27 protein-coding genes are annotated in these 46,095 nt (G+C 74.6%); 7 read left to right on the top strand and 20 right to left on the bottom strand.

All coding sequences use genetic code 11. The features are described from left to right. The 4 genes from ACWGJO_RS24875 to ACWGJO_RS24860 all read left to right on the top strand — a co-directional run. A partial coding sequence (locus ACWGJO_RS24875) for an AAA family ATPase (RefSeq protein WP_452186968.1) occupies positions 1-747 on the top strand: 747 nt, incomplete at its 5' end. Then, a complete protein-coding gene (locus ACWGJO_RS24870) occupies positions 747-3,029 on the top strand; it encodes a DUF5682 family protein (protein WP_452186966.1) in 2,283 nt (760 codons plus the stop codon). The genes ACWGJO_RS24875 and ACWGJO_RS24870, both read left to right, overlap by 1 nt. Continuing rightward, a complete protein-coding gene (locus ACWGJO_RS24865) occupies positions 3,026-4,168 on the top strand; it encodes a VWA domain-containing protein (RefSeq protein ID WP_452186964.1) in 1,143 nt (380 codons plus the stop codon). The genes ACWGJO_RS24870 and ACWGJO_RS24865 overlap by 4 nt, the downstream gene beginning before the upstream one ends. Next, on the top strand, positions 4,165-6,177 hold the full coding sequence (locus ACWGJO_RS24860) for a hypothetical protein (RefSeq protein ID WP_452186962.1): 2,013 nt from the start codon (positions 4,165-4,167) through the stop codon (positions 6,175-6,177). The genes ACWGJO_RS24865 and ACWGJO_RS24860 overlap by 4 nt, the downstream gene beginning before the upstream one ends. Before the next feature lie 147 nt (positions 6,178-6,324). Here the strand turns inward: ACWGJO_RS24860 and ACWGJO_RS24855 are convergent, their stop codons facing one another. Both ACWGJO_RS24855 and ACWGJO_RS24850 read right to left on the bottom strand, forming a co-directional pair. Next, positions 6,325-7,590 carry an ATP-binding protein gene (locus tag ACWGJO_RS24855; RefSeq protein ID WP_452186961.1) on the bottom strand — a complete coding sequence of 422 codons (1,266 nt, stop codon included), beginning with the start codon at positions 7,588-7,590 and terminating at the stop codon, positions 6,325-6,327. Positions 7,591-7,863: 273 nt separating this feature from the next. Beyond that, positions 7,864-8,493: a TetR/AcrR family transcriptional regulator gene (locus ACWGJO_RS24850; protein WP_452186959.1), complete on the bottom strand. Its 630-nt coding sequence runs from the start codon at positions 8,491-8,493 to the stop codon at positions 7,864-7,866. A gap of 146 nt (positions 8,494-8,639) precedes the next feature. Between ACWGJO_RS24850 and ACWGJO_RS24845 the strand changes: the two genes are divergently transcribed. Continuing rightward, positions 8,640-10,376: an amidase gene (locus ACWGJO_RS24845; protein WP_452186970.1), complete on the top strand. Its 1,737-nt coding sequence runs from the start codon at positions 8,640-8,642 to the stop codon at positions 10,374-10,376. 176 nt (positions 10,377-10,552) lie between these two features. Here the strand turns inward: ACWGJO_RS24845 and ACWGJO_RS24840 are convergent, their stop codons facing one another. The 12 genes from ACWGJO_RS24840 to ACWGJO_RS24785 all read right to left on the bottom strand — a co-directional run bounded on the left by ACWGJO_RS24840 (position 10,553) and on the right by ACWGJO_RS24785 (position 38,733). Then, entirely contained in the window at positions 10,553-11,674 is a 1,122-nt protein-coding gene (locus tag ACWGJO_RS24840) for an NADAR family protein (RefSeq protein ID WP_452186957.1), read from the bottom strand. A 302-nt stretch (positions 11,675-11,976) separates the two neighbouring features. Beyond that, on the bottom strand, positions 11,977-13,116 hold the full coding sequence (locus ACWGJO_RS24835) for a nucleotide disphospho-sugar-binding domain-containing protein (protein ID WP_452186955.1): 1,140 nt from the start codon (positions 13,114-13,116) through the stop codon (positions 11,977-11,979). A 53-nt stretch (positions 13,117-13,169) separates the two neighbouring features. Beyond that, positions 13,170-14,525 (bottom strand): ATP-grasp domain-containing protein, encoded by a 1,356-nt coding sequence (locus ACWGJO_RS24830; RefSeq protein WP_452186952.1) that lies wholly within the window; start codon positions 14,523-14,525, stop codon positions 13,170-13,172. Positions 14,526-14,665: 140 nt separating this feature from the next. After that, entirely contained in the window at positions 14,666-16,816 is a 2,151-nt protein-coding gene (locus ACWGJO_RS24825) for a PEP/pyruvate-binding domain-containing protein (RefSeq protein WP_452186950.1), read from the bottom strand. Positions 16,817-17,223: 407 nt separating this feature from the next. After that, a complete protein-coding gene (locus ACWGJO_RS24820; RefSeq protein ID WP_452186948.1) occupies positions 17,224-19,062 on the bottom strand; it encodes a glycoside hydrolase family 15 protein in 1,839 nt (612 codons plus the stop codon). 187 nt (positions 19,063-19,249) lie between these two features. Further along, positions 19,250-22,516, bottom strand: a complete 3,267-nt coding sequence (locus ACWGJO_RS24815; protein WP_452186946.1) for a hypothetical protein — start codon at positions 22,514-22,516, stop codon at positions 19,250-19,252. A gap of 176 nt (positions 22,517-22,692) precedes the next feature. Beyond that, positions 22,693-28,953 (bottom strand): beta-ketoacyl synthase N-terminal-like domain-containing protein, encoded by a 6,261-nt coding sequence (locus ACWGJO_RS24810; protein WP_452186944.1) that lies wholly within the window; start codon positions 28,951-28,953, stop codon positions 22,693-22,695. Positions 28,954-29,226: 273 nt separating this feature from the next. Beyond that, a complete protein-coding gene (locus ACWGJO_RS24805) occupies positions 29,227-32,523 on the bottom strand; it encodes a tetratricopeptide repeat protein (RefSeq protein WP_452186942.1) in 3,297 nt (1,098 codons plus the stop codon). A 27-nt stretch (positions 32,524-32,550) separates the two neighbouring features. Beyond that, positions 32,551-32,865: a trypco2 family protein gene (locus ACWGJO_RS24800; RefSeq protein WP_452186940.1), complete on the bottom strand. Its 315-nt coding sequence runs from the start codon at positions 32,863-32,865 to the stop codon at positions 32,551-32,553. A gap of 246 nt (positions 32,866-33,111) precedes the next feature. Continuing rightward, positions 33,112-34,875, bottom strand: a complete 1,764-nt coding sequence (locus tag ACWGJO_RS24795; protein WP_452186938.1) for a SulP family inorganic anion transporter — start codon at positions 34,873-34,875, stop codon at positions 33,112-33,114. A gap of 28 nt (positions 34,876-34,903) precedes the next feature. Next, complete coding sequence (locus ACWGJO_RS24790; protein WP_452186936.1) at positions 34,904-37,669, bottom strand: cation-translocating P-type ATPase; 2,766 nt, start codon at positions 37,667-37,669, stop codon at positions 34,904-34,906. Positions 37,670-37,815: 146 nt separating this feature from the next. After that, positions 37,816-38,733 carry a polyphosphate kinase 2 family protein gene (locus ACWGJO_RS24785; RefSeq protein WP_452186934.1) on the bottom strand — a complete coding sequence of 306 codons (918 nt, stop codon included), beginning with the start codon at positions 38,731-38,733 and terminating at the stop codon, positions 37,816-37,818. 312 nt (positions 38,734-39,045) lie between these two features. Here ACWGJO_RS24785 and ACWGJO_RS24780 point away from each other — a divergent pair, with 312 nt between their 5' ends. Next, positions 39,046-39,537 (top strand): DUF1269 domain-containing protein, encoded by a 492-nt coding sequence (locus tag ACWGJO_RS24780; RefSeq protein ID WP_452186932.1) that lies wholly within the window; start codon positions 39,046-39,048, stop codon positions 39,535-39,537. A gap of 81 nt (positions 39,538-39,618) precedes the next feature. Here ACWGJO_RS24780 and ACWGJO_RS24775 read toward each other — a convergent pair whose 3' ends face one another. The 6 genes from ACWGJO_RS24775 to ACWGJO_RS24750 form a co-directional block, all read right to left on the bottom strand. Next, complete coding sequence (locus ACWGJO_RS24775; RefSeq protein ID WP_452186930.1) at positions 39,619-40,245, bottom strand: hypothetical protein; 627 nt, start codon at positions 40,243-40,245, stop codon at positions 39,619-39,621. Positions 40,246-40,462: 217 nt separating this feature from the next. After that, positions 40,463-41,224 carry a nicotinamide mononucleotide transporter family protein gene (locus ACWGJO_RS24770; RefSeq protein WP_452186928.1) on the bottom strand — a complete coding sequence of 254 codons (762 nt, stop codon included), beginning with the start codon at positions 41,222-41,224 and terminating at the stop codon, positions 40,463-40,465. 213 nt (positions 41,225-41,437) lie between these two features. Beyond that, positions 41,438-41,863 carry a riboflavin kinase gene (locus tag ACWGJO_RS24765; protein ID WP_387694134.1) on the bottom strand — a complete coding sequence of 142 codons (426 nt, stop codon included), beginning with the start codon at positions 41,861-41,863 and terminating at the stop codon, positions 41,438-41,440. After that, positions 41,856-42,431: a flavin reductase family protein gene (locus ACWGJO_RS24760; protein ID WP_359898439.1), complete on the bottom strand. Its 576-nt coding sequence runs from the start codon at positions 42,429-42,431 to the stop codon at positions 41,856-41,858. Before ACWGJO_RS24760 ends, ACWGJO_RS24765 begins: the two co-directional genes overlap by 8 nt. Positions 42,432-42,463: 32 nt before the next feature. Further along, complete coding sequence (locus ACWGJO_RS24755) at positions 42,464-43,810, bottom strand: NtaA/DmoA family FMN-dependent monooxygenase (RefSeq protein WP_359898438.1); 1,347 nt, start codon at positions 43,808-43,810, stop codon at positions 42,464-42,466. Positions 43,811-43,913: 103 nt separating this feature from the next. Next, positions 43,914-44,894 carry a ribokinase gene (locus ACWGJO_RS24750; protein WP_452186926.1) on the bottom strand — a complete coding sequence of 327 codons (981 nt, stop codon included), beginning with the start codon at positions 44,892-44,894 and terminating at the stop codon, positions 43,914-43,916. Between the two features lie 124 nt (positions 44,895-45,018). On the opposite strand from ACWGJO_RS24750, the gene ACWGJO_RS24745 reads away from it, so the two are divergent. Further along, positions 45,019-46,011 carry a LacI family DNA-binding transcriptional regulator gene (locus ACWGJO_RS24745; RefSeq protein WP_452186924.1) on the top strand — a complete coding sequence of 331 codons (993 nt, stop codon included), beginning with the start codon at positions 45,019-45,021 and terminating at the stop codon, positions 46,009-46,011. The last annotated feature ends 84 nt before the right edge of the window (positions 46,012-46,095 follow it).

Below are 46,095 nucleotides of genomic sequence, written 5' to 3'. Positions count from 1 at the left end.
GCGGCGACCACCGAGGACCAGATCAAGTACTCGTGGAACTACGCCCTGCTGGTCTCCGAGGGTCCTTCCACCCGCTCGCTGGTGCCCGCGCCGATGCTGCGCGGCATGGCCGACGGCCGGCTGGTCCGGTTCGAGGAGATCACCCGCTGCCCGCTGGAGGTGCAGGACTCGCTGCTGTCCCTGCTCTCCGAGCGCGTGGTGGCGATCCCCGAACTGGACGGGCCGGAGGGGATGGTCTTCGCCAAGCAGGGCTTCAACGTGATCGCCACCGCCAACACCCGCGACCGCGGGGTGAACGAGATGAGCGCGGCGCTCAAGCGCCGGTTCAACTTCGAGACGGTCTTTCCGATCCCCGACCTGGACACCGAACTCGCCCTGGTGGAGGCCGAGTCCGCGCACCTGCTGCGCCGCTCCGGGGTGGCCGCCGCACCCGACCGGGACCTGCTGGAGGTCCTCGTCACCACGTTCCGCGAGCTGCGGGCCGGTGAGGGCGGTGACCGCCTGTCCGCGGTGATGAGCACCGCGGAGGCGGTCTCGGTCGCCCACGCGGTCGGACTGCGCGGCTGGTACCTGCGCGGCGAGGCCGGCAACGCGGCCGACCTGGTCGCCGGCCTGGCCGGCACCGCCGCCAAGGACAGTCCGGAGGACCTGGCCCGGCTGCGCCGCTACCTGGAGCAGCGGGTCCCGCGGCGGCGCGGCCCGCACTGGCACGCCGTGCACGAGGCCCGCCACCTGCTGGCCGGCTGATGCCCGCGGTCTTCCTCGGGGTCCGCCACCACTCCCCCGCCTGCGCCCGTCTGGTGGCGGACACCGTCCGACGGCTGCGGCCCGCGTACGTGCTCGTCGAGGGGCCGGCCGACCTCAACGGCCGCCTGGACGAGCTGGCCCTCGGCCACGAACTGCCGATCGCCGTGTTCAGCCACTACCGCGACGCCGAGCGCACCGCCACCACCTGGACGCCGCTGTGCGACTACTCGCCCGAGTGGGTGGCGCTGCGGGAGGGCCGGGCGGCCGGCGCGGAGGTGCTCTTCGTCGACCTGCCGTCCTGGCACCCGGCGTTCGAGCTGCGCGCCAACCGGTACGCCGACGCGGAGGCCCGGTACGCCGAGGCCACCGCCCGGCTGTGCGGACGCTTCGGCACCGGCTCGGTGGACGCCCTGTGGGACGGCCTGTTCGAGGTGGCGCCGGCGGACGGGCTCGCCGAGCGTCTGGACGCCTACTTCGACCTGGTCCGCGGGGACGCCGAGGCGGACGAGGGCGACCGGGCCCGCGAGGCGTACATGGCGGCCTGGATCCGCGCTGTCCTGGCCGAGGCGGGACCGGCGACCGTGCTGGTGGTCACCGGCGGCTTCCACACCCCCGCGCTCCGCACCCTCGCCGAGCGGCCCGCGGAGGTGCCCGGCCGGCCCGCGCTGCCGGCAGCGCGACCCGGCGCGGTGTCCGGCAGTCACCTGGTGCCCTACTCGTTCCGGCAGCTGGACGCCTTCGCCGGCTACCAGTCGGGCATGCCCTCGCCCGCCTACTACCAGCGGCTGTGGGAGGACGGCCCCGAGGCCGCCGCCGACCATCTGCGGCAGTCCGTGGTGTCGCGGCTGCGCGGGCGCCGCCACCCCGTCTCCACGGCCGACCTGGTCGCCGCCGCCGCGCTCACCGGCGGCCTGGCCGCGCTGCGCGGCCACCCGGTGCCGGCCCGTACCGACGTGCTCGACGGCCTGGCCGGCGCGCTGGTCAAGGACGACCTGACCCAGCCGCTGCCCTGGTCGGAGCGCACCCCGTTGGCGCCCGGCAGCCACCCGGTGGTGGTCGAGATGGTCGCCGCGTGCAGCGGCTCCCGCACCGGGCGGCTGCACCCGGACACCCCGGCGCCGCCGCTGGTCCATGACACCGCCGCCCGGCTCGCCGCGATCGGGGCCACCGGCACCCGCCCGCTGACCTGCGAGCTCACCACCGAGGACGGTCTGACGGCCAGCCGGACCCTGCACCGGCTGCGCGTCCTCGGCGTGCCCGGCCGCCACCGCACCGCCGGACCCGCCCACGGCGCCGACCCGGTCACCACCGAACGCTGGGAAGCCGGACCGGACACCGGCCGCGACGCCGCCCTGATCGAGGCGGGCGCGTACGGCGCCACCCTCGACGAGGCCGCCGCCACCGTCCTCGCCGAACGGGCCCGTACCACCGGGCCCACGGACACCGAACTCGCCACCCTGCTCCTCGACACCGTGCTGTGCGGCGCCACCGCCCTCACCGACCGCCTCCTGACCGCGCTCACCGCCGTCCTCGCCCGCCACCCCGACCCGGGTGCCCTCGGCTCCGTCCTCGCCACCGCGCTCGGCCTGTGGCGGCACGACCGGGTGTACGGCACCGCACGCAGCCCGCTGCTGGCCGCCGTCATCGACGGCGCCGTCGCCCGCGTCCTGTGGCTGGTCGAGGGCGCGCACGGCCGCTCCGGCACCGACCCGGCGCGCCTCGCGGCCCTCGCCGCCGTCCGCGACGCGCTGTGCCACGCCCCCGACCTGCTCACGGTCACCCCCGAGGACGCCGCCGCCCTCGCCCTCCGCATCGCCCGCGACCCGCACGCCCCCGCCGACCTGCGCGGCGGCGCCCACGGCCTCCACCTCGCCCTCACCCCCACGGCCGATTCCGACCTCGCCTCCGCCGCCCTGCGCGCCGCGGGCGACCCCGGCGCGCTCGGCGACTGGCTGGCCGGCCTGTTCGCACTCGCCCGGGAGGAGGTCACCGCCGACGCGGGCGAGGGCTCCCTGCTGGCCGCCGTGGACTCCGTCCTCGCCGAACTCACCGACGCCGGGTTCCTCGTCGCCCTCCCCGCCCTGCGCCAGGCCTTCGCCTGGTTCCCGCCGCGCGAGCGCGAGCGGATCGCCCGCCGTCTGATCGAGCGTCGCGGCCTGCGCGGCTCCGCCCGCGGCCTGCTCCGCACCACCGCCGACCCCGTGCACCTGGCCGCCGCCCGCGCCCTGGAGGAGAACGTGACCGCCCTGCTCGACCGCCACGGCCTGCGGAGCGCCCGGTGACCGCGCCCGAGCCCACCCCCGCAACGGCACCCGACCCCGCCCTGGAGCGCTGGCGCCTGGTCCTCGGTTCCCCCGCCGAGCCCTGGACCGGCAGCCCGGGCGCCGACGGCGCCGCCCGGGACGCCGCCCTGGAGTGGCTGTACGGCCGCGACGAGGACCTCGACCGCCGCGGCATCCGCGGCGCCGGCCGGGAACCGTCCCGGGTCACCGCGGTGGACTGGCTGGACGACATCCACCGGCTCTTCCCGCGCGAGACGATCGAGCGCCTGGAGCGCGACGCCGTCGAGCACTACGGCATCGACGAGATCGTCACCGACCCGACCGTCCTGGAGCGGGTCGAGCCGAGCGCCGCCCTGCTGCGCGCCGTGCTCCGCACCAAGCACCTGATGAACGAGCAGCTGCTCGGCCAGGCCCGCCGCATCGTGGCCGCGGTGGTCCGGCAGCTGATGGAACGCCTCACCCCGGAGCTGCGCCAGGCGTTCACCGGCGCCCGGTCCGCCCGCCCGAGCCGCCGCCCGCTCGCCCGCGACTTCGACTTCCGCCGCACCGTCCGGGCCAATCTCGGCCGCTACCGTCCCGCCGAGCGGCGGATCCTGATCGAACGCCCGCACTTCCACTCCCGCACCCGCCGGCACCTGGAGCAGTGGCAGCTGATCCTGCTCGTCGACCAGTCCGGTTCCATGGTCGGCTCGGTGATCCACTCCGCGGTCACCGCGGCCTGCCTGTGGAGCCTTCCCGGCCTCAAGACCCATCTGGTCGCCTTCGACACCCAGGTGGTGGACCTCACCTCCGACGTCACCGACCCGGTGGAGCTGCTGATGCGGGTCCAGCTCGGCGGCGGCACCGACATCGCCCGGGCCGTCGACTACGCGGCCGGTCTGGTGGAGAACCCGCGGCGCACCGTCCTCGCGGTGGTCAGCGACTTCTACGAGGGCGGCGACCGGTACCGGCTGCTGCGCACCGTCCGCTCGCTGACCGGGCAGGGCGCCACCGTGCTCGGACTCGCCGCGTTGGACGAGGAGGCCGCCCCCGCGTACGACCGCGAGCTGGCCGGGCGGCTCGCGGACGCCGGCGCGCACGTGGGCGCGATGACTCCGGGGATGCTCGCCGAGTTCGTCGCCGAGCGGCTCGGCCGGTGACCGCCGCGACGCGGGCCGATCTGCTCGCCCTGGACACCGACACGCTCGCCGCACTCGCCAATCGCGGCCTGGTGAAGCGCGCCGCCCGCGAAGTCGCCGCGGGCGACGGGCCGGTGCCCGACCTCGACCTCAACGGCACGCTTCGCGGCACCTGCCCGGACGGCAACTCCGTCGTCCTGCCGCCCGGCACCGGGCTGGACGGTGGCAGCTGCACCTGCGGCGCCCCGGGCGTGTGCCGCCACCGGATCGCCCTGGTCCTCGCCCACCAGCACGCCGCCGCCGACGCCCCGCCGGGTCCTGCCCCCGGCCCCGCCGCTTCCGGCACCCCCGGCACGCCCGCGCCCGCCCCCGCGTGGTCCCCCGGCGCGCTGGACGACGAGGCGCTGACCGCCGCCGTCGGCGCCCGCGCCGTGGCCGCCGCCCGCCGGACGCTGGAGCGCGGTTATGCCGCGCGGCTGCACCACGCGCGCCCGGACGATCCGCAGCCGGTCGCCGAACTGGCCGCCTGCACCGTCCGGTTCCCCGTCCCCGGCGAGCTGGGCTTCGCGGTGACCGACGCCGCGCAGGACCGCCGCGGCGAGATGATCGCCCTCGCGGTCTGGGCCTTCCGGGCTGCCGACGGCCGCCCGGCCGTCACGCTCGGCGGCCGTCCCGAGCCCGATGCGGGCATCCCACCGGTCCTGGACGCCGCCCTCGGTCTCGCCCGCGAGCTGCTGCTCGACGGCGCCGTGCACGCCGGGCCGGTCCTCACCGCCGATCTCCACCGGGTGCGCGACGAACTCGCCGACCGTTCCCTGCACTGGCCGGCCGGCCTGGTCGCCGACCTGATCGGCCAGCTCGACGCGTACGCCGCCCGGTCCGCCGACCACCGGCCCGAGGAGCTGACCCTGCTGCTGGCCGAGCTCCACGCCCGTCACCGCGCCTCCGCCGGCCCCGGCGCGTCCCGGTCGGAGGTACTCGGTGTCCGGGAGACCGCCGAGACCCCGCTGCGCCGGATCCGCCTGACCGCGCTGGGCTGCCGGATCCGCGGCACCGCGACGACCCGGTCCGCCGAGGTCTACCTCGCCCACCCCGCCGCCGGCACCGTCCTGGTGCTCCGCCGCAGCTGGGACGTCCCGGCCGACGGCCGTCCGCCGACCGGGCACGCGCTGGCCGCCCGCCGGATCGCCGGCCACCGCCTCGACGCCCTCGCCGCCGGCAACGTGGTCAGCGAAAGCGCCGTCCGCAGCGCCGCCCGTGAACTCCGCCTCGGCCGCGGTCGGACCGCCGCCACCACCGTCACCCCGGTCGGCGGCTCCTGGACCGACCTGCCCGCCCCGCTGCTGCTCACCGATCTCGACGCCCACCTGCGCACCCTGGAGGGCCGGCCGCCGCGGCTGATCCGGCCCCGCATCGCCGCCGAGTCCCTGCGCGTGGTGCGGCTCTCCGCCGTCGAGGGGGTCCGGTACGACGCCGCCGAGCAGCGCCTGGAGGCCGCGGTCCGCGACGCCGCCGGCAACCCGGCCACCCTCGCCGCCACCTACGACCCGGCCTGCCCCGGCTCCCTCGACGCGCTCGCCGCGGCGCTCGGGTCCGGCGCCGTCACCCACGTCAGCGCCACCCTCCGACGGGCGGCGGGCCGCACCGTCCTGGAGCCCGCCGCGCTCCTCGCGGGCGACACCGTCGTCGTCCCCGACCTCGCTCCCGGCGCCGCGTCCACCGCCCTCGCCCCCGCCGCGCCGCCGTCGGCCGACCCCGTCGCCGCCGACCTCGCCGAGGCACTCGCCGCCCTCGCCGACACCGCCCACCGGGGCCTGCGCCACCCTGACGGCCCCACCCTGACCCGCCTGGACCGCACCGCCGCCCGGCTGGACCGCGGCGGCCTGGCCACCACCGCCGAGCTCCTGCGCGCCCTCGCCCACGCCGTGCGCGCGGGCGACCCGGACGCCGCCGCCCGCACCTGGCCGGACGCGGCCGTCCGGCTCGCCGTCGCCGTCGAGGCACACCGGGAGACCGCCGGCCACCCCTGAGCACCTTCGCCGAGGACGCCCCCGAGGTCCGCACCGGACTTCGCACTACCCCTGGGCCCTCCACAGCCCGCGAGTCGAATCGACCGGCCTCTCCCATGAGCGGAGAAGGCCGGCCACCGAAGGCCTGTGCGCTGTGCGGGCCCGGGGTCAGAGCCTGGCGTGGGTGCCGATGTCGGTGTGGAAGGCCTCGACCATGGCGGCCGTCACCGTCGGGCGGCTCGCGCCGATCGCGGCGAGGTGGTCCGCGGTGGTCGCCCCCGGTACGGCGTCGTCGCGCTCGAACGCGGTCTGCGCCGCCAGGCGTGCGGCGTGCTCGATGTCGGCGGGGGAGAAGTGCTCGCTCGCGGCCACCAGTGCGGGAACGTCCACGTCGAGGCGGTCGGTGCCGAGCGCGTAGCGCGACCAGATCGCGGCGCGGGCGTCCGGGTCGGGGGTGCCGATCGGGATGACGTAGTCGAACCGGCCGGTGCGCAGGAACGCCGGGTCGAGCGAGCGGACGGAGTTGGTCGCGCAGACCAGCAGTCGGCCGTCACGCTCGCGGAAACCGGGGATCAGCTTGAGCAGTTCGTTGGTCACGCCGTGCATCGTCCCCGTCCGGCCGGCCTCGCCGCGTACGGGGGCGATCTCCTCCACCTCGTCGATGAAGACCAGCACCCGCTCCAGCTCGCCGATCCGGGCGAAGGCGCTGCGCAGCGCGGCGGCGAGGTTGCCCTCGTCGGCGAGCCGGGAGGGCAGCAGTTCGACGAACGGCCAGCCCAGGCGGGAGGCGATGGCCCGGGCGAAGGTCGTCTTGCCGGTGCCGGGCGGCCCGAACAGGGTGATCGCGCGTGGCGGCCGGACCCCGTGCCGGGCCGCCCGCTCGGGCTCCGCGAGCGGCAGCACGACCCTGCGCTCGATCAGCTCCTTCTCGGTGGCCATTCCGGCCACCCGGTCCCACAGGTCGCCGCTCAGCACCCGCCCGCCGAGCTCGTCCAGCGTGCCGGCCGCGGAGCCCGCGGCGGGCTCGGTCTTCTCGAAGTACGCGGCGGCGGGCCGCCGTTCGTAGCCGGCGTTGTGCAGTCCCTCGCCGAGCAGTTCCTCCTCCGGCAGCACGTAGGCGATCCGCCGCACGCGTGCCTCGACCAGCCGTCGCTCCAGTTCCCGCAGGAGCGCGCTGGCCAGGCCCCGCCCGCGCCAGGCCGGGGCGATCGCCACCCGCATCACCCACGCCCGCTCCCCCGCCACCTGCGCGAGCGCGGCACCGATCGGCGTACCGTCGTGCACCGCGACGACGGCGGGCCGGCGCGCGGTCAGCGCGGCGATGCACTCGGCGAGCGAGACCACGGACTCCTGCCCGAGCCCGGCGGTGCTGTCGATCAGGTGGACGACGGCAGCCAGGTCGTCCTCCCGGTAGTCGTGGATCAGCCAGTTCACGTGCGTCGCTCCCTCGGGTCTCCGGTCGTGCGGGTTGCGGAGAACGTAGGCGCGCCGGGCCCGGCCCGTCGTGCGCCGCTCGGGACAACGCGGCGTGGACGAACCGTACGCGGCAGCGGGTTGCGCCGGGGCTCCGCGGGCCGTCGGCGCTCGGGCCCGCCCGCGCTCGGCCGCGGCCCGTCGGTACTCGCACCCCGGCGCTCGGGCCCGGGGACGCTCAGGATCCGCCGCTCCCCCGGCGGCACGCGACGCCCGACCCGGCCTCTCCCGGTCCTACGCCGTGCGGCGCTCGACGCCGTCGAGCAGCAGGCCGAGCCCCAGCTCGAACCCGCGGTCGTCGAGGCCGGTCGCGCCGCCGCCGCGGGCGAAGGAGCCGTCCAGGGCGTCCGCGAGCGCCGGGTACTGCGGCCGGTACGCGGCCGGCGGGCGGGTGAAGCTGGCGGCGAAGGTCTCCATCGCGGAGCCGAGTACCAGGTAGTCCAGTGCCGCGGCGACCTCGGCGGCGTCCGCGGGGCCGAGGCCGGCCCGGCCGAGGAGGGCGAGCAGCGCCTCGTAGCCGCGCAGCGCGCTGGCCGCTTCGACGCGGCGGCGGGCGAGCAGGGCGACGGCGTTCGGGTGCCGCCGGAAGACCGCGCGGTAGCCGCGCGCGTACGCCGCGAGGCCGGCCCGCCAGTCGGGATCGCCCAGCGGTGCGTGGTCGATCTCGTCGTTGACCAACTCCGAGACCGTGTCGACCAGTTCGTCCTTGCCCCGGATGTGGTTGTAGAGCGACGCCGCCTTGACCCCGAGCCGCTCCGCCAGTGCCCGCATGGTCAGGCCGTCGGAGCCGTCCTCGTCCACGACCTGGAGCGCGGCGCGCGCGATCCGCTCGCGGGTCAGCACTGCCCTGCTCGGTCGGCCCACCGATATCCCCTCTTCCGCTCTCCGCGTCCGGGAGCTATCGTGCCAGACCGAGAGCAGTTGCTAACAAAGTTAGTTTTATCAGGACGGCGCAGCCCGTGGCCGAGAACACCCCGGCCGGCGCCGACCAGGACCATGGAGGCACCCGCATGACCCGCGCGTTCGACGTCGTCGAGACAGGTATCGCCGACCTGCGCACGGCGCTGGAGAAGGGCGAGACCACCGCGGTCGGCCTGCTCGACGCCTACCTCGCCCGGATCGAGGCCTACGACCGGCCCGGCACCACCACGGCACTCAACTCACTCGTCGTGATGAATCCGGACGCCCGCGCCGACGCCGAAGCCTCCGACGCCCGCCGCGCCCGCGGCCGGACCCTCGGCCCCCTCGACGGCATCCCCTACACCGCGAAGGACAGCTACCTCGCCAAGGGCCTGACCGCCGCCGCCGGGTCACCGGCGTTCGAACACCTCGTCGCCCAGCGCGACGCCTTCGCCATCGAGCGGCTGCGCGCCGCCGGTGCCGTGCTCATCGGCCTGACCAACATGCCCCCGATGGCGAACGGCGGCATGCAGCGCGGCGTCTACGGCCGCGCCGAGAGCCCCTACAGCGCCGACTGGCTGACCAGCGCGTACGGCTCCGGCTCGTCGAACGGCTCGGGCACCGCCACGGCGGCCTCGTTCGGCGCGTTCGGCCTCGGCGAGGAGACCTGGTCCTCGGGCCGGGCGCCCGCCTCGTACAACGCCCTGTGCGCCTACACCCCCAGCCGCGGCGTGATCTCGGTGCGCGGCAACTGGCCACTCGTGCCGACCATGGACGTCGTGGTCCCGCACACCCGCACCATGGCCGACCTCCTCGAACTGCTCGACGTCGTCGTCGCCGACGACCCGGACACCCGCGGCGACCTGTGGCGGTCCCAGCCCTGGGTGCGACTCCCCGCACCGTCCCGGGTCCGTCCGGCCTCCTACCCGGCGCTGGCCCCGGCGGACGCGGCGGCGGCGCGCGCGACGCTCGCCGGCAAGCGTGTCGGCGTGCCCGGGATGTACATCAACGCCGACCCCGACGCCGGGACCAACCCCGACGGCGGCATCGGCGGCCAGACCGGGCAGCGGATCGACACCCGCGCCTCGGTCATCGCCCTGTGGCAGGCCGCCCGCCGCGACCTTGAGGCCGCGGGCGCCGAGGTCGTCGAGGTCGACTTCCCCGTGGTGACCAACTACGAGTCCGACCGCCCCGGCGCGCCCTCGCTGCCCACCCGCGGCCTGGTCGGCCGCGACTTCCTCGCCGTCGAGATCGAGGACCTGTCCGCCTGGGCATGGGACGACTTCCTGCGCGCCAACGGCGACCCGCGGCTCGCCACCCTGACCGAGGTCGACGGCGACCGCATCTTCCCCAAGCACCAGGGCGAACTCCCCGACCGCTACGCCGGCTTCGACGACACGATCGGCGACTACCCGCGCTTCGTCCGCGAGCGCCCGTACGCGTCCTTCACCGACATGCCGCACCTCGAGGAGGGCCTGCGCGGCCTGGAGGAGACCCGCAGGATCGACCTGGAGCAGTGGATGGACGGACTCGGCCTGGACGCCGTCGTCTTCCCCGCCGTCGCCGACGTCGGCCCGGCCGACATGGACGTGAACGAGGCCTCCGCCGACCTCGGCTGGCGCAACGGCGTGTGGGTCGCGAACGGCAACCTCGTCCCCCGCCACCTCGGCATCCCGACCGTGACCGTGCCGATGGGCACCATGACCGACATCGGCATGCCGGTGGGGCTGACCTTCGCGGGCCGCGCCTACGACGACAACCTGCTGCTCCAGCTCGCCGCCGCCTTCGAGACGACCGGGCACCGCCGCACGGAACCGCCGCGGACCCCGCGCCTTCCGGCGGTCTGACGATCCGTCGGACTTGCTTGAAGGGACCTTGATTCAGCTCTTCGTGATCACCGGATCACGGACCGGGGAGGCCGTTTCCACCATCGGTGGAGGCGGCCTCTCCGGCCTCCCTGCCTCTCCGGCCTCCCTGCCTCTCCGGGCTCCCGGCCTCCCGGGGAGCCACTCGCCCGCCCCGCTCACAGCCCCGGGATTCCGGCCCGCCGCACATGCAGTTCGGAACGGACGAGTTCGAGGAGGCGGCCCGTCCAGTTGCGGCCCCGGCCGGCGTTGTCGCCCCAGAGGTCCGAGGCCATGTCGTCGTAGATCACGGTGGCGTCGTCCGTCGCCAGCAGGATCTCGGCCAGCTCGGGATGCTGGTCGTACTTCGCGCGCAGCAGACGCGTCATGACGGCGGTCCGGGCGTACTCCCAGCCCTCGCGGCGCGGCGCCCCGGCCGCGAGCCTGCGTGCGGCCGCGGAGTCGTCCGCCGTCACGATCGCCGCCCGGACCTCGGGCTGGGCCGCCGACAGGGCCCAGTAGGCATGGGCGACGGAGGGGTAGGTCACGTCCGCCACGGTGATCGGGGCGGGGTAGTCGTTGCGCAGGCCGCGATTGCCGGGGTCGGGCAGCGGCTCGTTCAGATGCCACTGGTAGAGCTGGACCGCCGGGGCGTGCGGGGCCGCCGGCCCGTCCGCCGGGACACGGGTGGGCCGCTCGGCCTGCCGGCGGGCCCGCTCCTCGAAGTACGCGAGGGCGCCGTCGTAGTCCTCCTGCGTGACCGTTCCGTCGAACGACAGGTAGGTCCGGCCGCCGGGTCCGGCCACCAGGATCCGCAACGGCCGGTCCTTGCTGTCCATGTCGCCCAGGGCGTAGCGGCGCTGCGACTCCGGGACGGCCAGGAACGCGGCGCGGGCCGCGGCCCGGTTCTCCTCGGTCCGGTCGGCGAGGAATGTGCCGACGGCGGCGAGGCAGCGGCCGGTCGAGTCGGGCCGCCCGTTCAACTGGTCGATGGTGTCGCGGACTTCGGCGACCAGCAGCTCGGGTGTCAGCCAGCTCTCCGGCTCGCCGAACGTCCAGGCCGCAAGGTCGTGCGCGGAAGCCTCCCCGCCCTCCGGGAGGGTGGTGGCCACCCAGCCGGTGCGCAGCTTCTCCTCGAACTCCTCGACCGTGACGAGTTCCCAGCAGTCGATGAGCCCGTCGGCGTAGATGAAGAGGTCGGTGAGGAAGTAGCGGCCGCCGTTGTGGATGAAGGCGTGCCGCCAGGTTCCGGGTATGCGGACGCCGTCCGCGGTGCGATGGGTGATCCGCTTGCCGATCATCCCGTGATTGTGTCGCGGTGGAGGCCGAACGGCTCCCGGTTTTCCTCCGAGCCGGGTGGAGGCCGGGTCGGCGGCGAGGTTGCACGTCTCGGTGGGGTCCTCGGCGCGGCGAGTTCCCCCCTCCCTCCGGGCGGGACCGACGGCGAGGAGGGGATCCCCGGGACGGCCCGGCCGGCGAAGGAGCCCCGCCGGGGAATCCGGCGGAGCTCCTTCCTTTCCACAGTTTCCTTTCCACGGTGGGTCCCGTGCGGCCCGGTGGTCCTTTCCGGTCCCCGGGGGGTGCGCGACGGCCGGCGGCTGCCTCAGCCCGCAGTGCCGGTGAGGCCGGTGAGGCGTTTCGCGACTGCCAGCGGGCTCGGCATGGCCGCGATCTCGGTGCTGACCTCTCGCGCGGCCCGGGCGAGCTCGGTGTCGGTGAGCAGCCGGGTGAGCAGGGCCGGGCCGATGTCCTCGGCGGCGGCGCGGAGGCCGGCGCCCCGGTCCCGTACCGCGTCCGCGTTGATGAAGCGGTCGGAGCCGTCGGGGAGGACGAGTTGCGGGATGCCCGCGTCCAGTGCGCCGAGGGCGGTGCTGCTGCCGCCGTGGTGGATGGCGGCCGCGCAGGTCTCCAGCAGCGCCCGCCACGGGACCCAGCCGTAGGCGCGGACGTTGTCCGGCAGGGTGTCGAGCGTGCTGAGGTCGAGGTCTCCGGTCGCCAGCACGAACTCCGCGTCGATGTCGGCGGCCGCCTCGATCACCCGCTCGATCCTGGTGAGGCCGTCCGTCTTGGGCGGAACGGTGCCCAGTGTCACCGCCACGCGCGGGCGGTGGGCGGGCACGGCCAGGTCGGCGGGGAGGTCGCCTTCGCCGTTGTAGGCGACGGGCCGCATCGAGCAGCCGTACCGCTCGTCCCCGGCCATGCTCGGCGGCGCGAGGTCGATGACGTCGGCCGGCTCGGGCAGCCGGTCGATTCCGTGCCGGGCGAAGGTGTCCGCCATCTCCGCGAGCATCAGCGCGCGCAGCTTCGGGGTGCGGACGAACCCGAGGTCGTGCTGGACCGCGGGCACGCCGAGGCGGGTCGCCGCGAGCAGGGCCACCGGGAACTGGTAGTCGTACACCACCAGGTCCGGCCGCCACCGCGCGGCGAGCTCGACCACGTCGTCGGCCACCCGGTTGTTGACGAGGGCGGCCAGCGGGACGAACGCCTCGCGATCGGCCGAATTGCTCTCGACCACCCGCTGCATCAGGTCGGGCCGCTGGGTGCGGCCGGCCTCCCTGATCACCTTGCGCCAGTCGAGCCCCGGCGCGATGGGCAGGTACGGCAGACCGGCTCCGGCGACGTCTTCGCCACCGTCCATCGAGGCCATCGCGACCTCGTGGCCGAGCTCGTGCATCGCCCTGGCCAGCGGGACCAGCGGGAAGAGGTGGCCGATGCCGGGTACGCCGGCGAACAGTACACGCATGGAGGAACCTCGCTCGGAGGGATGGGAGTTGAGGATGAGGGGGTTGGCGGGGTTCAGGAGGCGGCCCGGTGCAGGGCGGCTTCCATGCCGTTCAGCACGGCGTTGCAGTCGCGCTGCAGGGTGGCGGCGTCGACGGCGCTCAGCAGGTAGACCCCGAGCCAGTTGCGCGACCCCGCGGACGGGTCGAAGGCGGGGACCGTCCGGCCCGCGGGCATCGCGAAGGCGGGTACGGCCTCGATGGTGCTGCCCGGGGAGAGCAGGCTCTGCCAGTCGACGGCCTGCGGGTTCCAGACCGGGCTGCTCCGCCAGGGCGCTCCCGACGCGTCGGCCGGGACGACGGCCAGCGACGCGGCGGCCCTGACCCCGTCGGTGAGCATGGCCTCCGGGTAGTCCACCCGCTCGCCGAGCAGCTGCCGGACCAGCATGCCGATCGGGTCGAGCCCGAAGACCTCGTGGACCTGCCTGGTCGTCAGCAGGCCGCCGAACCTGGCCGCGGTCTCGATGACCACCAGCTCGCCGTCCTTCATCAGCTTCAGCTCGGTGTGGGTGCCGCAGTTCTCCAGCCCGAGCGCGTCGACGGCCTGCCGCGACACCTCCTCGATCCGGCGCTGCAGCGGCACCGGCAGGACGGAGGGCGAGGTGCTGGCCACCTCGACGAAGGACGGCACGGTCGGCAGCTTGGCGGTCATGGCCAGCGGACGGTAGACGCCGTCCGCGACGATCCCCTCCACGCTCACGTAGTCGCCGTAGCCGGGCTCCTGGTACCAGCCCTCGGTGGAGCCCTGGGCGATCGTCTCGACCAGGCGGTCCCGGTCGGTGTCCTCGGCGTACAGCTCGTTCATGCCGACCTGGCTGCCCGCCCGCAGTCCGCTCTCGATCCCGGCCCATGCCGGGGCGGCCTCCTCGACCGAGTCCAGCACGATCTGGGCGACCGACCCGGCGCCCCAGGCCGGCTTGAGCAGCAGCGGGGTTTCGAGTTCGGCCAGTGCGGAGGTCAGGTCCCCGAGGCTGTCGACCCGGCGGAACGCGGGTATCGGCACCCCGGCGGCGGCCCAGGCCTCCCGCATCAGCCGCTTGTCCCTGGCGCGGACGATCCCCTCCCCCGGACCGGCCAGGTGGAGACGGCTCGCGGCGTGCGCGACGGCCAGGACCGCGAACTCCGAGAGGGTCAGCAGCGCGTCGGCCCCGATGGCCTTCGCGTACTCCACGATCAGCTCGACCAGTTCGTCGCCGCGCGGCGCCTCGGGCACCAGCTCGATGCTGGTACAGCTGGGCCGCCACACGTCCTCCCCGGACGTGGGCAGCGGCGCCAGCGCGAGGACGTGCAGCTCGCCGCAGGCGGCGATGCGCGGGAAGGCGTACTCCAGCGGGGCGCCGCCCTTGACGTAGACGTACAGGATCTTGTTCAACGTACTTACTCCTGAAGGAAGTTCAATCGTTCGCGGCGTGTCGGCTCGCGGCGGCGCGTCGGCCCGCGGCGCGTCGGCCCATGACACGCCGGGCCGCGGCACGCCGGGCCGGGCCGGTGCGGTGCGGCGCTCCGGCAGCGTCAGCCGGCGGTGCGGAAGGGGCGCAGCTGCAGCAGGCTGACCCGGTCGCCCTCGATCGCCCACTCGATGTCGACCGGGGCCCCGTACGTCTCGTCGGGCGAGAAGTGCGACTGCAACAGCCTGCTGATCAGGGCCAGTCGGCGCACGAGGTCCTTGGTCGCGGCGTCCAGGTCGGTGGCGGCGGTGCCCAGCGAGACCGTCCGGCTTCCGCCCTCCATGGTGTTGCACAGGTACTGGAGCGGTGCGCCCCGGCCGGTCACCACGTCGGCCACCGAGCGCGGCGAGATGTTGAGGTAGACGTCGCGGAAGTCCTGGGGGCTCAGCGGGTTGCAGGTGACCAGGACGCCGCCGACGGTGGATCCGACCTGCTCCTGGACGACCACGCCCATCCGGCAGTGGTCCAGGGCGATGCCCGCCTGGCGCCGCAGCAGCACCGCACGCGGCGAGAACAGCGAGGCCCAGACCTCCCGTACGGCGTCGAGGACCGCGCCCGTGCCGCTGACGTGCGCCACCGATTCGTAGAGTCCGGCGGCGGAGAAGCCGGACAGGTCCTCGGCGTTGGAGGAGCTGCGGACGACCTGGACGGTGGCACCGTACAGGTGGCGGTCGATCGCCCGGTCGACCTCGGCGCGGATCGGGTCGGGCAGCGGGGTGCCGCGGATCAGCCGCTGCACGTCGAGGCAGAGTTCCTCGATCCGCGACGTCTCCGCGTGGAGCGACGCCCGGCGCGAAGTCCCCTCCCGGGGTGACGTCCCGTCCTGGGGCGAAGTCCCCTCCTGGAGAAGGGAGTCCAGCCGGTCGACGGCGTCCCGGAGCTCCGCCGAGGAGTCGAGGAAGCGCTGCTGGAGGGAGAACGGCAGCACGATCCCGCGCGGCACCTCGGCGAACTCCTTCACCAGGAGCTGCGCGGCGGCGTTCAGCTCGGCCCCGTCCGCGTCCTCCGGGAGGCCGAGTTGCCTGGCCAGGTAGCGCAGCAGGTCGGCCCGGGGCGGCCGGGGCACCTGGTAGAAGCCGAGCCAACGGGGAGAGCCGTGCTGCAGCAGGTGGGTGAGTTCACCGAGGTTGGCGGCCTTGGTGCCGAACCGGACGTGGTCCCCCGCGCGCAGTTCGGACAGCGGGGTGATCGGCGTGGGCGTGAGGTCGGGCCGGTCGACGACGACGTGATCGGCCGGCGGAGTCGGCCGGACTCCCCCGTGGCCCTCGTGGCCCTCGCAGTCCGTACGGCCCTCGCGGCTCCCGTCGCCGTCGTGGTCCCCCGGCCGGGCGGCTTCGAGGAGGAGGTCCCCGCCCTCGGCCTCGACCCGGTAGCGCACCCACCGGCCGTCCAGCCCGGCGCGGTCGATCCGTTCGACGGCGCCGATGCCGACGGCGTTGGGGATCCGCCACCCGGCGGCCATCACGTTGATGTGGGAGAGCGGCGTGGTGTGCTCGGTGTGGATGATGCCGGACACCCGGGGGATGTCCTCCGGCACCCGGGGCATCACCACGATGTCGTGCCACTCCAGCGGTTCGGCCTCGGCCCGGTACTCCTCCTCCGAGCGGAACACCCGCAGCCGTCCGTGGGCCTCCCCGGGGTTCAGCGGCACGAACGAGGCCACGGAATAGAGCTCATGGGACAGGATGCGCGGAATCTCGCTCTCCGGAATTCCGGCGAGGTAGCCCTCCTGCTGGTGGCCGGCCGGCTTCAGGACCAGCCGCAGCGAAGGATCGATGTGCTCGCGCACCCGGTGATAGAAGAAGCGCAGCATGTCCTGGGACATGGTGTCGACGTCGACCGTTTCCAGGGACAGGAAATCCTCGGCCTCGTGGCCGCTTTCCGTGGACCGGCCGGCGCGGCCGGTATGGCGGGCGAGCGTGCCGAGATAGAAGCGGCGGTCGGGATTCCGGTAGACGTCGTCGTTGAACGAATCGAGCCTGCCGGCGAGTTCGTCGATCGACATGCCGAGGATCTCGCACGCGATGTAGCGGACATGGAGAGTGCCGTCGGCACTGTCGATGAAGTGAAGCACCGACTCGTCGCAGTCGAGCACGATCTTCACATAGGGATAGCCGCCGACCTGGCCGGCGAGCTCGGAGAACTCCTCAAGGGTGAGCTTTTCGTCCAAGAAGCGGGGCCGCGTGGTCGCGTCGTTGCGATCCGAACGGGTCATGCGCACAGAGTTCAGCCATTCGTCATCGTGTACACGATCCGTGCACACCTGTTGCAGAAGGGTCGGGTACGACCACGCCCACAGTGCCATTCGGTATGAACGTTTGACGAATGATCATGCGACATCTGGCCATCATGGATCGATCCGGCCATAGGAATCCCGTCAAGGAAGCCACGACTCCGCATAAAGCTGTGGCAAAGGTCACAGCGCGGGACGGCGGGCGCGTGACGGGCAATCGGGGATTTCCGGAAGTGTTGATTCCTGAACGACTGCAGAACCTCGGAGGGCTGCGCACTCGCCCACCTCGACCGTCGGCAATGCCGACAAGTGGATCGAATCATTCCTCAGAATTCCGGGCTTCCCGGCCGCGCCGAATGTCCGCCGTTCCGGACGGGGCGCCGCATTCGTCAACCGAGCGTGCGGTCCAGGTTGAACGCGGCGCTGATCAGCGCGAGATGGGTGAAGGCCTGCGGGAAGTTGCCGAGCTGCTCACCGGTCGGCCCGATCTCCTCGGCGTACAGGCCGAGGTGGTTGGCATAGGTGAGCATCTTCTCGAAGGCCAGCCGGGCCTCCTCCACCCGCCCGGCGCGGGCGAGGGCCTCGACGTACCAGAACGAGCAGATCGAGAAGGTGCCCTCGGCCCCGCGCAGACCGTCGGGGCTGGCCTCCGGGTCGTAGCGGTAGACCAGCGAGTCGGAGACGAGTTCCGCGCTCAGCGCGTCCAGGGTCGCCAGCCACTTGGGGTCGCTCGGCGAGATGAACTTGGCCAGCGGCATCATCAGCACGGAGGCGTCGAGGAGGTCGCCGCCCAGGCTCTGGGCGAACGCCCTGCGGTCGGCCGACCAGCCGCGTCGCATGATCTGCCGGTAGATCGCGTCCCGGCTCCGCTGCCAGCGCGGGAGGTCCGCCGGCAGCCCGCGCCGGTTAGCCAACCTGATGGCCCGCTCGATCGCCACCCAGCACATCAGCCGTGAGTACAGGAAGTCCTTCCGGCCGCCCCGGGTCTCCCAGACGCCTTCGTCGGGCTGGTCCCAGTGGTCGCAGAGCCAGTCCACCACGGCACCGACCTCGTCCCAGTGACCGCTGCTGATCGGCTGTCCCCACTTGTCGTACAGGTAGACGGAGTCGATCAGTGCTCCGTAGATGTCCAGCTGGAGCTGGCCGGTGGCCGCGTTCCCCACCCGCACCGGGGCGGAGCCCAGGTATCCCTCCAGGTGGGACAGCTCGCGCTCGGGCAGGTCTCCGCGCCCGTCGATCCCGTACATGATCTGCAGCGGTCCCGTGGCGCCGGCGCCGCCGCGCAGGATGCCCCGGTCGGAGAGGAAGCCCATGAAGGCCTCGGCCTCCGCGGTGAAGCCCAGCCGGAGCATGGCGTAGACGCAGAAGGCCGCGTCCCGGACCCACACGTACCGGTAGTCCCAGTTGCGCTCGCCGCCGATCCGCTCGGGCAGGCTCGTCGTCGGCGCGGCCACGATCGCACCGGTCGGCGCGTAGGTGAGCAGTTTCAGCACCAGCGCGGAGCGGTGCACCATCTCGCGCCACCGCCCGTGGTAGCGGGACCCGGCCAGCCAGCGGCGCCAGAACCGCACCGTCGCCTCGAACTGCTCCTCCGCCTCGGCCCGGGGACACGCCCGCGGGGCCAGGTCGCCGCCGACCCGGTCGAGGGCGAACACCGCCGACTCGCCTTCGAGGAGCTTGAAGTGCGACCACACGTCCACGCCCTCGCGTTCGAGCGGCACGGTGGCCGTCAGCGCGAGCGCCATCGAAGGGGACTCGAAGACGGCCTCGTGGGCCCGGACACTCACGGTGTGCGGTTCGGATCCGTAGCCGAAGCGGGGAGCCACCCGTGCCCGGAACGGAAGCGTTCCCCGGGCACAGACCACCCGCCGGATCAGCCGGTGCCGACCGGCCTCGCGCGACTCGTCCACGACCGGCATGAAGTCCTGGATCTCCGCCACCCCGTCGGTGGCGAAGAACCGGGTGATCAGGACGTTGGTGTCGGGGAAGTAGAACTGCCGGGTGCGCGTCGGCACATCGGCGGCCAGCTCGAACGACCCGCCCCGGTCGGCGTCGAGGATGGACGCGAAGACGCTGGGGGCGTCGAAACGCGGGCAGCAGTACCAGTCGATCGTGCCGTCGGTCCCCACCAGCGCGGCGGACCGGAGATCGCCGATCAGGCCGTGCTCGGCGATCGGCAGATAACGCGAGCCGTCCGCCGGCCCGAATCCGGTGCCCTGCAGTGCCATACCGGCCTCCCTACCGCCGCGGCGCGGACGCCGGGCAGAGCCGTGCCCGTTGCCGGTGGAACACCGTCGTCGCGGACCTTGTTCCGGCTCACCCTGCGTATCGGGGGGCGGGAGCGGCCACGGGCCGACCCCCGGGGTTCCTCGAACGCAGGGGTCCGCTCACACAGGGTTCCGCGCAGGGTTCCGCTCACGCAGGGTCGGTGAACACCGCGAGCGCGGCGTCCCGGACGTCCGGCCGCGGGTGGCGGCGCAGCGCGCGCAGCACCTCCCGCCACTCGGCGGGCCAACCGAGCTGCGCCCCCGTGTTCGTCAGTGCGACGGCGAACAGGCCGGGCGCGAGTCCGTCGTCGGCGGCCAGTCGGCGGGCGGCCGCCAGCGCGTGCTCCGGTGCCTCCCGTCGTCCGTGGCCCTGGCGGTTCAGCGCGTCGGCGGCGGCCACCGCCAGCACCGGACGGTCGGCGACCAGGACGGCCAGCTCGGCGACGCGCTCGCCCAGGTCCGGTGCGTCGAGGTCGATCGCCTCGACCAGTCGGCGGGTGGCCTCGGGCAGCAGCGCGGGTTCGGTGAGCAGAATCGCGGCGACCTCCCGCCGGACGGCACGGACGGCCCGCGCGGTGGCGTTCGGGCTCCACATCCAGCCGGTGAGCGCGTCGATCCGCCGCCGGGCCGGCTGGTCGCGGCCGGGAAACGCCGGTTCCCCGGCGCGCAGGGTCTCGATCAGGGCGGTCAGGGCGTCCGCCAGGACGCTGCCCGGCGCGCAGCCGCCGAGCGGGTGCGGGGCGTCCGACAGTGCCACCCCGGTCAGCACGCGGGCCGCTCCCTGGCAGCGGTCCTGCTCGGCGAGGTCGGTCACCAGCGGGACGAGTGCCCGCACCGCCTCCGGCGCGTACCGGCCCCAGGAGACGAGCTGCCCTTGGGCGGGTGAGGCGGTGAGGAGGTCGGCGTCGACCGCCAGCCGGGCCATCAGGCCGGCGAACGCCGGGCGGTGCTCCGCGGCTGTCCGTTCCCCGCTCAGGTGCAGGACCAGTGCCTTCCGCAGTCCCTCCGGCCCGTCGGCCGCGTCGGTGAGCACGTCCCACAGCGGCAGGTCGGCGATCCGGTCACCGACCGTCGCCGGCACCGCGGCGCGGACGTCGTGGTGTTGCCCCGGCGCGGTGTACACCTCGCGCAGCAGGGCGGCCGCCTCGTCCAGGACCAGGTGCGCGGCGGCGAGCCGGACGGCCTGCTTGCGGCTGGTCACCTTGGCCGCCGGATCGAGCGCGATCCGCCGCAGCGCGAGGCCCAGTTCGGAGCTCCGCGCGAACCGGGCGGCACGGCCGGCCGCGTGGAGAGCGACCCGGGCGCGGTCGTCGTCGGCGTGGGAGAGCAGTTCGCGCAGCGCCCCGGCGGGGCGCTCGGTCCAGGGCAGCGCGGCGAGCGCGGCCTCGGCGAGGACGGTGTCGGCGGAGTCCGCGTACCGGCGCAGCAGGGCCTCGCCGTGGACGGGGATCCGGGCCGCGGCGCGCAGGGCGGCGGCGCGCTCGGCCAGGGCCCGGGTGGGGTCGCCGACCGTGCGGGCGAGCTGTTCGGCGGCCGCGTGCTGCTGTGCGGGGAGCCAGCGGTCCGCGTCGGCCAGGTCGGTCGCGGTCAGGGGGGTGTCGAGCAGGGGCCCGAGCAGATCGGTGCGGATCCGGGTCAGGACGGCCCGCACCGGGGCCAGGGTGACGGCCGACGGCCTGAGCGCGAGCAGCCGGGCCACGCGTTCGCCGCCGGTGGCGGGGTCGCGCAGCAGCGGCGCGGCGGCCCGTTCGACGGCACGGTCGCCGCCCGAGTGCAGGACGCGCTCCAGGAGTTCGGCGAGGGCGGGAGCACGTCGTGCCCGGTCGCCGAGCGTCCCGGCCAGCGCGAGCAGCAGTGCGGCGTCGCGGGATCGGGCCGAGCGGTCCAGGGCGGCCCACAGCGCGCCGACCACCGCCGCCTCGCGCCGGGGCGGGACGGTGAGGCCGGCGCCGTCGGTCCGTTCGAGGGCGCGGACGGCCCAGGCGAGCAGTTCGCGGGCCGGCCCGCCCACGTGCTCGCCGAGGACGGCGCCGGCGAGGCGGCCGAGTGCGGTGCGCGTGCGCGCCGAACAGTCCCGGGCGGCCAGGGCGTCGTCGGTGAGCCGCTCCAGCGGGCCGGCGGTGGCGTCGTCGAAGAGCCGCGGCGGCACGGCCGCGACCTCCTCCAGCGCCGTGCCGCGGACCGGGTCCTGCTCGTTGCGCAGTCGGGTGAGCAGTTCGAGCGCCTCGGGCAGGGCGCCCGGTTCGCCGGAGAGTGCGGCCTGCCGGACCAGCTGTGCCCAGGCCCAGCCCCGGTCCCAGGCGTCGGCCACGCGGGTCTCGGCCAGCAGCCTCGGCCGGGCCTCGGCGACCGGCAGCAGGACGAGCGGGACGACGTCCTCGCTGTCCGCCGCCAACCGGGCCCGCGCCCGCACGTGCCGCTCCTTCGCGGGCAGCACGGCGAGGACGTCGACGGAGTACCAGGAGCGGTACAGCCCGGGCTGCGCCGCCACCTCGTCGTAGAAGGCGGCCCGCCGGGCGGGGGGCAGCTGCCGCAGCAGCGCGAGGTGGCTCCCGTGGTGGCGGTGCGCGAGCGCGGCGAGTCCGTCCGGCCGGGCCGCGGCCAGCCGACGGGCCACGCCGGCGCGCAGCGGCGGCTCGTGGCGGTGCCGGTCGATCGCGAGCAGCAGGCGGACGGTCCGCTCGGCGGAGACGGCGGCGAGGCCGGCGAGCCGGTCGCGCAGCGGGCCGGGGAGGCCGGCCACGGGGTGGCGCTCCAGCAGCTCCAGCATCCGGGCCGGTTCGCGGCCGGCGGCGGCGGCCAGGCCGAGGGCATGCCGCTGCCAGAACGTGCGCCTCAAGCCGTAGGGCAGGTCGGCGAGTTGACGCTCGGCCTCGTCCAGCACCGCGCCCGGGTGGCGGTGTCCGAGCGAGGTGGAGAAGGCGATCGCGTGGGCCAGCGCGGGCAGTTCGGCGGCGACGGCCTCGGCCGAGCAGGCCGGCAGCAGCCGGGCCGCCTCGGCGGCGCCCCAGCGTTCGCGGACGACCGGCACCAGCCGCTCGGCCACCGCTGCGCGCCCGGCCCGCAGGACGGCGCGGGCCAGCTCGTCGCGGACCGCCTTCGGGGCGGTGAGCATCGCGACCTCAAGGTCGCCGTCCGGGAACGGCAGCTCCCCGATCGCCCGGTGCGCGTAGCGCCGCACGACGGGGTCGGGGTCGTCGATCCGGTCGATCAGATGGCGCGCCCGCCGTCCGGCGAGGGCGGCCAGCGCGGCGAGTCGGCGTTCGTACGGGCCGCGGCCGTCCAGCTCGGCGAGCAGGGCCGTCAGGTCGGAGGGGGCGAGGGCGGCGGCGGTACGGGCCACCTCGCGCAGCCGGAGCGGGTGGGGCAGTGGTTCGACGGCGGCGAGCAGCCGGTCGGCAGTCAGGTGAGGCATCGGCGCCGATTGTGCCCGACGGGCGCGGCCCGGGCATCCGGTTTTTCACGGCGGTGCGCCGGCCGGCGGCCCGGGCCAGGGCGGGTCGGGTCCGGGTCGGGTTCAGGCCGGCCCGGGTCCGGATCGGTTCGGCGGGGGTCGGTTCGCTCCGGGGCTGCACGCCGACGGGCGTCCGGTCATTCCGGCTCGGTCGGCAGGGTCCGGGCGAGCCACTCCCGGACGGCCTTCGCCGTCGTGCTCACGTGTTCGTCGAGGATGGAGTAGTGGTCGCCCGGCACGTCGCCGACGCGCAGGTGCAGGGTCGGGACGGTCGGCTCCGGCTCCTGGCGGTCGAGGAAGATGCGGGCGTAGGCGCCCATGGCGGCGAGGGCGGGCTCGTCGAGCCTGGTGGCGCTGCGGACGGCCAGTTCGGCGAGCCGGCCCTCGTCGCGGACGGGGTGGGTGTCGAGCAGGACCACCGCCTCGGCGCCGACGCGTTCCGCGACGGCTTGGGCGACCAGCCCGCCGGTGGAGCGGCCCAGGAGCACGACCGGGCGGTCGAGTCGCCCGATCGAGGCGGCGTGGGTCCGGACGAGGCTCTCCACGTCCTCGGGGACGGGGCCGCCGTCGTACCCCGGGTGCGGGAGCAGCCACAGGCCGGGCAGGTGCCGGGCGAGGAGGGCGTACTCCCCGGGGGGAGAGGTGAGGGCGGGGAAGCAGACGACGGCCGGGCCTTCGCCGTCGCTGAGCCGCTGCGGGGCGACGGCCGGGAGGGTCGCCGCCGACGGCAGCGCCCAGGAGGCGGAGACGAGCAGGTGCATGGCCTCCCGGGGCCGGCCCAGCTCGCACAGTGTGCGGTACAGGAACGTGAGCGTCCCCGGGGCCGGCGGTGGGCGCAGCTGCTCGGCGAGGGCCCTGGGGGTGGCGGCGTCGAACACCACCGTGGCGGGGAGGCGCAGGCCGGTCCGTTCCTCCAGTCGGTTGCGCAGTTCGACGGAGGTCAGCGAGTCGAAGCCGAGGTCGGGGATCGGGGTGTCCGGGTCCACGTCCGGATAGCTGAGGACGGCGGCGACCTCGGCGCGCACCATCTCCAGTGTGCCGGCCGGCGGGGTCGGTTCCGGTGTGCTCCGCGGTTCCGGACGGTGCGGACGGTGCGGGTGGTTGGGCTGGTCGGGGTCGTTCGGACGGTTCGGACGGTTCGGGCGGTTCGGGCGGTTCGGGCGGTCGAAGGCGATCGGTACCAGGACGGGTTCGTCGGTGCCCAGTGCCGCCTCCAGGAGTGCCAGGCCCTCGGCGGGCGCGAGGGGCAGCAGGCCGGCGGCGGCCGTCCGGTCGGCCATCATGCCGATCGTCCAGGGCCCCCAGGCCAGGGAGAGCGCGGGGAGGCCCAACCGCCGCCGGTGGCGGGCAAGTTCGTCGAGAGAGCTGTTGGCCGCCGCGTAGTTGGCCTGCCCGGCGTGGCCGAGCACACCGGACGCCGAGGAGAACAGCACGAAGGCGTCCAGGTCCCGGTGTGCGGTCAACTCGTGCAGCTGCCAGGCGGCTTCGGCCTTGGGGCGCCACACCGTCGCCAGACGGGCCGGGGTCATCGACGAGAGGACGCCGTCGTCGAGCACCCCGGCGGTGTGCACCACGGCCCGCAGGTCCTCGATGGAGTCGACCAGTGCGGCCAGCGCCGCCCGGTCGGTGACGTCCAGGCGCGTCTCGCCGCTGCGGCCGGCGACGACGACGCGCACTCCCCTGCCCCGCAGGTGCTCGGCGACCGCCCGGCCCAGTGCGCCGCCGCCGGTGACCAGAACGGTGCCGCGCCAGGTGAAGGTGCCGCCCGGCACGGGAACCAGGTTCGCGCGTTCGGCCACCATGTCGGTCTGCCCGTCGCCGAGTTCGGCCAGGGTGAACCGGCCCGGGTGCTCCGTCTGCGCGACCCGCACCAGGCCGGCCACCGCCGCTCCCGCCGGATCTCCCGGCCGTACCAGCACGGTGAGGTGCTCGTGGTCGGCCTGCAGTTCCCGCAGTGCGAGCGCCAGGGCGGCGGGGGCGTCGCCGGGCCGCACCTCGTGGATCCGACCGTGCGGCCGGCCCGGGGTCCGCTGCCACTCCGGGCGGAACAACGCGCCCCGGCCGGCCCCCGGCACGAGGTGGCCGGTCGGACGCGGTCCGGTCGAGCGGGTACCGAGCGGACCGGTGACGGCCGAAGGGGTACTCGTCGAACGGGGTCCGAGCGCGCGCACGGTGAGTGATTCGACGCAGGCCACCGGCCGGCCCTCCAGGTCGGCGACGGCGATCCGCCCGTCGCGGATGCGGACCCGCAGTCCCGTGGCCCCCCGCGCCAGCAGGTGCACCCCGCGCAGGGCGAACGGCACTCCCCCGCCGAGCAGCCGCGCCGGGTGCAGCGCCGCGTCGAGCAGGGCGGGGTGGAGCGCGAAGCGCCCCGCGTCCGGGAAGTCCCCGCGCACCTCGCCGAAGAGGTCGTCGCCGCGGCGCCACACCCTGGACAGCCCGCGGAACGCCGGTCCGTACTCGGCGTGGTCGACGTCGAGCTCCTCGGCGTCCGGTGGGGGCCACGGGCCGATGTCCACCGACGGCGCGGGGCGGGAGTCCAGCCGGCCGCTGGCACAGAGGACGCCGTTCGCGTGCACTTCGAACGGCCGTACGCCGTCGGTCCCGGGACGTACGACGATCTCGGCGCGCCGAGTCTCCGGCAGGCGCATCACCATGTGCAGGACCAGGTCGTCGACGGTGCCGCAGCCGGCCCGCTCCCCCGCGTACAGCACCAGTTCCAGGATCGCGGTGGCGGGCACGACCGCCGTTCCGTCGACGACGTGGTCGAGCAGCCACACGGGGGTGAGGTCGGCGGTGCACACCACCTCCCCGGAACCGGGCACGACGGCGGTCGACTCGATCAGGGGGTGCTCGGCGGCGCGGTCGAGCCAGTAGCGCCGGCGCTGGAAGGCGCTGGTGCCCCGCAGCCGGGCCGCCGTCCGCTCGGGGTCGGTGGTGGGGATGACGCCCTCGATGCCCTCCATGCCCTCCAAGTCCCCGACGCCCGGGCCCAGGTCGACGAGGGTGACGCCGTCGACCGCGGCCACCTGCTCGGCGAGGCCGACCGTCTCGTGCCGGCGCCGCACCCAGTGCTCCGGATCGTCCGGGCGGGCGCCGATGACCGGAACGAGCGGCGGGCGGTACGTCAGGCTCCGTGCCGTCTCCGCGAACTCCTCCGGGCCACGGGCGGTGAGCAGCCTCGCCGCGTCGGGCAGGGACAGGACGCCGGCCACGTGAGCCGCCGCGATCTGCCCGGCACCGTGCCCGATCAGCGCGTCCGGGCGGTACCCCCAGGACTCCAACAGGCGGAACAGCGCCACCTCGTGGGCGAACAGGGCCGCCCGGGCGAGGTCCGTCCGGTACGCCGGGTCCGGTGCCGTGTTCAGCACCGGATCCAGCCGGGCGCGCACCTCCTCGAACGCGGCGGCGAACACCGGGTACTCGGCCGCGAGGTCCCGGGTCGTCCCGCGCTGCCGCGCCCCCTGCCCGGGGAACAGGAACGCCACGCGCAGCTGCTCGTACTCCTCGACGATCACATGCGCGTTGGTCCCCGAGATCCCGAAGGCCGACACCGCGGCCCGGCGCGGACGGTTCTGCGTCGGCCGGGACGCCGACCGGCCCACCGACTGGCCCACCGACTGGCCCACCGGCCGGGACGCCGACCGGCCCGCCGGCCAGGGCGTCGGCTCGGTGACCAGACGGACGGCCCCGGCGGACCAGTCGACGCGGGGGCTGGGCTCGTCGACGTGCAGCGTGGCGGGCACGGTGCGGTGCCGCATCGCCATCACGGTCTTGATCACGCCGGCGACCCCGGCGGCCGCCTGGGTGTGCCCGAGGTTGGACTTGACCGTACCGACCAGGAGCGGCGCCGACCGGCCCCGGTCCTGACCGTAGGTGGCGAGCAGCGCGGCCGCCTCGATCGGGTCGCCCAGGGCGGTGCCGGTTCCGTGGGCCTCGACCACGTCCACGTCGGCGCCGGTCAACCCGGCATCGGCCAGGGCCTGCTGGATCACGGCCGCCTGGGCGGGGCCGCTGGGCGCCGTGAGGCCGTTCGACGCACCGTCCTGGTTGACCGCGGAGCCGCGCAGCAGGGCCAGGATCGGGTGACCGTTGCGCAGCGCGTCGGACACCCGCTCCAGGACCAGCAGTCCCACCCCCTCCGACCAGGCGGTCCCGTCGGCGGCGGCGGAGAACGGCTTGACCCGTCCGTCGGGGGCCAGGCCGCGCTGCCGGCTGAACACGACGAAGCTGTCCGGCGTGGCCATGACGGTCGCGCCGCCCGCCAGGGCCAGCTCGCACCGGCCGTCGCGCAGGGAGTCCGCCGCGAGGTGCACGGCGACCAGCGAGGAGGAGCAGGCGGTGTCCAGGGTGAGCGCCGGGCCGTGCAGCCCCAGGTGGTAGGCGATCCGCCCCGAGGCCACGCTGCCCGCCGCGCCCAGCGCGATCTGGGCCTGGAGAGGGTGGGCGCTGCCCCGGAAGCGGCCGGCGTAGTCGTTGTACATCAGGCCGACGAAGACGCCGGTGTTGCTGCCCCGCAGCGATTCCGGCGCGATGCCCGTCCGCTCGAACGCCTCCCAGGCCGTCTCCAGCAGCAGCCGCTGCTGCGGGTCGGTGGCCAGGGCCTCGCGCGGCGACATGCGGAAGAACGCCGCGTCGAAGTCGGCCGCGTCCTGGAGGAAGCCGCCGCGGGTGACGTAGCTGGTGCCGATGTGGTCGGGGTCGGGGTGGAACAGCTCGTCCAGGGGCCAGCCCCGGTCGGTGGGGAACTCCGTGATCGTGTCCTGGCCGGCGGCGACCACGCGCCAGAGGTCCTCGGGGCTGCTGATTCCGCCGGGGTAGCGGCAGGCCATGCCCACGATCGCGATCGGCTCGGTGGCCGTGGCCCTGCGGACGGACGGTGGCGGGCCGGCGGCCGCGCCGGTGAGGTAGTCGGCCACCGCGCGGGGCGTGGGGTGGTCGAACACCAGGGACGGCGGCAGGGCGACGCCCAGGTCCGCGCCCAGCCGGTCCCGCAGCCGTACGGTGCCGAGCGAGTCCAGCCCGGCTTCGGCGAACGGCTGGTCCGCCCCGGGCGGCCGGCCGGTGATCCCCGCGGTCTCCCGCCGGACCACGTCGAGCAGGTACTGGTGGCGCAGCCGCCGCCGCGCCGGTTTGCCCGAGGAGGTCTGCGGGATCCGGCTGACGGGGCGGATCTCCTGCGGCACCCGGTGCGGTGGCAGCAGGCCGCGGCAGAAGGCCAGGAGCGCCGCCGGATCCGCGTCGCCCACCACGTAGGCGACCGGCACCTCGCCGAGCACCGCGTCGGGTTCTCCCGCCACGGCCACCTCCCGGACGCCGGGGTGGCGGGCCACGATCTGCTCGATCTCGGCCGGGTGGACGTTCTCCCCGCCCCGGATGATCACGTCGCCCGCCCGCCCGGTCACCACCAGTAGGCCGTCCTCCTCGTGGCCGAGGTCCCCGGTCGCGTGCCACCCGTCGGCGCCGGGCATCCGCAACCAGAGCTCGCCGTCGACGAACCGGGTGTCGATCCCGGGCAGCACGACGCCGTCGACGGCGACCTTCCCGGAGGCCTCCGTGCTGCCGTAGCCGTCGTGCAGCTCACGCCCGAACGTACGGCGGAACCGGTCCCGCAGCTCCTCCGGCAGCGGGGCGCCGGCGGACAGGCAGCGCGGCGGCAGCGGCGCCCCGGCGTCCAGGAGCTGGGTGAAGACCGTCGGGACACCGCCCAGGGCCGTGAACGGCGTCCGGCGCAGCAGGGCGGCCGCCCGGTCCGCGGTGAAACGGTCCATCACGTGGGCGCTCGCGCCCAGGGCCAGCACGCCCACCACGCACATCGAGTGCCCGAACGCGTGGAACAGCGGCAGCGGCCAGAGCAGGCGGTCGTCGCCGGACATGCCCAGCAGTCCCCGGTAGGCGAGATCGGCCGACCGCAGCCAGGCCCCCTGCGCCGACAGCACGCCCTTCGGGTCCCCGCCGGTCCCCGACGTGTAGTGCAGCCAGGCGGGCTCGTCCGGTCCGAGGTCGTCCCGTGGCGGCGTGCGGGTGGCCCCGAGCAGCTCGTCGACGGTCACCACGCGGGCGCCGGCCACCCGCCGGACCCGCGCCAGGTGCTCGCGGTCGGTGACCACCAGCTCGGCGCCGCTGTCCGCCACCCGGAACCGGAGGTCGTCCTCGCCGCTTCGCGGGTCGAGCAGGACGCCGACCGCGGCGGCGCGGGCGACCCCGAGGGTGGCCGCGACGGCGGGCACCCCGCCGGGCAGCCACAGCGCCACCCGGCTGCCACGATCCACCCGGAGGTTGCCGGCCACCCGGGCGGTGCGGCGGGCGAGTTCGCCGTAGTCCACCGAGCCTTCGGCGTCGGCGAAGGCGGTCCTGGTCTTGATGTCCGCAGCATGACGAAGAATCAGTTCATCCACACGGAGGATCAGTTCATGCACCTCGCACCTCTGCGGTCGGTCACTCGGTCACGCGGTCGTTCCGTGGTGCGGTCGTTCTGCAAGACGGTCGTTCCGTCATGCGGTAGCGACGTTCACCGTAGCGAATCCAGGGTCCTGGTCACTGTGCCCCGCCGAGCCGGCGCCTCCAGGAGGGCCCACGGCGCAGGTCCGGGCCCGCCGTCGGCGGCGACGCGGGCCCGGGCCGGTCCGAAAGGGCCGGGAGGCGCCGCCCGGTCGGGCCCGTGTCCCCGATCAGGCGCGCAGGCCGGCGAGTTCGGCCGCGACGGAGGCCGCCTCCCGGGCGCCGAGGCTCTCGTACACCGTCAGGGCCTCGCGCAGGCGTCTCTCGGCCGCGTCGACCCGACCCAGGTCGCGCTCGCACCGGCCGGCGCCGAGCAGGGCCGCGCCCGTCTGGCGCGGGTTTCCCAGCTCGCGGGCGAGTGCCAGGGCCGACTCGTGGTCGGCCAGCGCGGGCGAGGGGTGCGACGGACGCCGCAATCCGCCCCGCGCGTTGAGGGTCTGCGCCTCGCCGTGCCGGTCGCCGATGGTCCGCGCCAGGTCGAGCGCGTCGTCGAGGTCCCGGGCCGCGAGCTCGCGCTCACCCGAGGCCAGTCGGACCTCGGCGCGGGTCCGGAGGGTGTTCCCCTGCCCTCGCCGGTCGCCCAGTTCCTCCGCGATGAGCAGGGAGCCCTCCGCCGCGGTGCCGGCCGGGAAGAGGTCGCCCTGGAGCCGGTGGGCCGCGCTGAGGTGGCGCAGCGCGTGCGACTGGGCCCGCCGGTCGCCCAGCTCCCGGGCGAGGCCCAACGCCTCCTGGTGCGCCCGGGCGGCGGCGGCCGGATCGCCCACGGACCGGTGCACCGCCCCCAGGTAGTTGAGGCTGTAGACCTGGCCGCGACGGTCTCCCAGCTCGCGCGCGATCTGCAGCGCCTCGTTCTGCAGGTCGAGCGCCTCGTCGGCCCGGCCGGTCAACGACCGCAGCACGCCCAGGGCGTGGATGATGTAGGTGCTGCCGCGGCGGTCGTGGATCCCGCGGGAGAGCGCGAGGGCCTGTTCGACGAGGCGGGTCCCGGAGTCGTAGTGGCCGGTCTGGCGGTGGACGATCCCGAGGTTGGCGAGGGCGACGGCCTCGCCCCGCCGGTCACCGAGGTCGTGGAAGAGCTCGGCGGAGCGGGCGAGTTCCGCCTTGGCCTCGTCGTAGCGGCCGACCAGGCGGTGGGCCACGCCGAGGTAGTTGAGGGCGCTGGCCTCGCCCGCGCGGTCCCCGTTCTCGCGGAAGATCGGCACGGCCTCGTCGTGGGCGGCGATGGTGGCCGGGTAGTCGCCGGTCTGGCCGTGGACCGCGCCGAGGTCGTTCAGCACCCGTGCTTCGAGCCGGCGATCGCCGACGGCCTGGGCGACGGCCGTCGCGGCGCGCAGTTCGTCCGCCGCGCCCCGGTAGTCGCCGCCCAGGCGCCGCACCAGGGCGAGGTTGGTGAGGGCCTCGATCTGGAGGGTGGGCTGTGCCGACTGCCGGGCGCACTCGGCCGCCGCCGAGTGCAGGGCGACGGCCTGGTCCCAGGGGCCGACGAACCGCAGGAACCCGCTGAGCGCCCGGGCCAGTACGACGACGCGGTCGGGGTGGCCGTGGTCGGCGCAGTACCGGGCGCAGCCCAGCAGGTTGGCGATCTCGGTGTCCAGCCAGTCCCGGGCCGCCTGGGCCTCGCGGACCGCGTCCGCGCCCCCGGGCGCCGCTCCGGGCGCGATGGCGGCGCCGGCGGCCACGGCGCGTTCCTCCAGGAACGCGAAGAGCCGCTCCCGTGCCGCGTCCCGGTCGGCGGGTTCGTCCTCGTCGGTGAGCAGGCCCGCGTACTCCCGGACGAGGTCGTGCATCCGGTAGCGGCCGGGCGCGGACTCGATGAGCATGTGGTCGTCGTACAGGTACTCCAGTTCGTCGGCCGCGTCGTCGGGGTCGGTGCCGTGCAGAGCGGCGGCGATCTCGGCGTCGCACTCGGTGCCCGGGTTCAGGCTGAGCCGGCGGAAGAGTGCCTGGCGGTCCTCGGGCAGCTCCCGGTAGGAGAGTTCGAAGGCCGCCGCGACGGCCACGTTGCCGGCGCGCAGCCGGGAGAGCCGCCGTCTGGCCCTGCCCAGGTCGGCGGCGAGGTGGGCGAAGGACCAGGTGGGGTGGTTGCGCAGGCGGCCGGCGACCAGGCCGACCGCCAGCGGCAGCCGGCCGCAGTGTTCGACGACGGCCGCCGCGGCGGCGGCCTCCGCCCCCTCCGCCGTCCGTCCGGAGCGCCCGCAGAGCATCTCGACGGCCGTCGACTCGTCCAGGATGTCCAGGGACAGCACCACCGTGTCCGGCAGCGCCGCGAGTCGGCGCCGGCTGGTGATCAGCACCAGGGACTCGGCCGCGTTGGGCAGCAGCGGCTCGACCTGACGGTGGTCGACCGCGTCGTCGAGGATGAGCAGGACGCGCTTCGACGCCATCCTGTCCCGCCACAGGACGGCCCGGGCGTCGATCGTGGACTGGCGGTCGGGGCCGCCGGGGATCAGCTCGGGCGACACGCCGCTGGCCGACAGCAGGGCGACCAGCCCGTCGGCCGGATCCACCGGGGACTGGCCGGGGGTGTGGCCGTGCAGGGACAGGAACAGTTGTCCGTCCGGGAAGCGGTCGGCCAGCCGGTGGCCGAGGTGGACGGCGAGCGCGGTCTTGCCGACGCCCGGCATGCCGCCGATGGCGTGGATGTCGATGACCCGCCCGGCACCGCTCGCCCCGATGACCGCGTCGCTCAGCCGGGCGAGTTCGCGCTCCCGGCCGACGAAGGCGGAGAGGTCTCGGGGAAGGGTTCGCATGGCTGCCGCCAGTGTCGATCGGATGGCTGACGAATGGTCAGTACCCGAATACGATGACACGTTGATGTCGGCCAGGCCATGTCGGCGAAGGATTTCGGCCACAGCGGCGTCCGCCAGGACGGCGTCGACCGGGACGGCGGCCAGCCGGTCCGAGTAGCGCAGCGGGTCCACCACGACCACGGCGAGCAGGGCCGACGGGGCACCGTCGCGGGCCAGGGTGCAGACCGGCCCGCCCGAGATGCCCGCCCAGCCCGACCGCCCGTCCCTCGTCCGGATCGGCGCGGACGCCACGGTGAGCTGGAGCCGTCCGGAGCGGGCCCCGCTGAGCGGATTCACCGTCGCGAGCACCTGGTCGACGTCCCGCCGCCGGCCCGCCATCGCGTCGGGGAACCCGCCGACCTGCACCCGGTGGCCGGGCTCGACGTCCGTGATCCGTGCCCACGCGACCGGAACCGGGGCCGACGGCGGCACCCACCTCGGGTCGACGATCTCCAGCAGCGCCGCATCGACGCCCTCCTCCGGCCCGTCGTAGCGGATCCACCGCGTCCGGGCCCGTACCGGCCGTTCACCGTCCAGGGCCTGCACCCGGGGCTCGTCGGTGAAGACCTCACCCGACCTCAGGACGTGGGCGGCGGTCAGCACCAGCCGGTCGGCGACCAGATAGCCGCTCCCCCTGGACTGTTCGGACAGCACCTCGACGACCCGGCAACGGTCCATTCGGCAAGCCCCCGGATCTCCGGCGCGTCACCCGAGTTCGGGGTCGGTCCAGCGGGAGGCGACCTCCGCGGCCCGGCCGGTCGTGGTGTCGGTCGGCTGCAGCACGAGCTTGATCCGCTGGCCCGAACCGTGGGCCAGCTCCCCCTTCGCCCCGGCCGACACGATGCCCCAGCGCAGGCCCCCGTCCGCCGATCCGGTCCGTTTGAGCTCCACCTGGAACTCCAGCTCGATCTGGCCCAGTTCGAATCGGAGCCGCTTCCCCTCGCCCTCGGCCGTCGCCGCGTCCAGTTCGGCGCGCAACTGCTGGATCGCCTCGGCAAGACCGGTCCACGCCGCGTCCACGTTCCTCCCCCGGTGCAGAACGTTCCCTTGGCCGGTCTTCACCGTCCCGGTCGAGTGATACCCGTCACCACCCGACCGCAACACACAACTGTAGTTCTGTACGGAGTTTTTGACATCGACTCACACCGAGGTTCCGCTCCCGGCCGCCGCACGCGGCGCGCGCCTCCGGCCCGCGCTTTCCGTTCAGCGGGGCCGTTCCCTGCCGCGCTTCCGGGACGGCCGCTTCGACGCCGCGGGGGCAGCGCGTCACGCGGGCGGTGCGCCCGCCGGTGCGCCGTCCGGGGGGCCGTCCGAGGGGCCGTCGCCCCGGGCCCAGGTGCGGTAGGCGGCCACCGCCGTGGGCAGGGTGGGGAAGATCCGGTCGGCGCCGACGGATTCGCTCAGGCCGTACGCGTCGAGTTCGTCGCGCAGGTCCTGCTTGACCCGGGCCAGGGCGAACACGATGCCGCGGGCTTCGAGTTCGAGCCGCAGCGCGTCCAGCGAGTCCAGCGCGGTGATGTCCACCTCGACGTTCGCCTCGGTGTTGAGGACGAACCACCGCACCGGCTCCGGCTGTTCGGCCAGGGTGGCGAGCGCCCGGCGCCGCAGGTTCTCCGCGTTGGCGAAGAACAGCGGGGAGTCGTAGCGGTAGACGAGCAGGCCGGGGACGGTCCGCGCCTCGGGGTAGTCGTCGACGTCGTGCATCCCGGCCACGCCCGGCACCAGGCCGAGCACCGCGTCGTGCGGCCGCGCGACCCGGCTGAGCAGCTCGATCACCGACAGTCCCACCGCGACCAGGACGCCGTAGAGGATGTCCAGGCTCAGCACGCCGACCATGCAGCCGAGCGCCAGCAGCAGTTCACGGCTCCGGAAGGAGGCCAGCCGGCGGAAACCGGCGAGGTCGATCATCCGGAGTGCGGCGAACACGACCAGGGCCCCGAGCACGGCGTCCGGGGTGTCGTGCAGCAACGGGCTGAGGAACAGCAGCACGGCGACCACGCCGAGGCCGGCCGTGAGCGCGTACAGCTGGGTACGTCCTCCGGCCGACTCGGCGAGCGCGGTTCGGCTGGCGCTGCTGCTCACCGGGAAGCCCTGGAAGAAGCCCGCGCCGAGGTTGGCCGCGCCGAGGCCCAGCAGTTCCTGGTTGGCGTCCAGCCGCCGTTCCTCCCCCGATCCTTCGAAGGCGCGCGCGGTGAGGATGAAGTCGGTGTAGCCGACCAGGAGGATCCCCAGTGCCGGCAGCAGCAGCCGGTCCAGCTCGGTGAGGTCCGGCAGCACGGGACGGGGCAGCCCGGCCGGGATCTCGCCGATCACCGCGAGGCCGTGGTCCTTGAGCGAGAACGCGGCCGAGATCGCGGTGCCGAGCACGACGGCCAGCAGCGGGCCGGGCAGGCGCGGGAGGAACCGGGCCGCCAGGAGGAGGAAGAGCAGGGTGGCGGCGCTGAAGGCGACCGTCGGCAGGTGGGCCTCGGTGAGGTTCGAGGCGAACGACGTCAGCTGCGGAAAGAACCCCTCTCCCCGCACGTCGATCCCGGTGAGTTTGGACAGCTGGTCCACGATCATGATCAGTGCCACGCCCGCGAGGTAGCCGATCAGCACCGGTCGGGAGAGCAGGTCGGCGACGAAGCCGAGCCTGGCCAGCCAGGCCAGCACGCACAGCAGGCCGACCACCACGGCCAGGCTCGCGGCCAGGACGGCGTAGTGGGCGGTGTCGCCGCCGGCCAGCGGGCCGATCACGGTGGCGGTCATCAGCGCCGTGGTCGACTCGGGCCCGACCGACAGCAGCCGGGACGAGCCGACCAGGGCGTACAGCACGATCGCGGGCAGGATCGCCCACAGCCCGGTGACCGGCGGCAGCCCCGCCACGCTCCCGTACGCCATGACCTGGGGCACCAGGTAGGCCACCACCGTGGCGCCGGCCACCAGGTCGCCCCGCAGCCAGTCGCGCCGGTAGGCGCGGAGCACTGTGAGTCGCGGCAGGGCCGGCACGACGCGGTGCCGTCGTCGTTCGGGGGGAGCACCGGCGGCCATGGATCTCCTCAAGCGCTCCGGAACGCCGTCACGGACGCGAGGCGGCCGTCGCGGCGCCGCGGACGGCCGCCGCCCCGCCGTCGGCGCCGGACGCCCTGCGGGCGACGAACTTGCCCAGTTCCCAGAGCAGCAGGAGCGCGACGGCGGCCAGCAGGGCCCAGCCGAACTGCCGGGCGGTGATGTCGGTGGTTCCGAGGAGGCGGTGGAACGCGTCCATCTGGGTGACCAGCACCGCCAGGACGAGCTCGCCGAGGGCCGCCCGGTTCATCTGCTTGCTGTCGAAGGTGCTGACGCTCAGCGCGGAGCCGCGCTCGCTGCGGCACTCGAAGGCCGCCACGATCAGGCAGAGCGCGAAGGCGGTGAACGCGATCGAGTTGCCGGTCTGCGCGCTGTGGTAGTGCGCCTCGCCCAGCTTGGTCAGCCCGAGCAGGGCGACCGTGACGGCCAGCCCGGCGAGTCCTACGGTGATCATCACGGGTCGGGTCAGCACCGTCTCGCCGCGCGGGCGCGGGGTGCGCCGCATCAGGCCGGGGCTCTCCTGGTCGAAGCCCAGGGCGAAGCCGAAGGGGGCGTTGACCACGAAGTGGACCCACAGGACCTGCGCCGGGGTGAACGGCTCGCCGGCGGCGATGTTCAGGAGCGCGGCGCCGAGGAAGGTCAGCACGAACGTCACCAGCAGCACCAGGACGAACCGGATGTACTTGGTGAGGTTGTCGTAGAGCTTCCGGCCCTCCTCGACGGCGTACACGATGGTGGCGAAGTTGTCGTCGGCGAGGACCATGCGGCTCGCGTTCTTCGCCGCGTCGGTGCCGCTGCCCATGGCGATGCCGATGTCGGCGGCCTTGATCGCCGGCGCGTCGTTCACGCCGTCGCCGGTCATGGCGACCACGTCGCCCTTGCGCTTGAGCGTGGCGGCGAGCAGCACCTTGTGCTCGGGCGCGACCCGGCCGAGGACTCCGATGCCGTCGATCCGGGACAGCCGCTCGTGCTCCGGCAGGGCGGCGAAGTCGGCACCGAGGACGGCCTCCCCGTCGATGCCGAGTTGGCGGGCGATGGCCGCTCCGGTGGTGACGTCGTCGCCCGTCACCATGCGGACCCGGATGTGGGCGGCCTGCGCGCTGGCGATCGCGGCCCGTGACTCCTCGCGCGGCGGGTCGACCATGGCCACCAGGCTGGTCATCCGCAGGTCCTCGACGAACGCCAGCAGGTCGCCGTCCGGGTCGAAGTCCGCCGGGTCCAGGTCGCGGACGGCCCCGGCCATCACCCGCAGCCCTTCGCCGCCCATCCGCTCGGTCTGCGCCCGGGCGCGTCCGCCGAGCTCCGCGTCCCAGGGGACGACCACGCCGTTCGAGTCGGCCGAGGAGGCCCGGGCCATGACCGCGGGGGCCGCGCCCTTGACGAAGCACCGCACCACCGCCCGGCCGTCCGCGTCCTTCGCCTCGTTGAAGCTGGCCATCAGCTTGTAGGTGGGGTCGACCGGCAGTGTGGCGAGCCGGGGGAAGCGTTCCCGGGTGGCCTCGATGTCCAGCCCGGCCTTGTGGCAGAGGACGAGCAGCGCGCCCTCGGTCGGGTCGCCGACGACCTCGCCGTCGACCAGTTTCGCGTCGTTGGCGACCAGGTGGGGCAGGACGGCGTCCTCGATGCTCGAGGCGGAGCCCGCGGCGTGGTGGATCCGCCCGTCGAGGCGGTAGCCGGTGCCGGAGACGGTGTAGCGGTCGGCGGGGGTGAGCACCTCGACGACCGTCATCTGGTTCATCGTGAGGGTGCCGGTCTTGTCGGAGTTGATGGCCGAGGTGAAACCGAGGGTCTCGACGGACGGCAGTTCCTTGACGATCGCGTGCCGTTTGGCCAGGTTGAGGCTGCCGACGGAGAGGATGACCTGGCTGACCGTCGGCAGCGCCTCCGGGATCGCCGCGATGGCCAGTGAGACCGCGCTGACGAAGAGGGCGTCCCATGCCTGGTCGCGGCTGCGGCCGAGCGCGAACATCACGACCATGGTCAGGCCGGCCGCCGCCGCGATCCACAGCGTCAGCGTGTTCAGCTCCTTGGTGAGCGGCGACTGCTCCTTCTCGGTGGCCGACAGCATCCCGGAGATCTTGCCCAGTTCGGTGCCGGAGCCCGTCGCGGTGATGACGAGCAGTCCGCTACCGTGGGTGACCGGGGTGTCCATGAACGCCATGTTGGTCTGGTCGCCCGGGCCCAGCGCCCCGGCCGGCAGGGTGCCGGTGTCCTTGGCGGCGGGGACGCTCTCGCCGGTCAGCGCCGACTCGTCGATCTGCAGCGCGCTGGCCTCGACGATCCGTCCGTCCGCCGGGACCTCGTCGCCCGCCCTGACGAGCACCACGTCGCCCACGACCAGCTGTTCGGCCGGGATCTGCGCCTCCGTCCCGTCCCGCCGCACCCGCGCGGTGGCCTTCATCATCGACCTCAGCGCGTTCATCGCGCTCTCGGCCTTGCCCTCCTGCCGCAGGCCGACCACGGCGTTGAGCAGCGTCAGGACGATCAGCAGGATCCCGGTGGTCCACTCCTTGATCGCCAGGGAGACCACCGCCGCCGCCAGCAGGATGATCTGCATGTAGCTGCGGTACTGGTCGAGGAAGCGCAGCCAGTCGGGCCTGGACTTCTCCTCGGGCAACGCGTTCGGCCCGTTCGCGGCGAGCAGTTCGGCCGCCCGGGCGGCGCTGAGCCCGGTCGCCGGATCGACCCCGAGCGAGGCCGCGACCTCGCGGGGAGGTCGCGCGTACCACGGGTCCGGGGACTCCTGCGGGCCGGACGGCCCAGCCTGCTCCGCCATTCTTCACTCCTCGGGATCCGGGAACGTCCCCCCTTGGACGTCGGTCGGTCCGACGCGTCGACACGGACGGGTCACGTACGGACGGGTCACGTACGGACGGGCCACGTACGGACGGGCCACGTACGGACGGATCACGTACGGACGGATCACGTACGGCCGCCCCGGGGGGCCTCCGCCTCCAGCAGGCGCTTGGCCGCGCGCAGGTCCTTGCGGGTCCCCTCGTCGATCGTGGGGAACTGCGGATCGATCCCGATCAGCGTGTGCGCGAGCACCGCCGCCGCGCAGATGCGCGCGAACCACTTGCGGTCGGCCGGTACCACGTACCAGGGCGCCCACGGCGTGCTCGTGGCCGACAGCATGTCGGAGAACGCCTCCTGGTAGTCGTCCCAGCGCTCGCGCTCGCGGATGTCCGCCTCGGAGAACTTCCAGTTCTTCTCGGGCAGGTCGATCCGCGCCAGGAAGCGCTTGCGCTGCTCCTCCTTGGAGAGGTTCAGGAAGATCTTCACCACCTTGAACCCGTTGTCGGTGAGGTAGCGCTCCCAGTCGTTGATCTCCCGGTACCGGCGGTGCCAGACCCCGGAGCCCTTCGCCTCCTCCGGCAGCTTCTGCCGGTCGAGGTTCTCCGGGTGGACGCGCACCACGAGGACCTCCTCGTAGTGCGAACGGTTGAAGATCCCGATGTCCCCGCGCGCCGGGAGCCGCTGCGCGTACCGCCACAGGAAGTCGTGGTCGAGCTCCTCCATAGAGGGCACCTTGAAGCTGCTCACGTGGACGCCCTGCGGGTTCACCCCGCTCATGACGTGACGGATCGTTCCGTCCTTGCCGCCGGCGTCGAGTGCCTGGAGGCAGAGCAGCACGCCGTAGGTGTCCTGGGCCGCCAGCCGGGCCTGGTACTCCGAGAGCAGCGACACGCCGATGCGCAGCAGTTCGACGCCCTCGCGCTTCTTCATGCCCGCCTTGTACCGGGGGTCGAAGTCCTCCGCGAGGTCCACCCGCGACCCCGGTTTCACCCGCAGCGGCTTGATGAACTTCGCAATGCGCCTGGCCGACCGTCCGTCCGACATCGCCTGCTCCTCTCGGGTCCGGCGGGCATCAGGAGGCCTGCCGTGCGTCCCGTCCGCGCAGGCGTCCTCGACGCGGCGCGGACCGGGACCGACCAGCACGGAAGAGTGCTACCTGCCACGCTGTGGCCGCCGGTCGGCCGTGTCAATCCGACGGTGTCCTTCCGGGGCGGGCCCGCCCGCGCCGTCCACCCGCGCCGACCGACCGGGGCGCCCGCCACCGGTTCGCCCGTCCGGCGTCCGCGTGTGGCAGCGCCCGCGGCCCGTGCCGACGATGGGGCTGCCGGTGCAGTACCCCCGCGATCGGAGGCCGTGATGGCGACCCTGACGGTATGGCGTTTTCCCACCGCGAACGGAGCCGACGAGGCGCTCGCCACACTGAGGAGGCTGGGGCGCCAGGAGCTGATCAAGGTCCAGGACGGAGCGGTGGTCACCTGGCCGGAAGGGGCCAGGAAGCCGAGGACCCGCCATCTGAGCGACATGACCGGCATGGGCGCCGTGGGCGGCGCCTTCTGGGGCTTCCTCCTCGGAATGGTCTTCTTCGTGCCCGTGCTCGGCGCGGCCCTGGGCGCGGCCGGCGGCGCGCTGGGAGGTCACCTCGCCCACGTCGGCATCGACGAGGACTTCGTCAAACGGCTGCGGGAGAAGGTCACCCCCGGCACCTCGGCCCTGTTCGTGCTCAGCTCCGACGCCGTGCTCGACCCGGTCAGGTCGGCGTTCGAGGGCCTGCACGCAGAGCTCCTGGAGACGAACCTCTCCGCGGACGAGGAGGCCCGGCTGCGCGAGGCGTTCACCGAGGGCGAGTGAAACGGTTGGCGCACCTCTGGGAACGGCCCTGACCACTCGGAGAATCGAGCAGACCTGTCCCCGCGGCTGTGACCGGCCCGGTCAGCCGTTCCAGGAGCCGGCCGTGGTGGTCGTCCCGGAGGTGCCGGTCGTCCGGCTCGCGCCTCCCGTGCCGGTGACCCGGCCGCCCGGGGCGGCGGCGGGCCGCAGGAAGTCCGCCCCGGCACCCGAGGTGGTCGTCCGCACGCCCGGCGACGAGTTGCCGGTGGTGCTCGTGGTGCCGCTCGCCGGGCCGGCCGAGGTGCGCGGCGCCGCGCCGGCCGGGACCGCCGGAGCGAGGTGTGCCGCGGTGGTGCGGCGCGCGCCCGGGGCGGCGGGGGCCGCCGACGGGTCGTCACCGGCCGGCGGGACCCGCTCGATCCGCAGCACCAGGTTGCGGTCCTGTCGGTCGCCGGCCAGGTCGCGGTTGCGGCTGTGCACGACCTGCGTCAGCACACCCCGGATCTCCTGCCACCGCCCTTGCACCGCACGGATGTTGGGGCACCACTCGCCCTGGTCCCGGTGCTCCAGGTCGAGCTGCCAGCGCTCCGCCTCGACGTGGTGGACGGCGCCGACCTCGCAGGGGATCTCCACCGGAGCGGCGCCCCGGACGGTCACCACCGCCCGCTGCGGAAACCTTCCCTCCACCGCCGTCACCGTGATCCGGCTCGACCCCTGGTACCAGGCCATCGCTGTCCTCCCTCGTCCGTGCTCCGGGCCGGCTGCCGACCGTCCTCACCGATAGCACGGACGGCGCACCCTCCGGGGTTCGATCCGCCCGTGTGCGGTCCGAACCCGGCGGCCCGCGCCTTCCGTTCAGCGGGGCGATCCCCGGCGCGGGCCGACCCCCGGGATGGGGCCGGCCCGCGGACGGGGCGGGGCGGGGTGCGGCGCGGTGGTCCGACGGTCAGTCGGCGGCCCCGACCCGCGGGGCGGAGCCGCCCGGGCGGACGTCGTCCCGGCCCTCGTCCCGGCTCTCGTCCCGGCCCTCGACCCGGCTCTCCACCAGGACGGCGGGCTCCAGCGGCGAAGCGATCTCCTGCGGCTTGCTGCGGGACGCCCAGTCGCGGATGCCGAGCAGCACCATCACGAAGAAGATCCCGTAGACGATGCCGGAGAAGTACAGCTCGGAGTGGACGGCGAGCGGCACCCCCACCAGGTCGACGGCCAGCCAGACGAACCAGAACTCCACGTAGCGGCGGGCCTGGCTGTACATGGCGAGGATCGAGCCGACGAAGATCCAGGCGTCGGCGAGGACCATCCACCACGGCGCTCCGGGGTAGAACGAGGCGTCCGTCCCCTTCAGCACCGCGCCGAACGCGGCCGTCCCCGCCACCATCGCGGCGATCAGCACGGCGCGTTCCCGCCCCGACGCCCAGCGGACGTTGATGGTGCCTTCCTGCTCGCGGCTGCGCTTCCAGGTCGCCCAGCCCCAGGACGCCGAGACGATGATCACGATCTGTCGGGCGGCGTTGCCGCCGAGGTGCACGTTCAGGCTGGCGATCAGCAGCAGCACCGAGCCGAGGATCTGCACCGGCCAGGCCACCAGGGACCGCCGCAGGGCCAGCCAGACGGTGGCGAGCGCCAGGATGTTGCCCAGGAAGTCGGACCAGTAGACGGGGAGACCGAAGAAGTCGAACTGCTCGTTCAACCAGTGGAACGCGCTCATGACTCACACCTTTGTTCGTGCGGAGCGAGGTGGGGGAAGGGGCGGTCGGCCCCGCCGAAGCGGGGGGTGCGGGGCCGACCGGGCTCGGGGCGCAGGGCGCGCGGCCGCGTGGGGAGCGGGTGTGCGCGCCGGCAGGTGAGGGCGGTGCCGGTGGATCGGGAGGGGAAGCGTGAGGCCGGTGGGTCGGGAGGGGGGAACGGCCGTGCCGGTGGGTCAGGAGAGGGCGGCCAGGACGTGCCGTCCGCGCGCGGAGTCCAGCAGGGCCTCGGAGCGGCGGACGTCCTCCCGGGCGGCGAGCAGCAGCTCGTCGACGGAGGCGAACCTCTCGGTGTCCCGGATGCGGGCGACGAACCACAGGTCGACGCGCTCGCCGTACAGGTCGCCCGGGGCGTCGTGGCAGTACACCTCGGTGTGGATCTCGGAGGTGTCGCAGAAGGTGGGGTTGGTGCCGATGCTGATCGTCGCGCGGTGCACCGTACCGGTCGCGCGGCGGGCCAGCCAGCCGCTGTAGATCGCGGGCGGAGGGACGGGTGTGCCGGGCTCGGCGGCGATGTTGGCGGTGGGGAAGCCCAGCCCCCGCCCCCGGCCGGCACCGTGCACCACGGTGCCGGACAGGGGGGTCGTCGGAGCGTCAGCCATGGGGGGTGAGCTCACGGAACTGGCTGGTGTGAAAGACCAGCGGCTCCACCCCGGGGAACAGCTCGACGGTGAGCAGCTCCATCAGGACGATCTCGTGGTCGCCGCCGTCGTACACCGCGCTCACCCGGGCGGTCAGCCACAGCGCCGCGTCGTGGATCAGCACCGCGCCCTCCGGCGTGGCCTGCCACCCGGTGCCGTCGAAGCGGTCGCCCTCGCGGGAGGCGAGCCGCCGGCAGAGCGCGCCCTGGCCGTGGCTGAGCACGCTCAGCCCGAGTTCCGGTGCCTGTGTCAGCCTGGGCCAGGTGGTCGAGGTGCGGGCCACGCTGACCGCGACCATCGGCGGCTCCAGCGAGATCGACACGAAGGAGCTCACCGCGAGCCCGACCGGTTCGCCGTCGCGCAGCGCGCCGAGCGCGACCACTCCGGTCGGGTAGGCCCCGAACGCCTGGCGCAGCGCCGCGGCGTTGGGCTCCGCCCCGGTCGGCTGCTCCGTGTGCGGCCGCCCTGCGGTCGGCGGCTGCGCGGACGCGGCGGCGGGCGGGTTCGGGTGGTGGGCGGGAGTGACCATGGTCGTCGCCGTCCTCTCGTCGCGAGTGTGGTTCAGTGCCGGTACTGCGCGGCCGGGTGGCTGGCCGGCAGGGCCCGGTCGGACGCGCCGGTGAGCCGCTCGCGCAGCGACTCGCCGTCCGCGTACGCGCCGCGGAAGACGCCGCGGGCGCGCAGGATCGGCAGCACCGACTCGACGAACTCCGTGGTGGAGGCCGGCTGGACGGTCGGCGAGAGCAGGAAGCCGTCCAGGTCGGCGCCCTGCGCCAGGGCGCAGATCTCGTCGGCGATCTCCTCGGCGGTGCCGACCACCGGGCGGGCGCCGACGCCGTGGGTGTGCCAGTCGGCGAGCACGTCGCCGACGGTCCGGCCGGCGAACCGGGCGACCTGGGTCTGCGACATCTCGGTGGACAGCTCCGACATCGGGGTGTCCGGCGCGTACGAGGACAGGTCGAGGCCGGTGAACATGGCGTAGCTGGCGACGGTGACCTCCGGGCGCTGGGCGTCCAGGACGCGCTGCCAGCGGCGCTCGGCGTCCGCGGTGGTGGCGCCGACCACGCAGGAGAACGCCGACATCACCTTGACCTCGTCGGCGCGGCGGCCCGCCCGTACGGCCTCCTCGCGGATCGCCGCGGTGTGCCCGGCGAGCTGCCGCACCGAGCCGCTGCCGACGAACATGCACTCGCCGTGCCGCCCGCCGACCCGCCGCCCGGCCGGGGAGGCGCCGGCCTGGAACAGCACCGGGGTGCCCTGCGGGGAGCGGGCGGTGTTGCCGTAGCCGTGCGAGCGGAAGTACGGGCCCTCGTGCTCGACCGGGTGCACCTTGGCCGGGTCGGCGAAGCGGCCGCCCTTGTCCTTCTCCAGGGCGTCCGGCTCCCAGGCGCCCTCCCAGTACTTGTAGACCAGGTCGAGGAAGTCCTCGGCCATCTTGTACCGGTCGTCGTGCGCCACCATGTCCATGCCGAAGGCCTTGACCGCGGTGTCGGCGGTGCCCGTGGTCACGATGTTCCAGCCGAGCCGGCCGCCGGACAGCTGGTCCAGGGTGGCCAGCCGGCGGGCGAAGGCGTACGGCGGCTCCACCAGCACCGAGCCGGTCACCACCAGGCCCAGGTCGGTGGTGCTCGCCAGCAGCGCCGAGGCGATCACGAACGGGTCCAGGCGCGGCAGGTCCAGGGTCTCCTCGGTGGCGATCGGCGGGCGCACCCCGTCGATCTCCGACCAGCCCCAGGCGTCGGCCAGGAACAGGAAGTCGAGCTTGGCGTCCTCGCAGACCTGCGCGATCTCGCGCCAGTACCCGAGGGTGTCGAACAGGTGCCGGCGGCTGTCGGGGTGGCGCCAGGTGGCGGTGCCGCTCGCGTTGGTCTGGGCGTTCTCGAACAGGCCGAGCTTGAGGTTGCGCATGGGGTGTTCTCCGTTGAACTGGTGATGCGGGGGGGTGGGGGGACCTGGGGTCCGTCACAGCACGGGGGAACGCGGGGGGAACAGGGGGACGGCGAGGGGTCCGTCAGGATGCCGCGGGGACGGCGGGGGTGTCGAGGACCGGAGTGGGAGCGTCGAGGACCGCGGTGGGAGCGTCGAGGACCGCGGAGTCCGCGTCGAGCTGCGCCGCGGAGGGCATGGAGGACTGGGCGCCGAGTCCGGTCACGGCCAGCGAGGCCGCGCGGACGGCGCGTCGGGCGGCGGCGAGCAGGTCGGCGCCCCGGGCGAGGGAGTCGGCGAGGGCCCCGCAGAAGGTGTCGCCGGCGCCGACGGTGTCGACGGCGTCCACGACAGGGGCGGGCAGGTGCACGGCCGGGCGGCCGGGCTGTTTGACCAGCGCCCCGTCCGCGCCGAGCGTCACCACGACCGCCCGGCAGGGCAGCGCGGCCCGTTCCAGCAGCTCGCGCGCGCCGTCCGGGCCGTCCGGCGGCTCCGCGCCGAGCAGGGCGGCGAGTTCACCGAGGTTGGGCACCAGGACGTCGACGGCGGACAGCACCTCCGGGGCGACCGGCCGGGCCGGCGCCGGGTTGAGGACGACCGTGCCGCCCTGTTCCCGGGCCCGCAGCACGGCGGCGACGACCACCTCGGCGGCGATCTCGTGCTGCACCAGGACCACCTCGCCGGCCGAGCGGGCCAGCCGCTGCGGCAGGTCCGCGACCGTCAGTGCGGCGTTGGCGCCCGGGTTGACCACGATGGTGTTCTCGCCGGCCCGGTCGACCACCACGGAGGCGATCCCGGTGGTGCTCTCCGGCGCCGGGCGCACCGCCCCGACATCCACCCCTTCGGCGGCGAGCGCCCGCAGGATGGGGGCGGCGTCCGTACCGACCCGGGCGACCAGACGCACCCGCGAGCCGAGCCGGGCGGCCGCGACGGCCTGGTTGGCGCCCTTTCCGCCGACGCCCTCCACGAAGCCCCGCGCGAGCACGGTCTCGCCGGGTCGCGGCAGGTCCCCGACGGTCAGGACGAGGTCGCGGTTGATCGAACCGACGACGGTGATGAGCGGCATCCGCACTCCTTGGGAGATCGATCTCCCACACTGTGGACCAGCCCCCGAAAACCGTCAAGTACCCTCGTGCTGCGTATTGCGCCAGCTCAGCCGAGCCCTCTCCGACCGCGAAGGACCACCCCACGTGACTGCGCCCCGACTCCTCGACGTGGCCGCGGCCGCGGGCGTCTCCCGCGCGACCGCCTCACGCGTCCTGGCCGGCACCCCGCGCAACGTCGACCCCGAACTCGCCCGCCGCGTCGAGGAGGCCGCCCAGCGCCTCGGCTACCGCATCAACCACTCCGCGCGGGCGCTGCGCACCGGCACCACGGGCACCATCGGCGTGGTCGTCCCCTCGCTCGCCAACCCCTACTTCGTCCAGCTCGCCGACGCGCTCGCCCAGCAAGTCCGCGCCGCCGGAGGGCAGTTGGTGGTCTCCGACGCCGCCAACGACACCGCCGTCGAGGCCGAGCAGATCGAGACCCTGCTCGGCGGCCGGGTCGACGGACTGCTCGTCGTCCCCGTCTCCGCCGGCGCCTCCGGCCCCGCCGTCCGGGCCGCCGCCGAACGCACCCCCGTCGTCCTCTTCGACCGCTGGGCCACCGGCTCCGGCACCGTGGCCGTCACCCTCGACAACACCGCCGCGATGCGGCTGCTCCTCGACCACCTCGAAGGCCTCGGCCGCCACCGGATCGCCCTGGTCGCCGCCGACCAGGCCTCCTCCTCCGGCGCGGAACGCCTCGCCGCCTTCACCGAGGCCCGCGGCGCCGACGCCACCACCGTCCTGCTGCCCAGCTTCACCACCGACGCCGGCCGCACCGCGGGCCGGCACATCGCCGAGCGGCACACCGGGATCGACGCCGTCGTCTGCGGCGCGGACGTCCTCGCGGTCGGCCTCGTCAGCACGCTGCAGCGCTCGGCGGTCCCCGTCCCCGGGCGGATCGCCGTCACCGGCTTCGACGACACCGAGATGCTCGAACTCCTCGACCCGCCCATCACCTCCATCCGCCACCCGCTCACCGCCATGGCCGAACGCGCCCTGACCCTCCTTCAGGCCCCCGCCCGCGAACGGACGGAGCGCGTGGAGCGCTTCGCCCCGCAGCTGGTGGTGCGCTCCTCCACCGACGCCGACGCCTGACCCCTGGCACCCGGCACGCGACGCCTGATGCCCGGCGCCGGGGATCCGGGAACGGCCGACGGCCGGCCCCGGGCGGACTCACGT

The sequence above is a fragment of the Kitasatospora sp. NPDC054795 genome (assembly GCF_053611565.1).
This window is presented reverse-complemented; position numbering and strand designations above follow the sequence as displayed.

Bases quoted from the DNA above. Each gene is read 5' to 3' on its own strand.
- ACWGJO_RS24765 (WP_387694134.1), bottom strand. From the start codon at position 41,863: ATGGCTGACGCTCCGACGACCCCCCTGTCCGGCACCGTGGTGCACGGT.
- ACWGJO_RS24820 (WP_452186948.1), bottom strand. From the start codon at position 19,062: ATGGCACTGCAGGGCACCGGATTCGGGCCGGCGGACGGCTCGCGTTAT.
- ACWGJO_RS24775 (WP_452186930.1), bottom strand. From the start codon at position 40,245: ATGGCCTGGTACCAGGGGTCGAGCCGGATCACGGTGACGGCGGTGGAG.
- ACWGJO_RS24805 (WP_452186942.1), bottom strand. From the start codon at position 32,523: ATGGACCGTTGCCGGGTCGTCGAGGTGCTGTCCGAACAGTCCAGGGGG.
- ACWGJO_RS24785 (WP_452186934.1), bottom strand. From the start codon at position 38,733: ATGTCGGACGGACGGTCGGCCAGGCGCATTGCGAAGTTCATCAAGCCG.
- ACWGJO_RS24835 (WP_452186955.1), bottom strand. From the start codon at position 13,116: ATGCGTGTACTGTTCGCCGGCGTACCCGGCATCGGCCACCTCTTCCCG.
- ACWGJO_RS24845 (WP_452186970.1), top strand. From the start codon at position 8,640: ATGACCCGCGCGTTCGACGTCGTCGAGACAGGTATCGCCGACCTGCGC.
- ACWGJO_RS24870 (WP_452186966.1), top strand. From the start codon at position 747: ATGCCCGCGGTCTTCCTCGGGGTCCGCCACCACTCCCCCGCCTGCGCC.
- ACWGJO_RS24825 (WP_452186950.1), bottom strand. From the start codon at position 16,816: ATGACCCGTTCGGATCGCAACGACGCGACCACGCGGCCCCGCTTCTTG.
- ACWGJO_RS24795 (WP_452186938.1), bottom strand. From the start codon at position 34,875: ATGGCCGCCGGTGCTCCCCCCGAACGACGACGGCACCGCGTCGTGCCG.
- ACWGJO_RS24750 (WP_452186926.1), bottom strand. From the start codon at position 44,894: ATGCCGCTCATCACCGTCGTCGGTTCGATCAACCGCGACCTCGTCCTG.
- ACWGJO_RS24760 (WP_359898439.1), bottom strand. From the start codon at position 42,431: ATGGTCACTCCCGCCCACCACCCGAACCCGCCCGCCGCCGCGTCCGCG.
- ACWGJO_RS24755 (WP_359898438.1), bottom strand. From the start codon at position 43,810: ATGCGCAACCTCAAGCTCGGCCTGTTCGAGAACGCCCAGACCAACGCG.
- ACWGJO_RS24840 (WP_452186957.1), bottom strand. From the start codon at position 11,674: ATGATCGGCAAGCGGATCACCCATCGCACCGCGGACGGCGTCCGCATA.
- ACWGJO_RS24770 (WP_452186928.1), bottom strand. From the start codon at position 41,224: ATGAGCGCGTTCCACTGGTTGAACGAGCAGTTCGACTTCTTCGGTCTC.
- ACWGJO_RS24815 (WP_452186946.1), bottom strand. From the start codon at position 22,516: ATGCCTCACCTGACTGCCGACCGGCTGCTCGCCGCCGTCGAACCACTG.
- ACWGJO_RS24780 (WP_452186932.1), top strand. From the start codon at position 39,046: ATGGCGACCCTGACGGTATGGCGTTTTCCCACCGCGAACGGAGCCGAC.
- ACWGJO_RS24790 (WP_452186936.1), bottom strand. From the start codon at position 37,669: ATGGCGGAGCAGGCTGGGCCGTCCGGCCCGCAGGAGTCCCCGGACCCG.